This window comes from Streptomyces sp. AP-93 (assembly GCF_022808175.1).
GTDB lineage: Bacteria > Actinomycetota > Actinomycetes > Streptomycetales > Streptomycetaceae > Streptomyces.
Window position 1 is genome coordinate 115,081 of sequence record NZ_JALGBX010000011.1, and the last position, 56,382, is coordinate 171,462.

50 protein-coding genes and 6 pseudogenes (1 of these 56 only partly in view) are annotated in these 56,382 nt (G+C 71.3%); 28 read left to right on the top strand and 28 right to left on the bottom strand.

The genetic code is table 11. The features are described 5' to 3' along the window. Positions 1–800, bottom strand: a pseudogene (locus MTF69_RS19745) (hypothetical protein); the annotation flags it as partial. A gap of 98 nt (positions 801–898) precedes the next feature. Then, positions 899–1,570 carry an endonuclease NucS gene (gene nucS, locus MTF69_RS19750; RefSeq protein WP_243336245.1) on the bottom strand — a complete coding sequence of 224 codons (672 nt, stop codon included), beginning with the start codon at positions 1,568–1,570 and terminating at the stop codon, positions 899–901. Between the two features lie 220 nt (positions 1,571–1,790). Between nucS and MTF69_RS19755 the strand changes: the two genes are divergently transcribed. After that, positions 1,791–2,183, top strand: a complete 393-nt coding sequence (locus tag MTF69_RS19755; RefSeq protein WP_243336246.1) for an SCO5389 family protein — start codon at positions 1,791–1,793, stop codon at positions 2,181–2,183. 146 nt (positions 2,184–2,329) lie between these two features. On the opposite strand, the gene MTF69_RS19760 is transcribed toward MTF69_RS19755, so the two are convergent. Continuing rightward, complete coding sequence (locus MTF69_RS19760; RefSeq protein ID WP_243336247.1) at positions 2,330–3,364, bottom strand: LLM class flavin-dependent oxidoreductase; 1,035 nt, start codon at positions 3,362–3,364, stop codon at positions 2,330–2,332. 241 nt (positions 3,365–3,605) lie between these two features. On the opposite strand from MTF69_RS19760, the gene MTF69_RS19765 reads away from it, so the two are divergent. Further along, positions 3,606–3,959, top strand: a complete 354-nt coding sequence (locus MTF69_RS19765; RefSeq protein WP_243336248.1) for an ATP/GTP-binding protein — start codon at positions 3,606–3,608, stop codon at positions 3,957–3,959. 10 nt (positions 3,960–3,969) lie between these two features. On the opposite strand, the gene MTF69_RS19770 is transcribed toward MTF69_RS19765, so the two are convergent. From MTF69_RS19770 to mce, 7 genes are all read right to left on the bottom strand, one after another. Continuing rightward, complete coding sequence (locus MTF69_RS19770) at positions 3,970–4,836, bottom strand: ABC transporter permease (RefSeq protein WP_243336249.1); 867 nt, start codon at positions 4,834–4,836, stop codon at positions 3,970–3,972. Further along, complete coding sequence (locus MTF69_RS19775; protein WP_243336250.1) at positions 4,833–6,038, bottom strand: ABC transporter ATP-binding protein; 1,206 nt, start codon at positions 6,036–6,038, stop codon at positions 4,833–4,835. Before MTF69_RS19775 ends, MTF69_RS19770 begins: the two co-directional genes overlap by 4 nt. A 136-nt stretch (positions 6,039–6,174) precedes the next feature. Next, on the bottom strand, positions 6,175–6,951 hold the full coding sequence (locus tag MTF69_RS19780) for an ABC transporter permease subunit (protein WP_279345980.1): 777 nt from the start codon (positions 6,949–6,951) through the stop codon (positions 6,175–6,177). A 2-nt stretch (positions 6,952–6,953) separates the two neighbouring features. Further along, positions 6,954–7,991: an ATP-binding cassette domain-containing protein gene (locus tag MTF69_RS19785; protein ID WP_243336251.1), complete on the bottom strand. Its 1,038-nt coding sequence runs from the start codon at positions 7,989–7,991 to the stop codon at positions 6,954–6,956. A 113-nt stretch (positions 7,992–8,104) separates the two neighbouring features. Further along, positions 8,105–9,043, bottom strand: a complete 939-nt coding sequence (locus tag MTF69_RS19790; protein WP_243336252.1) for a cellulose-binding protein — start codon at positions 9,041–9,043, stop codon at positions 8,105–8,107. A 202-nt stretch (positions 9,044–9,245) separates the two neighbouring features. Continuing rightward, positions 9,246–13,835, bottom strand: a complete 4,590-nt coding sequence (gene scy, locus MTF69_RS19795) for a polarized growth protein Scy (protein ID WP_243336253.1) — start codon at positions 13,833–13,835, stop codon at positions 9,246–9,248. 180 nt (positions 13,836–14,015) lie between these two features. Beyond that, positions 14,016–14,444, bottom strand: coding sequence for a methylmalonyl-CoA epimerase (gene mce, locus MTF69_RS19800; protein WP_243336254.1), 429 nt, complete (start codon positions 14,442–14,444; stop codon positions 14,016–14,018). Between the two features lie 137 nt (positions 14,445–14,581). Between mce and MTF69_RS19805 the strand changes: the two genes are divergently transcribed. From MTF69_RS19805 to MTF69_RS43755, 3 genes are all read left to right on the top strand, one after another. Next, on the top strand, positions 14,582–15,778 hold the full coding sequence (locus MTF69_RS19805) for an acetyl-CoA C-acetyltransferase (RefSeq protein WP_243336255.1): 1,197 nt from the start codon (positions 14,582–14,584) through the stop codon (positions 15,776–15,778). Between the two features lie 92 nt (positions 15,779–15,870). After that, positions 15,871–16,839, top strand: a complete 969-nt coding sequence (gene meaB / locus MTF69_RS19810) for a methylmalonyl Co-A mutase-associated GTPase MeaB (protein ID WP_243336256.1) — start codon at positions 15,871–15,873, stop codon at positions 16,837–16,839. 84 nt (positions 16,840–16,923) lie between these two features. Further along, positions 16,924–16,998, top strand: coding sequence for a 50S ribosomal protein bL37 (locus MTF69_RS43755; RefSeq protein WP_099895366.1), 75 nt, complete (start codon positions 16,924–16,926; stop codon positions 16,996–16,998). A 79-nt stretch (positions 16,999–17,077) separates the two neighbouring features. Here MTF69_RS43755 and MTF69_RS19815 read toward each other — a convergent pair whose 3' ends face one another. The 5 genes from MTF69_RS19815 to MTF69_RS19835 form a co-directional block, all read right to left on the bottom strand. Next, positions 17,078–17,641 carry a PepSY domain-containing protein gene (locus MTF69_RS19815; RefSeq protein ID WP_243336257.1) on the bottom strand — a complete coding sequence of 188 codons (564 nt, stop codon included), beginning with the start codon at positions 17,639–17,641 and terminating at the stop codon, positions 17,078–17,080. A 117-nt stretch (positions 17,642–17,758) separates the two neighbouring features. Then, positions 17,759–18,235 carry a MarR family winged helix-turn-helix transcriptional regulator gene (locus tag MTF69_RS19820; RefSeq protein WP_243336369.1) on the bottom strand — a complete coding sequence of 159 codons (477 nt, stop codon included), beginning with the start codon at positions 18,233–18,235 and terminating at the stop codon, positions 17,759–17,761. Positions 18,236–18,296: 61 nt separating this feature from the next. Then, the gene (locus MTF69_RS19825; protein ID WP_243336370.1) at positions 18,297–19,094 is read right to left on the bottom strand and encodes an AIM24 family protein; all 798 of its coding nucleotides are present in this window, start codon (positions 19,092–19,094) and stop codon (positions 18,297–18,299) included. An 11-nt stretch (positions 19,095–19,105) separates the two neighbouring features. Continuing rightward, positions 19,106–19,756, bottom strand: a complete 651-nt coding sequence (locus tag MTF69_RS19830) for an AIM24 family protein (protein WP_243336258.1) — start codon at positions 19,754–19,756, stop codon at positions 19,106–19,108. Beyond that, entirely contained in the window at positions 19,756–20,394 is a 639-nt protein-coding gene (locus MTF69_RS19835) for an AIM24 family protein (RefSeq protein WP_243336259.1), read from the bottom strand. The genes MTF69_RS19830 and MTF69_RS19835 overlap by 1 nt, the downstream gene beginning before the upstream one ends. Positions 20,395–20,591: 197 nt before the next feature. Between MTF69_RS19835 and MTF69_RS19840 the strand changes: the two genes are divergently transcribed. Together MTF69_RS19840 and MTF69_RS19845 are read left to right on the top strand one after the other, a co-directional pair. Next, a complete protein-coding gene (locus tag MTF69_RS19840) occupies positions 20,592–20,936 on the top strand; it encodes a DUF3817 domain-containing protein (protein WP_243336260.1) in 345 nt (114 codons plus the stop codon). Beyond that, positions 20,933–21,070 (top strand): annotated as a pseudogene (locus MTF69_RS19845) (MTH1187 family thiamine-binding protein); the annotation flags it as partial. The gene MTF69_RS19840 and the pseudogene MTF69_RS19845, both read left to right, overlap by 4 nt. Positions 21,071–21,293: 223 nt before the next feature. On the opposite strand, the gene MTF69_RS19850 reads toward MTF69_RS19845, so the two are convergent. Next, entirely contained in the window at positions 21,294–21,722 is a 429-nt protein-coding gene (locus MTF69_RS19850) for an ATP-binding protein (protein ID WP_243336261.1), read from the bottom strand. 115 nt (positions 21,723–21,837) lie between these two features. Between MTF69_RS19850 and MTF69_RS19855 the strand changes: the two are divergent. After that, positions 21,838–22,578: pseudogene (locus MTF69_RS19855) on the top strand (XRE family transcriptional regulator). A 3-nt stretch (positions 22,579–22,581) separates the two neighbouring features. Further along, positions 22,582–23,052, top strand: a complete 471-nt coding sequence (locus MTF69_RS19860; RefSeq protein WP_243336262.1) for an NUDIX domain-containing protein — start codon at positions 22,582–22,584, stop codon at positions 23,050–23,052. 190 nt (positions 23,053–23,242) lie between these two features. Here the strand turns inward: MTF69_RS19860 and MTF69_RS43440 are convergent, their stop codons facing one another. Both MTF69_RS43440 and MTF69_RS19870 read right to left on the bottom strand, forming a co-directional pair. Next, a complete protein-coding gene (locus tag MTF69_RS43440) occupies positions 23,243–23,374 on the bottom strand; it encodes a helix-turn-helix domain-containing protein (protein ID WP_308401429.1) in 132 nt (43 codons plus the stop codon). Between the two features lie 605 nt (positions 23,375–23,979). Further along, positions 23,980–25,359, bottom strand: a complete 1,380-nt coding sequence (locus MTF69_RS19870; RefSeq protein WP_243336263.1) for a recombinase family protein — start codon at positions 25,357–25,359, stop codon at positions 23,980–23,982. A gap of 76 nt (positions 25,360–25,435) precedes the next feature. Here MTF69_RS19870 and MTF69_RS19875 point away from each other — a divergent pair. The 5 genes and pseudogenes from MTF69_RS19875 to MTF69_RS19900 all read left to right on the top strand — a co-directional run. Beyond that, positions 25,436–25,600, top strand: a pseudogene (locus MTF69_RS19875) (thiamine-binding protein); the annotation flags it as partial. 145 nt (positions 25,601–25,745) lie between these two features. Continuing rightward, on the top strand, positions 25,746–26,576 hold the full coding sequence (locus MTF69_RS43760; RefSeq protein WP_374323393.1) for an excalibur calcium-binding domain-containing protein: 831 nt from the start codon (positions 25,746–25,748) through the stop codon (positions 26,574–26,576). 60 nt (positions 26,577–26,636) lie between these two features. Continuing rightward, complete coding sequence (locus MTF69_RS19890; RefSeq protein ID WP_243336264.1) at positions 26,637–27,263, top strand: C39 family peptidase; 627 nt, start codon at positions 26,637–26,639, stop codon at positions 27,261–27,263. A 140-nt stretch (positions 27,264–27,403) separates the two neighbouring features. Then, positions 27,404–27,664: pseudogene (locus MTF69_RS19895) on the top strand (glycosyl transferase); the annotation flags it as partial. After that, positions 27,648–28,025 (top strand): annotated as a pseudogene (locus MTF69_RS19900) (DUF1929 domain-containing protein); the annotation flags it as partial. The pseudogenes MTF69_RS19895 and MTF69_RS19900, both read left to right, overlap by 17 nt. Positions 28,026–28,043: 18 nt before the next feature. Here the strand turns inward: MTF69_RS19900 and MTF69_RS19905 are convergent. Beyond that, entirely contained in the window at positions 28,044–29,075 is a 1,032-nt protein-coding gene (locus tag MTF69_RS19905; RefSeq protein WP_243336265.1) for a glycoside hydrolase family 6 protein, read from the bottom strand. 422 nt (positions 29,076–29,497) lie between these two features. Continuing rightward, complete coding sequence (locus MTF69_RS19910) at positions 29,498–30,466, bottom strand: DUF5937 family protein (protein WP_243336266.1); 969 nt, start codon at positions 30,464–30,466, stop codon at positions 29,498–29,500. A gap of 164 nt (positions 30,467–30,630) precedes the next feature. Here MTF69_RS19910 and MTF69_RS19915 point away from each other — a divergent pair, with 164 nt between their 5' ends. From MTF69_RS19915 to MTF69_RS19940, 6 genes are all read left to right on the top strand, one after another. Then, positions 30,631–31,914 carry an MFS transporter gene (locus MTF69_RS19915; protein ID WP_243336267.1) on the top strand — a complete coding sequence of 428 codons (1,284 nt, stop codon included), beginning with the start codon at positions 30,631–30,633 and terminating at the stop codon, positions 31,912–31,914. 21 nt (positions 31,915–31,935) lie between these two features. After that, positions 31,936–32,445: a MarR family winged helix-turn-helix transcriptional regulator gene (locus MTF69_RS19920; protein WP_243336268.1), complete on the top strand. Its 510-nt coding sequence runs from the start codon at positions 31,936–31,938 to the stop codon at positions 32,443–32,445. A gap of 134 nt (positions 32,446–32,579) precedes the next feature. Continuing rightward, a complete protein-coding gene (locus MTF69_RS42925) occupies positions 32,580–33,719 on the top strand; it encodes an MBL fold metallo-hydrolase (protein ID WP_279345984.1) in 1,140 nt (379 codons plus the stop codon). A 72-nt stretch (positions 33,720–33,791) separates the two neighbouring features. Next, positions 33,792–34,121 (top strand): DUF3817 domain-containing protein, encoded by a 330-nt coding sequence (locus tag MTF69_RS19930; RefSeq protein WP_243336269.1) that lies wholly within the window; start codon positions 33,792–33,794, stop codon positions 34,119–34,121. 84 nt (positions 34,122–34,205) lie between these two features. After that, positions 34,206–35,906 carry a methylmalonyl-CoA mutase gene (locus MTF69_RS19935; RefSeq protein WP_243336270.1) on the top strand — a complete coding sequence of 567 codons (1,701 nt, stop codon included), beginning with the start codon at positions 34,206–34,208 and terminating at the stop codon, positions 35,904–35,906. A 35-nt stretch (positions 35,907–35,941) separates the two neighbouring features. Next, entirely contained in the window at positions 35,942–36,493 is a 552-nt protein-coding gene (locus tag MTF69_RS19940) for a hypothetical protein (protein ID WP_243336271.1), read from the top strand. On the opposite strand, the gene MTF69_RS19945 is transcribed toward MTF69_RS19940, so the two are convergent. Continuing rightward, a complete protein-coding gene (locus tag MTF69_RS19945; protein ID WP_243336272.1) occupies positions 36,435–37,097 on the bottom strand; it encodes a TetR/AcrR family transcriptional regulator in 663 nt (220 codons plus the stop codon). The genes MTF69_RS19940 and MTF69_RS19945 overlap by 59 nt on opposite strands. Positions 37,098–37,405: 308 nt before the next feature. Between MTF69_RS19945 and MTF69_RS19950 the strand changes: the two genes are divergently transcribed. The 4 genes from MTF69_RS19950 (at position 37,406) to MTF69_RS19965 (ending at position 41,602) form a co-directional block, all read left to right on the top strand. Then, complete coding sequence (locus tag MTF69_RS19950) at positions 37,406–38,413, top strand: tetratricopeptide repeat protein (protein WP_243336273.1); 1,008 nt, start codon at positions 37,406–37,408, stop codon at positions 38,411–38,413. Between the two features lie 590 nt (positions 38,414–39,003). Beyond that, positions 39,004–39,633, top strand: coding sequence for a DUF6230 family protein (locus MTF69_RS19955; protein WP_243336274.1), 630 nt, complete (start codon positions 39,004–39,006; stop codon positions 39,631–39,633). 126 nt (positions 39,634–39,759) lie between these two features. Further along, positions 39,760–40,344, top strand: a complete 585-nt coding sequence (locus MTF69_RS19960; protein WP_243336275.1) for a DUF6114 domain-containing protein — start codon at positions 39,760–39,762, stop codon at positions 40,342–40,344. Next, the gene (locus tag MTF69_RS19965; RefSeq protein WP_243336276.1) at positions 40,334–41,602 is read left to right on the top strand and encodes a hypothetical protein; all 1,269 of its coding nucleotides are present in this window, start codon (positions 40,334–40,336) and stop codon (positions 41,600–41,602) included. The genes MTF69_RS19960 and MTF69_RS19965 overlap by 11 nt, the downstream gene beginning before the upstream one ends. A gap of 136 nt (positions 41,603–41,738) precedes the next feature. Here the strand turns inward: MTF69_RS19965 and pyk are convergent, their stop codons facing one another. The 3 genes from pyk to pta form a co-directional block, all read right to left on the bottom strand. Next, positions 41,739–43,169 (bottom strand): pyruvate kinase, encoded by a 1,431-nt coding sequence (gene pyk, locus MTF69_RS19970; protein ID WP_243336277.1) that lies wholly within the window; start codon positions 43,167–43,169, stop codon positions 41,739–41,741. Positions 43,170–43,232: 63 nt separating this feature from the next. Beyond that, entirely contained in the window at positions 43,233–44,447 is a 1,215-nt protein-coding gene (locus MTF69_RS19975; protein WP_243336278.1) for an acetate/propionate family kinase, read from the bottom strand. Between the two features lie 59 nt (positions 44,448–44,506). Further along, entirely contained in the window at positions 44,507–46,588 is a 2,082-nt protein-coding gene (gene pta / locus MTF69_RS19980; RefSeq protein WP_243336279.1) for a phosphate acetyltransferase, read from the bottom strand. Between the two features lie 309 nt (positions 46,589–46,897). On the opposite strand from pta, the gene MTF69_RS19985 reads away from it, so the two are divergent. Continuing rightward, the gene (locus tag MTF69_RS19985) at positions 46,898–47,923 is read left to right on the top strand and encodes an ATP-dependent 6-phosphofructokinase (RefSeq protein WP_243336280.1); all 1,026 of its coding nucleotides are present in this window, start codon (positions 46,898–46,900) and stop codon (positions 47,921–47,923) included. 270 nt (positions 47,924–48,193) lie between these two features. Here MTF69_RS19985 and MTF69_RS19990 read toward each other — a convergent pair whose 3' ends face one another. Continuing rightward, on the bottom strand, positions 48,194–48,817 hold the full coding sequence (locus MTF69_RS19990) for a helix-turn-helix domain-containing protein (protein ID WP_243336281.1): 624 nt from the start codon (positions 48,815–48,817) through the stop codon (positions 48,194–48,196). A gap of 403 nt (positions 48,818–49,220) precedes the next feature. Between MTF69_RS19990 and MTF69_RS19995 the strand changes: the two genes are divergently transcribed. The 3 genes from MTF69_RS19995 to MTF69_RS20005 all read left to right on the top strand — a co-directional run bounded on the left by MTF69_RS19995 (position 49,221) and on the right by MTF69_RS20005 (position 51,325). Continuing rightward, on the top strand, positions 49,221–50,450 hold the full coding sequence (locus MTF69_RS19995) for a transposase (protein WP_243336282.1): 1,230 nt from the start codon (positions 49,221–49,223) through the stop codon (positions 50,448–50,450). Positions 50,451–50,563: 113 nt separating this feature from the next. After that, a complete protein-coding gene (locus MTF69_RS20000) occupies positions 50,564–50,941 on the top strand; it encodes a MerR family transcriptional regulator (protein WP_243336283.1) in 378 nt (125 codons plus the stop codon). Positions 50,942–50,968: 27 nt separating this feature from the next. Continuing rightward, on the top strand, positions 50,969–51,325 hold the full coding sequence (locus MTF69_RS20005) for a co-chaperone YbbN (protein ID WP_279345986.1): 357 nt from the start codon (positions 50,969–50,971) through the stop codon (positions 51,323–51,325). On the opposite strand, the gene glgB is transcribed toward MTF69_RS20005, so the two are convergent. The 3 genes from glgB to treS all read right to left on the bottom strand — a co-directional run. Continuing rightward, positions 51,303–53,627, bottom strand: a complete 2,325-nt coding sequence (glgB, locus tag MTF69_RS20010) for a 1,4-alpha-glucan branching enzyme (protein ID WP_243336284.1) — start codon at positions 53,625–53,627, stop codon at positions 51,303–51,305. The genes MTF69_RS20005 and glgB overlap by 23 nt on opposite strands. Next, positions 53,624–55,072, bottom strand: coding sequence for a phosphotransferase (locus MTF69_RS20015; RefSeq protein ID WP_243336285.1), 1,449 nt, complete (start codon positions 55,070–55,072; stop codon positions 53,624–53,626). The genes glgB and MTF69_RS20015 overlap by 4 nt, the downstream gene beginning before the upstream one ends. A 181-nt stretch (positions 55,073–55,253) precedes the next feature. Further along, positions 55,254–56,382 carry the 3' portion of a maltose alpha-D-glucosyltransferase gene (gene treS, locus MTF69_RS20020; protein WP_243336286.1) on the bottom strand. 584 nt of this gene lie beyond the right edge of the window, so only the last 1,129 of its 1,713 coding nucleotides appear in the window; the start codon falls outside the window, past its right edge — the gene reads right to left on this strand; the stop codon is at positions 55,254–55,256.

Sequence of the window (56,382 nt, forward strand, 5' to 3'; positions counted from 1 at the left end):
GCTGCCGGTGCTGCCGGTGCTGCCGGTGCTGCCGGTGCTGCCGGTGCTGCCGGTGCTGCCGGTGCTGCCGGTGCTGCCGGTGCTGCGGGGACGCCGTCCGTACCTGCGGAGCCCTCGGCTTCCGTGACTCCGGCGAGCCTGTCGAAGGGCCTCGCGGCCCGTACCGGGGCCGCTCCCGTGCCCGAGCGCGCTGCGACGCGGGCTCCGGACCCCTTCACGACGGTGGTGCCCGCGGTGGCGCCGCCGGGCTCCGTCGCGCCCGCGACCCTGGCCGAGGTGTTCGAGGACGCCTTCCCGCTCGCGCCCGAGCCGGCTCCGGCGTCCAGGGCGCGGCCCGAGCCGAAGGCGAAGCCGAGACCCGGCCGCAAGCCGATGCTGCTGGCCGCGGCCGGGGCGGTGACCGTCGTGGTGCTGGGCACGGTGGTCGCCCTGGCGATGACCACCGAGGACGAGAAGCCGCCCGTGCAGGCGCCGGCGGTCTCCACGGCCCCGAGCTCGGAGGAGGCGCAGCCGCAGCCGAGTACGCAGGATCCGAGCGGAACCGATCCCTCGCCGGAGCCGGAGCCCTCGCCCCCCACGTCGCAGGCACCGGGTACGACCCCGCCGCCGCGCAAGTCCCCCTCGCCGACTCCGACGCCGACGCCGAGTCCGTCGTCGTCGAGCCCGGTGACACCGCCTTCGCCGCCGGTGACGAGCTCGGCCCCGCCGGTGAGCAGCCCGCCGGTCTCCCAGAGTCCGACCGGGTCCCCGTCCGGGACCCCGACCGTGCCGCCGAGCCCCACGCACACGCCGCCCGACAAGCCGGACCCCCCTACGGGCGAGACGGACGAAACGTCCCGCTGACGGCCCGTCCGCGCCGCCGGGGCGGACGGCAGTCGCCGCCGCCCCGCTCCGCCGCCTAGAACAGGCGGAGCTTGTCGTCCTCGATGCCGCGCATCGCGTTGTAGTCGAGGACGACGCAGTCCATGCCGCGGTCGTTCGCCAGGACGCGGGCCTGGGGCTTGATCTCCTGGGCTGCGAAGATGCCCTTGACGGGTGACAGGTGCGGGTCCCGGTTCAGGAGCTCCAGGTACCGCGTGAGCTGTTCGACGCCGTCGATCTCGCCGCGGCGCTTGATCTCCACCGCCACCGTCGCGCCGGAGGCGTCCCGGCACAGGATGTCGACCGGCCCGATCGCGGTCATGTACTCGCGGCGGATCAGCGTGTAGCCCTCGCCGAGGGTCTCGATCCGGTCAGCCAGGAGCTCCTGCAGATGGGCCTCGACCCCGTCCTTGATCAGACCCGGGTCGGTGCCCAGCTCGTGCGAGGAGTCGTGGAGGACTTCCTCCATGGTGATGATGAGCTTCTCGCCCGCCTTGTTGACGACGGTCCAGACGCCGGCGTCGTCGCCGGTCCCCTCCTTGAGGGTGCAGGGCGGGGACATCCAGTTGAGCGGTTTGTACGCTCGGTCGTCCGCGTGGATCGAGACACTGCCGTCGGCCTTCACGAGGATCAGACGGGGTGCCGAGGGCAGGTGGGCGGTGAGCCGGCCCGCGTAATCGACGGAGCAGCGGGCAATGACGAGACGCATGGTCGGCAACGCTACTCGACGAGAAGGCCTGCACGCGATTCGCCCCCGAAAGCCCCGTTCGAGGATGGCGCGTTGTATGCGCATTCTCCTGGTGCGGTACCCACTGGGCGCCTACCGTGGTGAGCGGGAGGTTGCGACACGTGCACACTGCGTCGCGATCGCCCTCCCTGCCCGTAAGGCTCCGGCAACCCAATCGGCCGGAGTCGCGAGAGGAGAACCCATGTCGCTCGACGTCTCACCGGCCCTACTCGAACAGGCCGAGCGAGGCGAGGTCGACGAAGCCGCTTTCGTCGACTGCGTCCGGACCTCCCTGCCCTACGCATGGGAGATGATCAGCTCGCTGGTGGCCCAGCTCAAGGTGGACGGCGGACAGTTCGCCGACAACCAGACGCCGCCGCCGGACGAGCAGGCGCGTGGCCAGCTGCTCCGTGCCCTCGCGAGTGACGCGATACGGGGTGCGCTGCAGCGCCACTTCGGAGTGCGCCTGGCATTCCAGAACTGCCACCGGGTAGCGGTGTTCCCGCTGGACTCCTCGGTGGACGACCGGCTGGCCAAGTTCACTTCGATCCGTGGTCAGCTGCTCAACCAGTCGCCCGAAATGCGTGACTGCTAGCAGGAAGACCGTACGACCGGCACGACCGTACGACCAGCACGACCGCACCTCCGCACCGCCGTAAGACCGCACCGCCGTAAGACCGTATCGCCGCACGACCGGTACCTCGCTGCCGCTCCGGTGCCAACGGAGCGGCAGCCCTGGTCTCAGCCGAGCCGGGGAAGCACCTCGGCGCCGAGGCGCCGGAGGTTCTCCTCGGTCGCGGCGAGGTCACCAGATCCCTCCGTCAGCAGGGCGAACCGCGTGATCCCCGTACGTTCCGACGTGGCCGCCAGCCGGTCGGCCGCCAGCTCCGGTGTGCCCACGGGGTGGAGATCGCACAGCAGCTCGGTGTACGCGACCGGGTCCCGCATCGCCCGCTGCCGTCCGTCCACCGTGACGTGCGCGTCCAGGCCCTGCTTGAGCCAGCCCGGCATCGCCTTCAGCAGCGTTTCGCGGGCGTCCGCCGTCCGGTCCGCCAGCTGGCAGACCCCGGCCGACACGTGGCCGGCCTCGGGCGAATGCCCCGCGGCCCGTGCCGTACGCCGCCACAGCTCGACCATGGCGGCCTTGTCCTCGTCCCCGCAGTGCATGCCCAGCAGCATCGGCAGTCCGCGCTCCGCGGCCATCCGTACCGAGCCGGGGGAGGTGCAGGCGACGATCAGTTCCGGCCCAGTCCCGTCCCCGTGCAGCGCCTCCGACGCCCGCGGTACGACGGCCACTTCGCGGAAGCCGTACCGGCCTCCGGCCGCGGCCCCGGGTGCCGCCCCCACGCGCGGCTCGGTCAGCCAGCGCCGCAGCAGGTCCAGGTCCTCCGGGAAGCGGTTCTCGTACGCGTCGAGCCCGCCGCCGAAGACCTCCAGGTCCACCCAGGGACCGCCCCGGCCCACCCCCAGCGTGAACCGACCCTCCGAAGCCAGGTGCAGCAGGGCCGCCTGCTCGCCCAGGGCCACCGGGTGGGTGCTCGGGAGCACGCTCACCGCCGTGCCCACGCGCAGCCGCCGGGTGCGGCCCAGCATCAGGGCCGCCAGCGTCACCGCGGACGGGCAGACCCCGTACGGGACGAAGTGGTGTTCGGCGAGCCAGACCGAGTCGAGCCCGGCCTCCTCGGCCACCTCGGCGGTCCGCACCGCCCGGTGCAGTGCCTCGCCCTGTCCCTGGCCCGGGAACTGGGCAGCCAGTACAAATGCTCCTACGCGCATCGCCTTTAGCCTCCTCGCGGCTGACGCGGCCTCCCCCAGGCGGACCGTTTTCCTCATCGGCAACAACGTCTGACACGTGCCAAAGGCACGGCCTGACCGGAAAGTTATTGGGATTGTCAGGCCAGTCACGCCGACCTGCCGCCCGGTACTACGGTCGTCTTCGGCCACCCTGCGGGTACCCGGGCTCGCTGCGCGTAGTCTGGGAGAAAGTCACTGCCGTCCGCCCATCCGTGAGGTATACGTGTCACCGCGCCACAACCGCCCCAGGGGCGGCGAGAATCCAGCCGATCGTTCGGACCAGGGCTCGGGTTCGGGCCCGGGCGCGGGCGGTCTGGACCGGTACGGCCTGGAGCGCACGGAGGAGTACCAGGGCGAGGACTGGAAGGTCCGGCACGTCGCGGGCGCGAGCGCGGCGGGCAAGCGCTACCGCTGCCCCGGCTGCGACCAGGAGATCCCCTCCGGTACCCCGCACCTGGTGGCCTGGCCCGAGTACGGCGGGGTCGACGACCGTCGGCACTGGCACAAGGCCTGCTGGAACGCGAAGGACCGCCGCACCTCCAAGGTGCAGCGGTCCCGCAACGCTCCCAAGTATTAGAGGGCGGGGCCTAGACGTCCCGGCGGCCGACCACCACGTACGAGCCGGCGACCGCGGCGCCCGTCACCAGCAGGATCACCGCCATGTGGTTCAGGCTGCCCGGGAGCGCCATGCCGGCGCCCGACGGGTCGGAGGCGTTGGTCGGCATGCCGAACAGCTCCATCATCGCCACCGGCGCGTTGTACTGGAGCAGGATCCGGCCGACCGGGGCGACGGCCTCCCAGATGCTGAGCACTCCCCCTATCACCGGCGGCAGGGTGACGACGCCGAGCATCACGGCGATCGCCCCCGCCGAGTGGCGCACCAGCGCCCCGACGGCCAGGGCCAGTACGCCGAGCAGGGTGACGTACAGGCTGCCGACGAGCCCGGAGGCCCACTCGGAAGCCGGGTGCGGCCCGGCGTCGGGGCCGCCGCGCAGGATCGACGCGGCCAGCCCCACCAGACAGACCGACCCGGCCGTGGTGAGGAAGGCGGTGACGCCGAAGACGAGGTACTTCGCGGTGAGCACCCGGTACCGGTCGGGGGCCGCCGTGAAGGTGGTGCGGACCAGGCCGGTGCCGTACTCGGAGCTGATCGTCAGCACCCCGAGCACCATCACCGCGAGCTGACCGACCAGCAGGCCGAACAGGGCGGGGGCGATGAACGGCATCTGCTCGTAGTCCAGCGACCGGGTCTGCACGATGACCGTGCCGCCGATGCCGACGACGAGCAGCACCAGTGAGCCGAGCGTCCACATGGTGGAGCGGACCGAGGTCAGCTTGGTCCACTCCGAGGCCAGCGCGTGCCCCAGGTGCGGCCGGGGGGTCGGCAGCGGCGAGGTGTAGCCGGCCGGACCCCGGTCCCCGGCGGTCGCGGTCGCGGTCGTCGGGGCGGTCATCGGGTGTCCTCGGCCTTCTGGGCGGGGGTGCTCACGGGGTCGGAGGTGCGTATGGGGTCGGAGGTGCGCACGGTGTCGGGGGAGCGGGTGGTCCCGGGGGACGCGGCCTCGGGACCGGCGAGCTCACCGGGGCTGGTGGGCATCAGGAACGGCCGGCCGCCGGTCCCGGGCGGCGGGGGCGCGAAGAAGCCCGCCTGCGGGACCCGGAGGGCCTCGGCCGCCTCCTCTTCCTCCCACTTCGGGACGCTCAGCGGTTCGGGCTCCCAGAGCTCGGCGCGCGGGTCCTCGGTGGAGGTGTACTCGACGGAGGACTGGGTCATCCGCATGTACGCCTCCTCCAGCGAGGCCCGGTGCGGCGACAGCTCCCACAGCCGTACGCCGGACACGTGCGCGAGGTCGGAGATCCGCGGCAGCTCCAGCCCGGTCACCCGCAGTGCCCCGTCGGGCTCCCGCAGGACCCGGCCGCCCGCTTTGGTGAGGACGGAGCCGAGGGTGTCCCAGCCGCCCGGGTCGGTGTCGGCCGTGCGGACCCGGGCGAATCCGGCCGAATTGTGGGTGATGAAGTCCTGGGTGCCCATGTCGGCGAGCAGCCGGCCCCGGCCGATCACGATCAGGTGGTCGGCGGTCAGCGCCATCTCGCTCATGAGGTGGGAGGAGACGAAGACGGTGCGGCCCTCGGAGGCGAGCCGGCGCATCAGATTGCGGACCCAGAGGATGCCCTCGGGGTCGAGGCCGTTGACCGGCTCGTCGAAGAGCAGCACCTGGGGGTCGCCGAGCAGGGCGGTCGCGATGCCGAGCCGCTGGCCCATGCCGAGCGAGAAGCCCTTGGCGCGCTGCCGGGCCACGTCCTGCAGTCCCACGACGCCCAGCACCTCGTCCACCCGCTTCTCGGGGATCCCGGAGAGCTGGGCGATCGACAGCAGGTGGGTGCGGGCCCGGCGGCCGCCGTGGACGGCCTTGGCGTCGAGCAGGGCCCCGACGTGCCGCTGGGCGTTCGGGAGCTCGCGGAAGGGCAGGCCGTTGATCGTGACCCGGCCGGCGGTGGGCCGGTCCAGGCCGACGATCATGCGCATCGTGGTGGACTTCCCGGAGCCGTTGGGCCCCAGGAATCCCGTCACGTGACCGGGCTTGACCTGGAAGGAGAGGTCGTCGACAGCGGTCTTCGCGCCGAAGCGCTTGGTCAGGCCGACTGCCTCGATCATCTTTGCTGCCCCTTGCCAGGCCGGGACGACGTTCGCCCGCGTAAGGGTTAAGAGGATATCCAGTCCCTTGCGGTTCCACGTCGTCCCCGACCCTGAGCTACCCCTGAGAACCGACCCGGGGATCCCCCGTAGTACGTCAGGCGTCCCTCTTCTTGAGGACGAGGTAGCCGCCGATGGCCGAGGCGGCCACCCACAGGAGCATGATCCCGAGGCCGCCCCAGGGGCCGTAGGGCGTCTCCGGGCTGCCCATGGCGTCCGGCACGACCTGCATGATCTTGGATCCGGCCTTGTCGGGCAGGTACTGGCCGAACTTGCGGGTCGCCTCGAATCCGCTGAGGAGGTTCGAGACGATCAGGAAGAACGGGATCAGGATGCTGATCGAGGCGACCGAGCTGCGCAGCATGGTGGCCACGCCCATGGAGAACAAGGCGAGCAGCGCCATGTACACGCCGGCGCCGACGACCGCCCGCAGGACGTTGTCCTCGCCGATGCCGATGCTGCGGTCGCCCAGGATGGCCTGGCCGAGGAAGAACGACACGAAGCTGGTCACCAGCCCGACCACCAGGGCCAGCGCCGTGGCCACGGCGAACTTGCCCGCCAGGAAGCCGCCGCGTCCGGGCACGGCGGCCAGCGAGGTGCGGATCATGCCCGAGCTGTACTCGCTGCTGACGACCATCACACCGAAGACGATCATGGCCAGCTGGCCGAAGCCCATTCCGGTGAAGCTCAGCAGGGTGGGGTCGAAGGTGGCCTGTTCGACCTCGCTCATGTCGTCGAAGGTCGCGTTGACCAGGGCGCAGAATCCGGCGCCGAACCCGACGGTGACGAGGAAGGCGAGGGCGAGGGTCCAGCTGGTGGAGGCGACCGTGCGGATCTTGGTCCACTCGGACTGGAGGACGGCGGAGAAAGCCATGATCACTCGCCGCCCTTGCGCTTCGCCTCGAAGCCGGCGCCCCACGCGGGTACGTCGGCCGGCCGGGCCGGGTTGTCGAACGGCACAGCGTCCGCGGCCATGCCGGGACCGCCCGGGAACCCGGCTGCCCCCGGTGCGTGGGCGTGGTACTCGACGGAATCCGCCGTCATGCGCATGAACGCTTCCTCCAGTGAAGCCCGCTGCGGGCTGAGTTCGTGCAGCACGATCTGGTGCTGGGCGGCCAGCTCGCCGAGCCGCTCCGACTCCACGCCGTCGATCTCCAGCGCGCCGGTGGCCGGGACGCTGATCGCGTCGATACCGGCCTCGTGCAGGACGTCCTTCAGCCGCTCCTGTTGCGGCGTGCGGACGCGCACGTAACTGCGGGAGTTCTGCTGGATGAAATCCGCCATGGACAGGTCGGCCAGCAGCTTTCCCTGTCCGATGACGACCAAATGCTCTGCGGTCAGCGCCATTTCGCTCATCAGGTGGGAAGAAACGAAGATCGTTCTTCCCTCCGCCGCGAGCCCCTTCATCAGATTGCGGATCCAGAGAATTCCCTCCGGGTCCAGACCATTGACGGGTTCGTCGAACATCAGGATCTCCGGGTCGCCGAGCAGCGCGGAGGCGATGCCGAGCCGCTGGCCCATACCCAGGGAAAAACCCTTCGACTTCTTCTTCGCCACGGCCGTCAGGCCGACGAGGTCCAGTACCTCGGAGACCCGGCTGCTCGGGATCCGGTTCGACTGGGCGAGGCAGAGCAGGTTGTTGTACGCGCTGCGGCCGCCGTTCATCGACTTCGCGTCCAGCAGCGCCCCGATGTACTTCAGCGGCTCCGGCAGGTCCCGGTAGTGCTTCCCGTCGATCCGGACCGTACCGCTGGTCGGGTTGTCGAGGTCGAGCATCATGCGCATGGTCGTGGACTTCCCCGCCCCGTTGGGGCCGAGGAAGCCGGTGACCACCCCCGGTCTGACCTGGAAGCTGAGGTTGTCCACGGCGGTCTTCGCGCCGAATCGTTTCGTAAGGCCCTCAAGCTCGATCATTCCGCCACGCTAGAACGCCGAAGGGCCGAACGCCACCTCCTAAAGGTGACGCACGGCCCTACTTAGGTCGTGAAACGGGCGAACGGTACCGCCCGGTAACCGCGACGCGGAGGTCAGCGGCTCTGCTGCGCCGGAACGCCGCGGGTGACCGGCTCGTCGTCGATCGGCGCGGAGGCGGCGGCGACCGCGGCACCCGTCAGCGTCGCCAGCATCTCGCGGACGTTGGTGAGCTGCGCGTTGATCGAGTCGCGGCGGTTGGTGAGCGCCGCCAGCTCGCGCTCGGACTCGCTGCGGATCCGGTCGGCCTTGGCGTTCGCGTCGGCCACGATGTCCTCGGCCTGGCGCTGCGCGGTCTCCACGGTCTGGCGGGCGCGACGCTCGGCGTCCGTACGGAGCTTCTCGGCCTCCAGGCGCAGCTGCTCCGCGCGGTGCTCGATCTCCGCGAGACGCTTCTCGGCCTTGGCCTGACGGCCGGCCAGGTCGCGCTCGGACTGCTCGCGGCGCTTGGCCAGGTTGGTCTCGAAGTCCGCGGCGGCCTGGGCGGCCTTGGCGCGGGTCTCCTCGAAGAGCGCGTCGGCCTCCTCGCGCTTGGAGGCGGCGTCCTTCTGGGCCTCGGTGCGCAGGGAAGCGGCGTCGCCCTTGGCCTTCTCGACGATACGGACGCCCTCGTCCTCGGCGGTCGACTTCCGGTCGGCGGCGAACGACTCGGCGTCGTTGCGCACCTGCTGGGCTGCCGACTCGGCGAGCTCGCGGTGCTGCTCGGCCGCGCGACGGGCCTCCTCGCGGAGGTCCTTCGCCTCCTCCTCGGCCAGGCGCAGGATCTTCTCGACCCGGGCGCCGAGGCCGGCGTACGACGGCTCGGCGTCGTTCACCTGAGCCTGGGCGTTCTGCGTCTCGAGGTGCAACTCCTCGATCCGCTTTTCCAGAGAGTTGATACGTCCGAGGGCGCTGTCACGGTCGGAGACCAGCTTGGTGATGCGGTCGTCCACCTGACCGCGGTCGTAACCACGCCGCACGAGCTCGAAGCCGAAGGGGGAGGATGTGTCGCTCATGGGGTTCCTGTCGAATGAGACCGATGAGGTGCTACGCGGGGTGTTAGGTGTTAAGGGGAATCCTAGGCGCCAAGACGGCGTGTCATCGAGTCAATCCGCGTTTGATCTGGACAATGACACCCCTTTTGAGTGGCAAGGCGACAGAATGCTTGTCACTCGTTCGCCTGAACCTCCATCAGGAGCACAGAGTCGAGCGTGCTGACTAGCCCTCTGACGTCTTGCCACCCGAACGAGTGGAACCCGCTGTCGCACCGGCCTTCACGCCCCCCGCGCCCTGGCCGCCGACCCCGGGCTTTCCGCCACCCGAAGGTGCCTCGAATGATTCCAACGCCTCAAGAACGTCCTGGACACGGGAGATCTCCGCCTGAATGTCCTCGCGCCTGCGCACGAGGACCTCCAGCTCGCGCCGGCCCTCCTCGACGAGCCGCTCGGCCTCCGCCTTCGCCTCCGCGAGAGCGGCCTCGGCAGCCCGGACCAGCTCGGCCTTCTTCTGCTCGGCCTCCTTGAGCAGCGCCTCCGCCTTGCGCACCGCGGCGATGCGGACCTTGCTCGCCTCGCTGCTCGCGTCCGACACCAGCTCCTTGGCCTTCGCGTCGGCCTCGACGCTCTGCTCGGTCGCCGCCCGCACCAGCTTGTCCACGCGCTCGCCGGCCGACTTCATCTGCTCGGCCGACTCGCGGCGGGCCCGCTCGTGCAGCTCCTCGACCTCCGCCTCGACGCGGCCGCGCAGCTCCTCCGCCCGTTCCCTTATGGCCGCAGCGTCGCTGCGCGCCCCGACCAGCAGCTCGTCGGCGTCCGTACGGGCCTTCTCCACCAGGGAGTTGCCCTCCACGGTCGCCTCCGAGGAGATCCGCGCGGCTTCCTTGCGCGCCGCGTCGACCATCGCGTCCGCCTGCTCCTCGGCCGCCGTCGTGGCGGCCAGTGCCTGCTTCTGCGCGTCCCCGGTGAGCTTCTCGGCCTCCGAGGAGGCCTCCGTGATGAGCCGGTCGACCTGGGTCGCGGCCTCGCTGCGGCGCTTGTTGGCCTCTTCGCGGGCCTCGTCCAGCACCCGCTCCGATTCGGTGCGCGCCTCGCCCCGGATCCGCTCCGCCTCCGTCGCGGCCTCGGCCTTGACCCGCTCGGCCTCGGACCGGGTACGGGTCGCGTGCTCCTGCGCCGAGGACAGCGCCTCGGAGGCCTCGGCCCGCAGCCGCTCGGCCTCGTTCGCCGCCTCGCCGACCGTGCGCTCGGTGTCCTTGCGGGTCTGCTCGGTGAGCCGGTCCGTCTCCGCGACGGCCTCGCCGACCAGGTGGTCCGCCTGCTCGGCGGCCTCCGTACGGATCCGGCCCGCCTCGGCGCGCGCCTCGTCCAGGGTCCGCTCGGACTCCCGCTCGGCGCTCGCCAGCGTCTCGTTCGCCGCGACGGTGACACGGTCCGCCTCCGCGGTGGCCTCGCCGATGATCCGGCCGCCCTCCGCGCGGGCGTCGTCCAGGGTGCGTGCCGCCTCGGCGCGCAGCCGGTCGGCCTCCGCCGCGGCCTCGCCGACGGTGGCCTCGTTGGCCGTGCGCGTCTCCTCGACGAGCCGGTCGCCCTCGGTGCGTGCGTCGACGAGGATCCCCGTCGCGTCCCGCTCGGCCCCGGCCAGCGTCTGCGCGGCCTGCGCCGTGAGCTGCTCCGCCTTCGCCTTCGCCCCGTCCAGGGCGGCGGCCGCCTCGGCGCGCAGCGCATCGGCCGCGGCCTGGGCCTCGCCGATCGTGGCCTCGTTGGCCGCGCGGGTCTCCTCGGTGTGCCGATCGGCCTCCGTGGTGGCCTCGCCGATCAGGCGGTCCGCCTGCTCCGCCGCCTCCGTGCGCAGCCGGTTCGCCTCGGAACGGGCCTCGTCCAGCGTGCCCGCGGCCTCGGTACGGGTCGCCTCGGCGGTGGCCTCGGCCTCGGCCGTGAGCCGCGCCGCCTCCGCCCGGGCCTCGCCGACCGTGGCCTCGTTGGCCGCGCGGGTCTCCTCGGTGCGGCGCTCGGCCTCGGCCGTGGCCTCCGCGACGATCCGGCCGCCCTCGGCGCGAGCGGCCTCCAGGACCTCCGCGGCCTCGCCGCGGATCCGGTTGGCATCGTCCCGGGCGTCGGCCTTCGTACGGGCCGCGTCGCGCTCGGAGGCGGCCAGCGCGTCGGTGGCCTCCGTACGCACCCGCTGCGCGTACTCCGCGGTGTCCGTGCGCAGCTGCTCGGCCTCGGCGATCGCGTCGCCGACCGTCCGCGCGGCCAGTTCCTTCGCCGCGTCCGTCTCGGTGCGCGCCTCGCTGCGGATCCGGTTGGCGTCCTCGGTGGCCCGCTCCCGCTCCGCGTACGCGTCGGCGCGGACCCGGCCGGACTCCTCCTCGGCCTCCGTCTTCGTACGCTCCGCCGCGTGTTCGGCCGCGCTGCGCAGCCCCGCGACCTCTTCCTCGGCCTGCTCGTGCAGCCCCGCCACGGCGTCGCGCACCTGCTGGGCGGTGGCCTCGGCCGCCGCGACCACCTCGGACGCGCGCCGCTCGGCCTCCTCGGTGAGCCAGACCGCCTCGGCCGTGGCCTCCTCGGAACGCTTGCGGGCCTGGGCGAGGAGCTCCTCGCTCTCCTCCCGGGCCTGCGCCCGCTCGCTCTCCGCGTCCGTACGCGCCGAAGCCAGGGTCTCCTCGGACTCCCGGCGGCGCCGGGCGGCCTCCTCCTGGGCGGCGGCCAGCGCCTCGGCCGCCTCCTGCGCGACCCGCTCGGCGGCGGCCTTGGCCTCCGCGCGCAGCCGGTCCGCGGTCTCCTGCGCCTCGGAGCGCAGCCGCTCCGCCTCCGCCTCGGCCTCGCCGGTCAGCCGTACGGCGGCCTGCTCGGCCTCCGCGCGGACCCGGCCGGCGTCCTCGGCGGCGTCGGTGCGCAGCTGGTCGGCCTCCGCCTCCGACTGCGTCTGCAGCGTGCGGATCCGCTCCGCCGACTCCGCGCGGAGCCGGTCGCTCTCCTCGGTGGTCTCCTTGCGGATGTTCTCGGCGGCCGCCCGGGCGTCGCGCAGCGTCTGCTCGGCGGTCGCCAGGCGTCCCTCGGCGTCGGTGTGCAGCCGGACGAGCTCCTCGTCGGCCTCGGCCCGCTTCGCGGACAGCGCCTGCTCGGTCTCCTCGCGCCGCACGGCCGCGGCTGCGTCCGCCTCGGCCCGTACCGACTCGGCCTGCTCCTCGGCCTCCGCGCGCAGCCGCTCGGCCTCGGCGCGGGTCCGCTCCAGCGTCTCCTCGGCCTGCCTGCGCAGCGTGGTGGCCCGCTCGACGGCTTCGCCGCGGACCCGCTCGCTCTCGGCGGTCGCGCCGGAGCGCACCTCGTCGGCGTCGGCCCGGGACTTGCCCAGCAGCTCCTCGGCGGTGCGGGCCGCCTCCTCGATCTGCTGGACCGCCTCGCGGCGGGCCTCGCCGCGGATCCGCTCGCCCTCGGCGACGGCCTCGGCGCGCAGCTGCTCGGCCTCGCCGCGCAGCCGGCGGGCCTCCTCCTGGAGCTCGACCGTACGGGCCCGGTACTCCTCCGTGTCGTCCTTCGCGGCGCCCTTGAGCTCATCGGCCGTGGCCGCGGCCTGGGCGCGCAGCCGCTCGGCCTCCGCCTCGGCCTCGCCGCGGATCCGCTCGGCCTCCTCGGACGCCGCCCGGGTGGTGGCGCGGGCGTCCTCCGAGGCCTTGTTCAGGACCTCCTCGGCGGTGCGGGCCGCCTTCGCCAGCTGGGCCGCCGTGTCCTCGGCCGCCGCGGTACGGGCCTGCTCGCCGGCCTCGGCGCGCAGCCGCTCGGTCTGTGCGCGGGCATCGGCGAGCGCCTGCTCGGCCTCGGCCTTGAGGGTCTCGGCCTCCTTGTTGGCCTCGCCGACCAGGCGGGCCACCTGCTCCTTGGCCGTACGGGTGCGCTGCTCGTTGACGGATTCCGCCGAGGCGAGCTGCCGTGCGGCGCTCTCCTTGGCCTCCGCCAGCAGCTTCTCCGCGGCCGCGCGCGCCCCGCGCAGGGCCCCTTCGGCCTCCTGGGTGCGCTGCTCGGCGACCCGGCCCAGGTCCATGGTCTGGCGGCGGGTCTGCTCGGCCTCGGCGGAGGTGGTGGAGCGCAGCCGCTCCGCGTGCTCGGTGGCCTCCTGGGCCTGCGCGGAGGCGGCGGTCAGCAGCCGCTCGGCCTCCTTGCGGGCGCGCAGCAGCGTCGACTCGGCCTCGGCGCGGGCGGATTCGTTCTCGGAGGCGAGCCGGCGGGTGGCCTCGGAGGCGACCCGGGCGGCCTCGGCGCGGGCGGTGTTCAGGGTCTGCTCGGCCTCGACGCGGGACTCGTCCATGAGCCGGCGGGCCTGCGCCTCGGTGCGGGCGCGCAACTGCTCGGCCCAGGCCACGTTCTCGTTGACGTGGGCTTCCACCGTCTGGCGGCGCTCGCTCAGCTCCTGGTCCAGGCGCTGGCGGCGGTTGACGGCCTCGGCGTGCAGTTCGGCCTGGAGGCGTGCCTGGTGCTCGGCGTGCTCCTGGAGGATGCGCTGGGTCTGCGCCCGTACGTCGCGCAGTTCGCGCTCGGCGTCGGAACGCATCTGGTCGGCCTGGATCTGGGCATTGCGGAGCAGCTGCTCCGCCTGGTAGCCCATGTCCGCGCCGTCGTAGGCGGGGCGGGACGCCAGATTGCGGCGTACCTCGTGGAGCTTGGCGCGCAGCACCTCGACCTGGTACCCCAGGTCATCGGCGTGCTGGACGGCCTTCCCGCGTTCCTTCTTCAGCCGCTCCATCTCGGCTTCGAAGCGCGAGAGATGGTCGGCCTCGGCCTGATGGCTCTCCTGGCTTTCGTAGCCCCGCACAGCGCGGTCCCATCCGTCCCCTGGTCGCAAGCTCAAACCAAATGAGCGCCGTCCGCCCGCTGAACGACGCCCCCGGGGAATGGTGTCAGATTCCGGGTCGGGCGATACAGGCCCCGACCCCGTCTCCGCACCGAACCCCGGCCGAGCCAAAGCCACTCTACCGGCCGGGGAAACGGGACATCAGTGCTCGGGGTTGCTCGTGACCAGTTCGGTGAGGACGCCGTGGCAGTCCTTGGGGTGCAGGAAGGTGATGGAGGAGCCCATCGAGCCGGTGCGGGGCTGGTCGTAGAGGACGCGGACGCCCTTGCCGCGGATGGCCTCCGAGTCGCCCTGGACGTCCTCGGTGCCGAAGGCGATGTGGTGGACGCCCTCGCCGTTCTTGGCCAGCCACTTGCCGACCGCGGAGTCCTCGCGGGTGGGCTCCAGGAGCTGGATGTAGGAGGCTCCGCCGTCGGAGGTCCCGTTGATCTTCAGCATGGCCTCGCGGACGCCCTGCTCCTCGTTGACCTCGGAGTGGAACACCTCGAAGCCGTACGTGGCACGGTAGAACTCAACCGTCTTGTCCAGGTCGAAGCAGGCGATCCCGATGTGGTCGATTCTTGTCAGCATGGACACAGTGCAGCGCTACCGGAGGCGGTTACGCAACGTGCGCGCGATCACACTGGCGGGCCGGTGACGGCACGGGTACCGCTCAGTACATTCGGGTAAACCCTCGTTCACTCCTCATCTTCAAGGGGCTGTGCTCCATGTCCGGAACGAACAACACCACGTCAGTGATCGTCGCCGGGGCCCGCACGCCCATGGGGCGACTGCTCGGCTCGCTGAAGTCCTTCTCGGGTGCCGACCTCGGCGGCTTCGCCATCAAGTCCGCGCTGGAACGGGCCGGGATCTCCGGCGACCAGGTCCAGTACGTGATCATGGGCCAGGTGCTCCAGGCCGGTGCGGGCCAGATCCCGGCCCGCCAGGCCGCCGTCAAGGGCGGGATCCCCATGAACGTGCCCGCGCTCACCATCAACAAGGTGTGCCTGTCGGGACTGGACGCCATCGCACTGGCCGACCAGCTCATCCGCGCAGGCGAGTTCGACATCGTGGTCGCGGGCGGTCAGGAGTCCATGACCAACGCCCCGCACCTGCTGCCGAAGTCCCGCGAGGGCTTCAAGTACGGCGCCATCGAGATGCTCGACGCGATGGCCTACGACGGTCTCACCGACGCCTTCGAGAACATCCCGATGGGCCTGTCCACCGAGACGCACAACACCCGCCTCGGCATCGAGCGGGCCCCGCAGGACGCCTTCGCGGCCACCTCCCACCAGCGCGCCGCCGCCGCGCAGAAGAACGGCGTCTTCGAGGCCGAGATCACCCCGGTCGAGATCCCGCAGCGCAAGGGCGAGCCGGTGGTGTTCTCGCAGGACGAGGGCATCCGGGCCGAGACGACCGTCGAGTCCCTCGGCAAGCTGCGTCCGGCCTTCGCGAAGGACGGCACCATCACCGCCGGCACCTCCTCGCAGATCAGCGACGGCGCCGCCGCCGTGGTCGTGATGAGCAAGGCCAAGGCCGAGGAGCTGGGCCTGGAGTGGCTCGCCGAGATCGGCGCCCACGGCAATGTGGCGGGCCCGGACAACTCGCTCCAGTCGCAGCCCTCCAACGCGATCCTGCACGCCCTGAAGAAGGAGGGCCTCGGTGTCGAGGACCTCGACCTCATCGAGATCAACGAGGCCTTCGCGGCGGTCGCCGTGCAGTCGATGAAGGACCTCGGAGTGACCCCGGAAAAGGTGAACGTCAACGGCGGCGCCATCGCCCTGGGTCACCCGATCGGCATGTCCGGCGCCCGTGTGGTGCTGCACCTGGCGCTGGAGCTCAAGCGCCGCGGCGGCGGGGTCGGCGCGGCCGCCCTGTGCGGTGGCGGCGGCCAGGGCGACGCCCTGATCGTCCGCGTCCCGTAGGGGAGGGGCGGCCGCCCGGCCGGCCGCCCGCACCCGTAGCCGTACCCGTGCGAGACCCGCGGGACCCGCGAGAACGAAGGAGCGCAACAAGAATGACGGCGGTGGACGTCCCCCAGCTGGTGGCCCAGGCCCGTGAGGGCAGGCCGCGAGCGGTCGCCCGGCTGATCTCGCTGGTCGAGGGGGCGTCCCCGCAGCTGCGCGAGGTGATGGCGGCGCTGGCGCCGCTCACGGGCAACGCGTACGTGGTGGGCCTCACCGGCTCCCCGGGCGTCGGCAAGTCCACGACCACCTCGGCGCTGGTCTCCGCGTACCGGCAGGCCGGCAAGCGGGTCGGCGTCCTGGCCGTCGACCCGTCCTCGCCCTTCAGCGGGGGCGCGCTGCTCGGCGACCGGGTACGGATGTCGGACCACGCCTCCGACCCGGGGGTGTACATCCGCTCCATGGCCACCCGCGGCCACCTGGGCGGACTCGCCTGGTCCGCCCCGCAGGCGATCCGGGTGCTGGACGCGGCCGGCTGCGAGGTGATCCTGGTCGAGACCGTCGGGGTCGGGCAGTCGGAGGTGGAGATCGCGGCGCAGGCCGACACCTCGGTGGTGCTGCTGGCCCCCGGGATGGGCGACGGGATCCAGGCCGCGAAGGCGGGCATCCTGGAGATCGGCGACGTCTACGTGGTGAACAAGGCCGACCGGGACGGCGCGGACGCCACCGCACGGGAGCTGAACCACATGCTGAGCCTGGGGGAGTCCCGGGGCAAGGGCGACTGGCGGCCGCCGATCGTCAAGACGGTCGCGGCGCGCGGTACCGGCATCGACGAGCTGGTCGAGGCGCTGGAGAAGCACCGGGCGTGGATGGACGAGCGCGGGGTGCTGGCGCAGCGGCGTACGGCCCGGGCCGCGCGCGAGGTGGAAACGATCGCGATCACCGCGCTGCGGGCCCGGCTGGCCGACGTGCACGGCGACACCCACCTGGAGGCCCTGGCCGGGCGGGTGGCGGCGGGCGAGCTGGATCCGTACGCGGCCTCGGACGCGCTGCTGGCGACGCTGACGGAACCGACGGACTGACGGAACCGACGGAACCGGATGCGGAGCCCGCGGGCCGGTCATAGACTGGCGAACGCCCGGAATGCCCCAACGCAGGGAGGTTTCATGGCGAAGCGCGGCAACAAGAAGCGAGCCCGCAAGAAGAAGAAGGCCAACCACGGAAAGCGTCCCAACGCCTGACCGTGAGCACTGACTGACCACACACGGAAGCCGCATCCCGTCCACGGGGTGCGGCTTCGGTGCGTGGGGTGCGCAGGGCTCAGTTGTTCCCGTCGTCGTCGTTGTCGTCGGTTTCGGAGTGGACCACCTCGGCCGTGGCGGTGTCGACGTGGAGGTTCTGGGTCTTTCCGTCGGTCGTCTTGACCTCGACGTTCCAGACGGCGGCGCGGCCGTTGTCGCCGTCGTCCCATTCGACCGACCAGACCTTGCCGGGGTGGGCGGCCACGGCCGTCTTCATCGCCTGCTCGGCGGTCACCTTCGCGGCGAGCAGCGCGGCGTACTCGTCCGCCTGCTGATCGTCGTCCTGGTTCTCCTTGGTGACGCTGCCGCTCGCGGCGTCCACCTCGAGCTCCGAGTGGGTGCCGTCCTTGCTGACGACGTCCACGTGCCAGACCGCGCCGTCGCGGTCCAGGGACTCGATGACGCCGGGGTAGGCCTTCAGGGCCGCGGCCGCCGCCGCCTCGGCGGTCACGTCGACGCGTGCGGCGGTGGCCGCGGTCAGGGCCGTCGGGGTGACGGCTGACGCCGTCGCCGCGGCCGCCACCGGGCCTCCCAGTGCCAGAACCACGGCCGCGGCCGCCGAAACGTACGTGTTGCGCTGCATGGCTGGACCTCCTCAGGCCGGCCACGTGCGCCTACGGTCGCTCGGCTGGGCCGGCTGCGAGTGCGTTCTCCCCATTGTCCGGTGATCCGCCGGGACGGGCGCGCCGAGCGGCCTGGCTCAGGCCTTGCCGCGGCCCGCGCGCAGGTGCTCGGCGACCGGTCCCAGGGCGCCGCGCAGCGCGGCGATGGCGTCCGGGGTGAGCAGGTCGATGAAGTGCCGGCGCACGGACGCCACGTGGTGCGGGGCGACCTTGCGCATCGTCTCCATGCCCTCGGGGGTGAGGACGGCGTAGAGCCCGCGGCGGTCGGACTCGCAGTTCACGCGGCGGACGAGGCCCGCCGATTCCATGCGGGTGATCTGGTGCGAGAGCCGGCTCTTCGACTGCAGCGTCGACGTCGCGAGATCGCTCATCCGCATCCGGTGTTCCTCGGATTCGGAGAGGTTCACGAGGATCTCGTAGTCGTTGTTGGTGAGCCCGAACGGCTGGAGGTCCTTTTCCAGCTGGTGCATCAGCAGTCTGCTGACGTCCAGGTGGGTGCGCCAGGCGCACTGCTCGGCGTCGTTCAGCCAGGGGGTGGCCGTCTCGGTCTCGATGGTCTCCATGAAAGAACTCTACCTAAGAAGTTGAATTACGTACAAAATTGCCGCGGGCTTCCTACAGCCCGAAGCGCCTCTGGAGATCGCCCAGCTGCCCCGGCATCCTCGGTACGCCGCTCTGCCCCGGCGAACCCTGTCCGGGCACGCCCTGAGCGTTGCCCGTGGCCGCGCCGGCGCCCACGGTCCCGACCGCCTGCTCCGCCATCAGCATCTCCGAGGACTGGAGCAGCACCGTACCCGCGCCGACGAACTCGAACTGGTGCTCCTCGCCCGAGGAGCCCCCGATGCCCGTCAGCGAGCGCAGGCCCCCGATCACGCCCGACATGTACGTGTGGTCGTAATGGTGACAGGGGGAGGGGCAGTCCGCCCACCCCACCAGCGCCTGCGGGTCCACGCGCAGCGGCGGCTCCATGAACACCACAGGCCCGTTGGAGGCCGCCACGAACTTCCCGGTCCCGATCAGGGTGAGGAAGCCCGGCACGATCGACTGCTTGAGCGCGAGCGTGGGCTGGTACGCGAGCAGGTTGCCCGACCGGATGGTCAGGTTGCCGTTGTCCAGGTCGTACGAGTTCACGTCGAAGGCCCGGTCGGCGAGCAGCATCTTGCCCTGGCCCTCGGCCACCACCCAGTCGCTCGCGTGCAGCGGCGAGTGGAAGCTGGTGCGCAGCAGCCGGTCGAAGCGGCCGTGGCCGATGCCGTTGAACTCGATGCGCCCGTAGTAGGCGATCATCTTGCCCTTCTGCAGGAACCACTGGCTCCCCTTGAGCTCCACGCAGAAGGTGTAGGCGTTGACGTTGTCGTCGGACGGCAGGGTGTACGGGTCGAAGACGGTCGGGCCGCCGGGCCCGCCGGTCACGGGACCAAAGTTCACAGCTTCTCCTCCGAGGCCTGTACGTACACCGCGCCCTGGCCGGACAGCTCCAGCTGGAACCCCTCGCCCGAGCCGCGCCCGACCATGTCCCGCCAGCCCAGCGCCGTGGACAGCTTGTTGCGGACCTCGCCGTGGTGGGCGACGTAGGCCTGCGGGTCCACGTGGACCGGGCGGTTCGGGTGGATCGGCAGCTCGATGACACCGCCGTGGGCCATCACGGCCACCGAGCCGTGGCCCTTGAGGGTGGTCGTGAACAGGCCCTGGCCCGTCACCTGGCCGCGGACCATGCCCATGACCCCGCCCTGCGCGCCCATGAACATCGTGCCCTGCTGCAGGGTGCCGTCGAAGGCGAGCAGCCGGTCGGCCTCCACGTAGAGCGTCTCGCCGGTGAGGCTGATGACCTGGATGTGGTGGCCGCCGTGGCCGAACATCACGGTGCCGCTGCCCTCGACCTCCATCAGCGGGGTCTGCTCGTTCGCCACCCGGCGTCCGATCATGCCCATCACGCCGCCCTGGCCGCCGGTCAGGCTCGGGGTGAAGGAGACCTCGCCGCGGTAGGCGAGCATCGCGCCGCGCTGGCTGTACATCTTCTGCCCCGGTACGACCTGGGCCTCGACCATCTTCGAGTTGATCTCGCGGAACGGCATCAGACGTCGCCCCCGATGGTGTTGCGCTCGCTGGGCTGCACGTACACCAGGCCCTCGCCCTCGAAGCGGATCTGGAAGGACTCGCCCGAACCCTCGCCGATCAGCGTGCGGAAGTTCACACCGGACTGGAAGGACTGCTGGAGGTTGCCGGTGTGGGCGATGTACGCGCCCGGGTCGACGGACAGCGGGTACTGGGCGCTGACGCGCAGCACCACGGCCGGGCCGTCGGACATGATCGCCGCCTGCCCGCTGCCCTCGACGGTGGTGGTGAACAGGCCGTTGCCCGTGCTCGCACCCCGCAGGCCGGTGAAGGTGGTGCCGGTGCGCAGGCCGGCATCGGTGCACAGCAGGTTGCTGGACTCGACGTACAGCTTCTCGCCGCGCAGATTGACCAGATTGATCTCGCTCGCCCGGTCGGCGAAGAAGCAGGTGCCGTGACCCTGTACTTCCATCACGGTCATCTGCTCGCCGGTGAGCCGCCGGGTCACCATTCCGCGGAGGCCTTCGCCGCCGCCGGACATCTTCTTGAAGGCCATCTGGCCGTCGTACGCGACCATGGCGCCGTTTTTCGCTTTCACGGCGTCCCCGGTCAGGTCGACGGCGAGCACCTTGCTGCCTTGGAGTCGGAACTGAGCCACGGGAAGACGGTATCCGCAGCGGGCGGCACCGAACAGAGCCCGTTGGCCGATATCCGTCCCGACCCGGCAGGATATGTCCCATCCGTCCCGAATCCATCCCGGTCCGCCGGGGGCCGGTCCCCGGGCCCCGCCCCAAGATCGCCCGGGGCGGCTGAGACACTGGGACGGACCCCCGGCACCCACCCCGAAGGTTCCACGTGGACATCAAGACTGCTTCCGCCCTGCACCGGCTGCGCCTCATCTCCGTACCGGAGGCGCTCTCGTTCCCGGCGCTGCTGATCTTCGGCTCGGTGCTGAGCCGGATCTCGGACATCGACTACCTGATGATGCCGCTCGGCATCATCCACGGGGTCCTGTTCGTCATCTACGCCGTCTTCCTGCTGGACGTCTGGCTCAAGGCGAAGTGGCCCCTGAAGAAGGTCGTCCTCTTCTTCCTGCTGGCGCTGGTCCCCTTCGGCGGGCTCTACGGCGACCGCCTGCTGGGGCGCGACGAGGCGGCCGGCGTGCTCGCCGCCCGCGCCCGCGAGGCGGCCCGCGCATGATGATCGCGTTCTCGGTGACCCCGCTGGGCGTCGGCGAAGAGGTCGGCGAGTACGTGGCCGACGCCGTCCGCGTCGTGCGCGCATCGGGGCTGCCGAACCACACCGACGCCATGTTCACCACCATCGAGGGCAAAAGCGTATAGCTCTGAGGTCATTGGGGAGCCCCGGCCAGCACAGGGGGCAGTACCGACCGGGGCGGGCCCGACCGCGCCGAACCATATTGCTTGCCGTCGCCCGGCGGGTCGGGTGTCTCTTACTCGCCCACCCGCTCCACGAGGGCAACGTCCTCATAACGGCGCGCGAAGGTGGGGTGACCCGTGCGGCCCGTATGGGACATGCACGCCACGTCCAGGGCCTTCACGTCGGCGGACGGAGGGGCCGACCAGTCTTGCCGACGTCACGGCCGACCACACCCCACGCGGAGGAGAGCGACGCTACGAGCCGCATCCCGTGGCCGCTCTCGCCTTCCCCGGCAGGCCGCGCGAACGGCTGACGCTCCCCACGCGCATCGGACACCGCCACGCGCACGGTGTCGGGCATGCAGATCAGGCGCAACTCGAACTGGCGCCCCGGGACGGACCCGTGCCGGACAGCGTTGGACGCCAGCTCCGCGACGACCAGGGCGACCGAATCGACCTCTTCGGCACGCTCCAGACCTCCCGAGCAGGTCAGCTCGACAACCGCGAAGTGTCTGGCCAGACGAGCACCCTTCGTGGTGGCGGTGAACCTCCGGACAAAGGTGGGCGGCCCGGTCTGGTCCGCCTCCTGCTGCACTGTCGCCGTCATGCCGTACCTTCCGCCGTCATCTGCCCGTGCCGGAGATCGTCCCGCCGGTCGCCGGGACGGAGGAACCTCGTACGTTCGCCACTTTGGGACGTCCCACGGCATGTAGAACGTCTCTATGGGCAACGAGCGGTTAAGGGCCGTGATGGCATCGGGCGGTTGGACGCATGCAGCGTTGGCGACTGCTACGGGAGTGGACCCGAAGAGCGTCGAGCGGTGGGTGAACCTCGGGCGCACCCCCCGGCGGGCAACGGCGCTCAGGGCCGCCGAGACGCTGGGCGAGGACGTTTAAGCTCTCTGGCCGGCTCTCAGGCAGGCGCGCGCGGCGCGGGCCGTCAGCCCGGAACTCGTTGCGCTGTACGACCAGCGTGCGGACCTCCCTGTGTCCGTCTTCGTGGATCTCCTCGCCACGGCGCGCGAGAGCATCGACGTGTTGGTCTATGCGGCCGTCTTCCTCCACGAGGCGTACCCCCGGCTGAACGATCTCCTCCGGGAGCGGGTTGCGGATGGCTGCGTGGTTCGGATCGCAGTCGGCGACGCCGATAGTGAGAACGTGCGGCAGCGCGGACAGGAAGAGAGGTTCGGGCATGGCATCGAATCCCGCTGCCGCCTCGCCCTCATGCACTACCGCCCGTTGCTCGATGTGCCGGGGATCGAACTGCGCACGCACGGGACGACCCTCTACAACAGCCTGTACCGGGCGGATGATCAGGCATTGGTCAACGCCCACGTTTGGGGCGTGAACGCGTACGGTGCGCCCGTGTGGCACCTTCGTCGCAACGGCGACGGGGGCATGTTCGACACCTACGCGGACAGCTTCAACGCTGTGTGGGAGACCGCCCGACCGGTGGAGGGGTGACGCATGGCACGGACCGAGTACTACGACGATCCGCAGGCGCCGAAGCCGAACAGCATGGTCGTTGCCGCCTCAGCGGTGGTTACCGATGACGGGGGCCGCATCCTCCTCCAACGGCGTCGGGACAACGATCTGTGGGCGCTTCCCGGCGGTGGCATGGACATGGGCGACTCGTTGCCCGGTACTGCCGTCCGGGAGGTGAAGGAGGAAACCGGTCTCGACGTCGAGATCACAGGACTCGTCGGCACGTACACCGACCCGCGCCACATCATCGAGTACAGCGACGGAGAGGTGCGGCGACAGTTCAACGTCTGTTTCACGGCGCGCATCGTCGGGGGCACCCTGGCTATCTCGGACGAAAGCACGGAACTGCGGTTCGTTGAGCCGGCTGCCCTCGACTCCCTGGCGATGCACCACACTCAGCGGTTGCGTCTCGGGCACTTCCTTGAGCACCGCCCCACGCCCTACCTGGGGTAGCGCGCTCGGCCTCAGCCGCTCTGAAACCCGTACGGGGCCTGGTGTGTCATCACGGTACGGTCCCTCATCGACTCCCTCACGGGGCGCTCCCCGAGCCTTTCGTTTGAACTTCGGAAGCGCCCCACCCGGCCCCAGACAGCAGAAGGACCGTCCACCACAGCGGGTAGACGGTCTCTCGGGGCGGTGCGGGCTACTTGCCGGCGCCCAGCGCCCGGTACAGCGTCGCGCGGGACACCCCGAGTGCCTTGGCGATGGCCGTGACGCTCTCACCCTTGGCCTTCCTGGCCTTGGCGGCAGCGAGCTTGTCCGCGTCCATCACCACCGGACGACCACCCGTACGACCCTGAGCCCTGGCAGCGTCCAGACCTGCCCGGGTCCGGTCCTTGACGGGTTTTGGAACGTGGATCGGGCGCCTCTGGGGTGCTGACGCAGCCGTCTCGCAAACCATCGTTTCTGCGACGGCTCTCACCCGTCACGCTGCGCCACGACTCCCCGATGTCCGCAACTGGCAGACCCGTACGGACCGAGGAGGGCAGACGCCTGACGGTGGCTCGGGCTGCCCATGGGGGTCATCCCCCCGCCTCCGTCACGCCACTCGCTCGCGTCGGCGCCTGGGCGCACCAGGGGTCGGAAGTGCCGAACTAACTGCCCTTTTCACTTTCTCTCTAACGCGCTTAGTAGAAAATGAAAACAGGGTGAGGTGGCACACTTTGGCGCACTCTGGCGACAGAGGGTAGCGAAGCGAGTGCTTCTGTGACGCTATGCAGTCGACGTCGCAACGCGGTTCCCTTCGGGCTTCCTGCCCAGCCGTCGATGCATTGGGCGACGAGTGGCGGAATGGCGTGACTTCCACGGCGTCAGCAACGCGGAACGGCCCGCTACCAGGTTCCCCGGCGGCGGGCCGTGAGCGGTGGTGCTCAGGCGGGCTTACGCCGCCTCGCTCCGGGCGATGGCGGCAAGCTCGGCATCTGCGGCATCTTCCGGGTTCGGCCCCCACTCGACCGACAGGCGGTCGGCCGCTCCACGCGGGTGCAGGGTCACCCGAAGATTCAGCAGCACAAGCAGGTGCTTACGTCCTGTCTCGTCTTCAGCCGCCCATGCCTGCCTCATCGTGCGTCCGGTCGGAACGGAAACCTCACGGGTCTCCGGTTCGTGATCGGCGAGCAGCCGAGCGTACGCAGCCTCTAGCTCCGCTGCCTTGCGCTCCAGGGTCGGCAGCATCAGCGCACCAGCGGTGGCCATACGCTCCGCCACTCGCTCGGCTTGCTCCTGGATCTCCTCGATCTCCGCCGACAGGTCGTTGCCGCCCTCAAGGCGGACGTGCCACTCGTTGAACCTGCCGAACACAGTCAGGAACTCATGCTCCACGCGCTGATCCAGAGTCTCCGCGTAAATCGTGGTGTGGCCTGCCTTGCAGCGGTAGAGCGGCACGCCCTTGTCGGACGTTCCACCGTTCAGCCTGCAGCCGCGATAGCAGATCGCCATGCCGGAGCACATCGGCGTAGCACGTCGCGGTGCGCGGTCCTTGCCCGTGGCCAGGGCATCCATGCGATCCCGCGCTGCCCTCAACTCCGCAGCAGACAGGATCGGTTCCGCGAACTGGACGGGTGTGACGCCGTCAGCTCCGGTGATCAGCTTTCCTTTGTGGGCGCGCTGGCCGCGCAGCGTCGGGGCTTTCAGCAGCCGTCGCCACTGCGGTTCGCTCACACCCACGATCTTCGCCGTGCCAGCCACCGTTCCGCCGTTGACCAGGGTGTCTACAGCGTCCCGGATCTGTGCCGCTTGCTCGGGGTCTATCTCAAGGTAGGCGGCGTCGTCACGTCGCGCGATGCGGTACCCGCGAGGTGCGCGTCCGGATGCCCAACGTCCTTGCTGGCGGCGCGTGGCGTGGCCTTCCGTGATGCGGTCCTTGATCATCTCCCGTTCCCACTCGGCCAGCGCTGCCAGTACGACAGCGACCATGCGGCCCGTGGGCGTGATCGTGTTGATGGTGCCGTCCGTGGTGGCGATGTTGACGCCGTACCGCTCGCCCCATGACACGAGACGGAGGAACTCCGACACGCTGCGCGCGTACCGGTCCAGCTTCCACGCGATCACGAGATCAGGCCGGGCGGCCATGAGCGCGTTCATCTGCTGTCTTGCCTCAAGCGGCTTGGCTCCCGATACGCCGGCGTCGGAGTACTCCACTGCGTCGGCGGGGTCGTACCCGTTCGCGGTGAGCCACCGCCGGGCCGCCTCTCGCTGGGTCTCCAGCGAAGTGGAGTCGTCAGACTCCCGGGACAGCCGCAGATAGATCGCAATGCGCATGCCTCAATCCCCTCCCACACCCCAGAACAGGGATCACCATGTTGTCAGAGTGTGTTGTCAGATGTGCCCTCTTTTGGGCGAGTGGGACGAGGTGATGGACGTGGTCAAGCGCGCGGTGGCCGCCGTGGAGGCGCGCGCCCCCCGGGTCTCCTTCATCCTCAAGGCCGACATCCGCCCCGGCGTCACGGACGGCATGACGTCCAAGATGGAAACGGTGGAACGCCACCTCGCCGGGGGCTGATGATCCCACTCGCGAGCCCCTCGGAAGCTGCGGCGCCTTCGAGGGGCTTCGCCGTGTTTGGGGCCAATTCAGCGTACCGATCAGTACGGCTTTCGCATGTATGTACGCTCGCCGGGCCCGACACGAATCAGCAGAAGGACACCCCGTGACCTACCCGCCGCCGTACCTCCACGCGCATGCGCCGGTACGGCGTTGGTGGCACCATCCGGCGCTGATCATCGCCCTGCTCGTCGTCTTTCCGCCCGGTGGCATCGCCCTCGCGTGGACCGGTGGCTGGAGCAAGGGCAAGAAGATCACCGCCACGGTCCTCGCCGGCCTCTGGTTCCTCGCCCCGTTCCTGAGCGATCCGCCGGAGAAGACCGGGAGCGACGCGAAGCCGCAGGCCGCGGTCACGCACGAGGCCACCGCGACGCCCGCGCCCTCGGCCACCGCGATACCGGCGCCTTCGGCGACCGCGATACCCGCGCCTTCGGCGACCGCGACCCCGGCGGCCCCGAAAATGCCGAAGGTCATCGGTCTCACCTTCGCCAAGGCGACCGAGACCCTGAAGCCGGTCGGGCTCCAGTCGGTCGTACCGGAGAGCGCGTACACCGACGTCACGCTGCCCGCGACCGTGGACGGCTGGAAGGTCTGCTTCCAGGACCCGGCCGAGGGCACGGAGATCCGGGCCCCGAAGACCACGAGCGCCCACCTCAAGGTCGTGGCACCCGGTACGGCCTGTCCGGCGGCGGCAGGCGCCAAGCTGCATCCGGACCCCGAACCCACACCCGAAGAGCCGGGAGACGGGGACGACTCGGGCAGCTCTTCCTCGGGCAGCTCTTCCTCGGGCGGATCCTCCACCGGCGGTGGGGGCGGCAGCGTCTACTACAAGAACTGCACCGCCGTCCGCGCCGCGGGAGCCGACCCGATCCGTAGCGGCGACCCCGGTTACGGCCGCCATCTGGACAGGGACGGCGACGGCGTGGCCTGCGAGTAGCGGACCCCCGCCGGGGGCCGCCCGGGGTGGGGGACCTCCCGTAGAGCAGACTCCGGAGGCATGAGCGTCTCCACGATCAAGCACGCCGTCCCGTACTACTCCCAGTGGGAGTCCGCCGCGCTGGTGCCCGAGTTCGTCGCGGGGGCCGACGCGGCCCGGGATCCGCTGTGGGCCGGGTCGGGGGCCGACTCCCCCGAGGAGTACGCCTTCTGGGCGCCCCGGATGTGCGGAGTGGCCTGCCTGCGGATGGCGCTGGGGAGCCTGGGGCTCCCGGTGCCGCCCTCGGTCGAGCTGGTGAAGGAGCTCTGCGGGGCCGAGGCGTACGTGCGGGACGGGGACGCGGTGAAGGGGCTGATCTACCAGCCGTTCGCCGAGTACGTGAACGCCCGTTGGGGCCTGGACGCGCGCTCGGCGCCTCTGCTGGCTCACGGGACCGTCCGGGACGCGCTCGCCGGGGGCGGGCTGGCGATGCTGTCGGTCCATTGGTCGATCCGTTCCCCGGCTGCCGCACCGGAGTCCAGGGGTGGTCACCTGGTGCTCGCCGTCGGGGCCACCGAGGACGCCGTCCTGGTGCACAATCCCTCCGGTTTCCCGGACGGCTCCCAGCGGTACGCGCCCGTCCCCTGGGCCGACCTGGACCGCTTCTACGCCGGACGCGGCGTCCTGCTCGGCGGCCGCGCCGGCTGAGGGGCCCGCCCGGGGCCCCGCGCCGCCGTCTTCCGGTGCGGTGACCCGTTCGGCCCTGGCCGGGAGCGTGCGGAACGGAACCGCTCGGGTCGGTGCGTCCCGTTCGACAGGTCGAGGTACGTATCTCCCCTTTCGTTGGGATGCGTACCTCGGTTTCGAGCGCTGGAGGAACCGTGCGGCAGGAAGCCTTCGACTACGAGACCCACAGCCGGCTGGCCGGCCCCTGTGAGGAGCCGGATCCCGCCGCCGCCTACAGGGTGAGGTACCGCTCGCTGCTCGCGCGCGAGGACCTCCGTACCCGAATGCGGGCCGTCGCGCTCATGACGCTCGCCCCCGTCGCCGCCACCGGGCTGCTGCTCTACCTCGTCCGGCCCACGCACCGGACCGTCCGGGAGGCGGGTGGCGACCTTCGGCTCAGACCCGCTCTTCGCGGACAAGGACAACACCAGGCTGGGCCGGTTCGAACACCGGCTCGAGCGGATCCAGCGGGCCCGGCTGATGCGGCCGAGCGCGGTCACGCACACCACCGACGTGGAGCAGCGCTCGATCGAGTTCGGGCTGGCGAAGACGGACGGCACGGTGACGGTCACCGTGCCCGCGGACCCGACACTGGTGCCGCCCGGCTGGTGCGTGCTGTTCGTGACGGACGCGGACGGCCCCCCGTCGGTGGCGAAGTGGGTCCGGGCGCGGCCGGCTCCGGAGCCGGCGCCGACACGACCCCCGCCCCCGTCGGAGGCATCGCGGGACGGCCGGCTGAGTTAGGGGGCGCGGCCGGCCGACCTAGTCCGTGGAGCGGCGGGCCAGGCCCAGGGCGTAGTCCGGCCACCACTTCCCGGCCGGGGGGCCGCCGCGGCAGGTGCCGTCCGATTCGCCGGGGCGCTTGACCCAGAGGTACGCGTCCACGAGCGGGGCGTCCGTGGTGTCGGTCGGCGGCGTGCCGAGAGCACGGCCCGGCGGGTTGCACCAGGCCTGGCCGCCGTCGCCCTGGAGCGGGCCGTCGCCGTTGCGGCTGGTGTCGATGACGAAGTGCTTGCCCTTGGTGGCCTTGGAGAGGGTCGCGCCGTACTCCCGGCCGGCCGCGCTGGGCTGGAAGTTGGAGACGTTGAGGGCGAAGCCGTCGGCGCGCTCGAGTCCCGCCTTGTAGAGGGGATCGACCAGCTTCTTCGGATCCGGGATCCAGTCCGGATGGCCGGCGTCCAGGTAGACCTTGGTGTTCTTGTTGCGCTTGAGCCGGTCGACGGCCTCGGAGAGCAGCCGCAGCCGCTCGTCGCGGTGGCCTGCCTGGGTGCAGCCGTCCACGAGGTGCGGGACCGCGTCCGGCTCCAGGACGACCAGGGCCTTGGCGTCGGCGATGTTGTCGGCGAAGGCGCCGATCCAGCTCCGGTAGGCGGCGGCGTCCTTGGCGCCGCCCGCCGAGTGCTGCCCGCAGTCCCGGTACGGGATGTTGTACGCGACGAGGACCATGGTGCGGCCGGCCGCGCGGGCGCTCGCCCTGGCCCGGCGGATCTCGGGGCCGGGGTCGCCGGCCGGGCCCCACAGGGCCATCGGCCGGTCGGCGATGCGGCGCAGCACCTGGGCGTCGCTGTTGCGGCCCTGCGCCTCCCAGGCGGCGACCTGGCGGGCGGCGTCGCTCTGCGGGTCCACCCAGAACGGGGACTCGTCGACCAGGCCGGCTCCCGCGGGGCGGTGGGGCGGTGCGGATTCCGGCTGCGCGGTGGGGGTGGGGGTGCATGCCGCTGTCGCGGCGAGGGCCAGGGTCAGGGTCAGGGCTGTTGTGAGGAGGGTGGCGGGGCGTCTGCTGGGGGCTGGCATCCGGCTTCCTCGGGGCGAAGGGGCGGGCGGCGGCGTGGCCGTGGCCGCGGGCCGGGTCATCGTGACATGGGGGTAGGTGGGGCGGGGGGCGACAGCGCCGCGTGCGTACGGGTGCTGCTGTGGGGGCTGGTCCCCTACCCGCCCTTCGCCCGTTCCCCGGGCTGCGCCCGGACCCTTCGGGGGCTCTGCCCCCGGACCCCCGCGCCTCAAACGCCGGCGGGGCTGGATTTGGCTCCGGCCGGGCTGGATTCGCCCCCGCCGGGCTGGATTTGCCCCCGTGGGGCTGGGTTGGTGAGGGCTGGGCTGGATTGGGCCCGGTGGGGGTGGATTGGTGAGGGCCGGGCTGGGCTGGGCTGGATTGGCCCCGGCCGGGCTGGATTGGCCCCGGTGGGGGTGGAGTGGTCAGGGCTGGGCTGGGTTGGTCAGGGCGATGGCCAGGGGGGGGTGCGTTCGTAGAGGATCTGGTGGCCGTGGCGGGAGGGGATGAGGAGGCCGGCTTCCTGGAGGGTTTTGAGGTGGGCGGAGACGGTGGAGGGGGCCAGGGACAGGCGGTGGGCCAGGGTGGTGGTCGAGGCCGGCTCGGTCAGGGCGCAGAGGATGTCGGCGCGGGAGCGGCCCAGCAGTTGGGCCAGGGCCCGGGGGGCCGGGCCCGCGGGGGCGGTCCAGAGGGCGCCGATGCCCCGGGCCGGGTACACCAGGGTCGGCTGCCACGGCGGGTCGTAGCCGCCCACCACCTCCGGCCAGACGAAGGCGCTCGGCATGAGGAGGAGTCCCTGGCCGTCGAGGGAGCGGTCGTGGTGGCCCCGGCGGGCGATGGTGAGGGTGTTCCCCGACCAGCCCAGATCCGGGTGGAGGCCGTCGAAGAGGGCCTCCAGGCCGCCCGCGGCCAGCCGGCGGGAGTGGAAGAGGACGTCCGCCTCCAGCAGCGCGCGCAGCCGGGGCCAGTGCGGGGCGACCAGCGCCCGCCATGCCTGCTCGTAGAGGTCGGCCAGCTCTTGGACCGCCCGCTCGGGATCCTCCAGCATCCGCTGCCCGGCCGCGCTCTCCAGGGCGCCCGGGGTGCAGACCAGGGAGCGCCGCAGGTCCTCCCGCGCCGCCTGCGGATCGGCGGCCCGGACCCGCGCGAGCTCCTCCTCGAAGGTGACCGACGGGCCCGTCGGGGGCGGGCTGAGGAAGTCCGGATTGTGTCCCCTGCGCGGCATCAGCAGCCACAGCGGCCGCAGGTCCAGCCCGGCGGCCGCCGTGCGGATCCCGCGGAGCCAGGGCAGGTGGTAGGCGTGGCGCCGCCGGTCCAGGAGGACACGTACCGCCTCCTGGGTCTCCCAGCGGGGCGAGATCGAGAACCGGCAGCGGAGGAGATCGGCGGGGCCGAAGCGGAAGTGGAAGGGCACGGGGCGGGTCCCTCCGGGGGTGGGACGGGATGGGCGGGGCGGCGGGATGCCAGGCCGGCGCGGGCGGGGTGGCTGGGTGGTGGGGATGGCGGGTCGGGGAGCGGGGGATTCGGGTGGGGGCGAATCTCTGGTTCCCCAGCCTAGGCGGCGGCAGGGTGCAGCGTATGACCACCGCAGATCCGTCCGCCGCGTCCCCGGCGACCGCCACTCCCGGCCAGGACCCCGTGCCGGAGCCCGCCGGATACCGGGGCGTTTTCCGGGTCGGGGAGTTCCGGCCGGTCTTCGCCGCGCACCTGCTGTCCGTGCTCGGCGTCGTCATCGCCGAGATCTCCCTCACCGTCCTCGTCTACCGCGCCACCGGCTCCCCCCTGATGAGCGCGCTCACCTTCGCCCTCGGCTTCCTCCCCTACGCGCTGGGCGGCACCCTCCTCGCGCCGCTCGCCGACCGGCTCCCCGCCCGCCGCGTGCTCGTCGGCTGCGACCTCGTCTGCGCGGCCTGTGCGGCGGCCATGGCCCTGCCCGGCACCCCGGTCGCGCTGCTCCTCGTCCTGCGCTGCGCGATGGCCTTCGTCGCGCCGCTGTTCCAGGGCACCCGCAGCGCCTCCCTCGCCGACGTCCTCGGCGCCGGGGAGGCGTACGTCCTGGGCCGCTCGCTGCTGCGCATGGTGGCGCAGAGCGCCCAGCTCATCGGCTTCGGGCTCGGCGGGCTGCTGCTCACCGTGCTGGCGCCGCGCGGGGCCATCCTCCTCACGGCCGCCGGTTTCCTCGGCTCCGCGGTCTTGCTGCGCCTGGGCACGCGGGCCCGGCCCGCCCGGTCCGCGGGCGCCGGTGCGCGGGTCTCCCCGCTCGCCGGGCTGCGCGCCGTGCTGGGCCACCGCCGGCTGCGGGCCCTGACCCTGCTGTCCTGGCTGCCGCCGCTCTTCGTGGTCGTGCCCGAGGCGCTGCTGACGCCGTACGCCACCGGCCTCGGCATCTCCACCGCCGGGCTCGGGCTGCTGATGTGCGCGATGCCGGCCGGCGCCATCGCCGGGGAGGTGTGGGCGGGCTCCGCGCTCACCGCCCGAACGCGTTCGCGGATCACGGCCCCGCTTGCGGCGCTCTCGCTGCTGCCGCTGCTCGCGTACGCCGTCCGGCCCGGTCTGCCGCTCCTGCTGACCGCGCTCGTCCTGGCCGGGCTGGCCCACGCGTACACCCTCGGGCTCGACCAGTGGTACGTCGAGGCCGTGCCCGAGGAGCTTCGCGGCCGGGCGATGACCCTGCTCAGCACGGGTCTGATGACCCTTCAGGGCGTGGGTATGGCGCTCGCCGGTCTCGCGGCGGAGTTCCTGTCCGTCCACGTGGTGGTCGCGTCGGCCGCGGTGCTCGGTACGGGGGTGGTCCTGCTGCTGCTCACCGAGGTGCGCCGGACGGACGGGCCGAGGCGTGAGACGGATCCCGCCGCCAAATGACCGCCCGGTAGGGTCTGATGCGTGCCCAAGCCGCTCAGCCTTCCCTTCGATCCCATCGCCCGCGCCGACGAACTCTGGCAGCAACGCTGGGGCCCGGTCCCCTCGATGGCCGCGATCACCTCGATCATGAGGGCGCACCAGATCCTGCTCGGCGAGGTCGACGCGGTCGTCAAGCCGTACGGTCTGACCTTCGCGCGCTACGAGGCGCTGGTGCTGCTGACCTTCTCCAAGGCCGGGGAGCTGCCGATGTCGAAGATCGGCGAGCGGCTGATGGTGCACCCGACGTCGGTGACGAACACGGTGGACCGGCTGGTGAAGTCCGGCCTCGTCGCCCGGCGCCCGAACCCGAACGACGGGCGCGGCACCCTCGCGTCGATCACGGACAAGGGCCGCGAGGTGGTCGAGGCGGCCACGAAGGCGCTGATGGAGATCGACTTCGGGCTGAGCGCCTACGACGCCGAGGAGTGCGGGGAGATCTTCGCGCTCCTGCGCCCGCTCCGGGTGGCCGCGTCCGACTTCGAGGAGAAGTAGACCGACCCCCGTTCCCCCGTTCCCCCGTTCCCCCCGTTTCCCCGTTCCCCGTCGCCCGACGCGGGCGGCGCCCTCCCCGACGGCGGCGTACGCTCGGCAGGGGTGCGCCCCCGGACCGGACCGAGGGAGGGCCGATGACCGCGCTCGGTGACCTGATCGAGATCGACGACCGGACCGTACTGGTCCTCGGGCAGGGCCTGGACCTCACCCACGGGCAGCCGGACGTCGCCAATGCCCTGGTGCACCGGGCCGGCGACACCCTGGTGCTCGTCGACACCGGTGTCACGGAGGCTTTCCGCGCGGCGCTGCTGGAAGCGGCCGCCCGGGTCGGGCCCTGGTCGCGGGCGCTGGTGCTGACCACGCACGGACACCTCGACCACGTCGGCAACAACGACCTGGCCGACGGGCTGGGCGTACCGGCCGAGCACTATGTGCCCGCCCCCGACGTGGCCCAGATGCGTGATCCCCTGGACTACTGGGTGCGGTCCTTCGGGCGCGTCGCCGGGCCCGCGGAGCTGCCCGAGCCCGCGCACACCGCGGCCCGGGTGGTCGCGCTCTTCCAGCCGATGCGGCCCTTCGGCGAGACGACCCGGACCTACGAGGAACGGCCGCCGGAGCAGATCCGGATCGGCCCGCTCCGGTTCACCGGCTGGACCTTCGCCGACGGCGCGGTCCGCGTGCTGCGCAGTCAGGGCCACTGCGCCGGGCACGTGATCGTGCACCTGCGCGATGCGGGCGTCCTGCACCTGTCCGACGAGGGCAACGGGCCCTGCGGCGCGATGGCCGACGCCGACCAGCTCAAGATCCAGACCGTACTGGGCTCCGCCGCCCTCCTCTTCGAGGCGGGGGAGGTGGCGCTCCTCACCGACGGGCACACCTTCGCCGTGCGCCGGGGCGCCGAAGCGGTGTCCCACCTGGACGGGCTGCTGGAGCAGGCCGCCGCGCTGGGACGGGCGTCGCTCGGGCTGGCCGGGGAGGGGGAGCGGGTCGTCCCGAGCGCGTTCGCCGCCCGCTATGCGCGGGCCATGGCCGGCCTGGGCGTCGGCGGAGCCAACCCGAACACGCTGTTCACCGCCATGTCGGCCGTCAACCAGCTCCGCGAGCTGGGTCTGCGCCCGGAGTCCGGCGCCGCCGGCGCGCCCTGGTCCCGGCCCGCCCTCCGCGGCCCGGCGCCGGCGACCCCGCGACCCGGCACCGGAACTGGCACTGGCACCGGCACCGGCAGGGGCACCGGCACCGGCACGGGTACCGGCACGGGTACCAACACCGGCTGAGCGATCCGGGTGACTGCTCCGCAACCCCGCCCCCGTCAAGATCGTGCAAACCGGACGGCTAGGCTCGACGGCATGAAACGAAGCGTGCTGACCCGCTACCGCGTCATGGCCTACGTGACCGCGGTCATGCTCCTGATCCTCTGTGCCTGCATGGTGGCGAAGTACGGCTTCGACACCGGCGCCGACCTGACCTTCGCGGTCTCGCAGGCGCACGGTGTGCTGTTCATGGTCTACCTGGTGTTCGCCTTCGACCTGGGCTCCAAGGCCAAGTGGCCGTTCGGCAAGCTCCTGTGGGTCCTGGTCTCCGGCACCATCCCGCTCGCCGCGTTCTTCGTCGAGCGGGGGATCCGCGCCGAGGTCGAGCCCCTCATCGTGGGCGGTCCGGCCGCCGCCCGCGCCTGACCTCAGCTGATCCACCCACCCCCGGGGCGACTCCCCGGGGGTTGGCCATCGACATTTACTAGGACGTCCTAGTAAATTCAGAGCATGGACGCTGACGCCATTGAGGAAGGCCGCCGTCGCTGGCAGGCCCGGTACGACAAGGCCCGCACGCGCGAGGCCGATTTCACCACGCTCTCCGGCGACCCCGTCGACCCCGTCTACGGCCCCAGGCCCGGCGACTCGTACGAGGGCTTCGAGCGCATCGGCTGGCCGGGGGAGTACCCGTACACCCGGGGCCTGCACGCCACCGGCTACCGGGGGCGGACCTGGACCATCCGGCAGTTCGCCGGGTTCGGGAACGCCGAGCAGACCAACGAGCGCTACAAGATGATCCTGGCCGCCGGCGGCGGCGGGCTCTCCGTCGCCTTCGACATGCCCACCCTGATGGGGCGCGACTCCGACGACCCCCGCGCGCTCGGCGAGGTCGGCCACTGCGGGGTCGCCATCGACTCCGCCGCCGACATGGAGATCCTCTTCAAGGACATCCCGCTCGGCGACGTGACCACCTCCATGACGATCAGCGGCCCCGCCGTCCCCGCCTTCTGCATGTACCTGGTGGCCGCCGAACGCCAGGGCGTCGACCCGGCCGTCCTGAACGGGACGCTCCAGACCGACATCTTCAAGGAGTACATCGCCCAGAAGGAGTGGCTCTTCGAGCCCGAGCCGCACCTGCGCCTCATCGGCGATCTCATGGAGTACTGCGCGAACGGCATCCCCGCCTACAAGCCGCTCTCCGTCTCCGGCTACCACATCCGCGAGGCCGGAGCCACGGCCGCGCAGGAGCTCGCGTACACCCTCGCCGACGGTTTCGGGTACGTGGAGCTGGGCCTCTCGCGCGGGCTGGACGTGGACCACTTCGCGTCCGGGCTCTCCTTCTTCTTCGACGCGCACCTCGACTTCTTCGAGGAGATCGCCAAGTTCCGCGCCGCCCGCCGGATCTGGGCCCGCTGGATGAAGGAGGTGTACGGGGCGAAGTCCGAGAAGACGATGTGGCTGCGCTTCCACACCCAGACGGCCGGTGTCTCCCTCACCGCCCAGCAGCCCTACAACAACGTCGTGCGCACCGCCGTGGAAGCCCTCGCGGCCGTTCTCGGCGGCACCAACTCCCTCCACACCAACGCCCTCGACGAGACCCTCGCGCTGCCGAGCGAGCAGGCCGCCGAGATCGCCCTGCGCACGCAGCAGGTGCTGATGGAGGAGACGGGCGTGGCCAACGTGGCCGACCCGCTGGGCGGCTCCTGGTTCGTCGAGCAGCTCACCGACCGCATCGAGGCCGACGCCGAGAAGATCTTCGAGCAGATCAAGGAGCGCGGGCTGCGCGCCCACCCGAACGGGCAGCACCCGATCGGCCCGATCACCTCGGGCATCCTGCGGGGCATCGAGGACGGCTGGTTCACCGGGGAGATCGCCGAGTCGGCCTTCCAGTACCAGCGCTCGGTGGAGAAGGGCGACAAGCGGGTCGTCGGGGTCAACGTGCACCACGGCTCGGTCACCGGGGACCTGGAGATCCTGCGGGTCAGCCACGAGGTGGAGCGCGTACAGGTCCGCGAGCTCGCGGAGCGCAAGGCCCGCCGGGACGACGCCAAGGTCACTGAGGCCCTGGACGCCATGCTGGCCGCCGCCCGCGACGGGTCGAACATGATCCCGGCGATGCTGGACGCGGTGCGCGCCGAAGCCACGATGGGCGAGATCTGCAACCTGCTGCGGGACGAGTGGGGCACGTACACGGAGCCGCCGGGCTTCTGACGGCTCGTCGCCTGACACGCCCTAAGGTGGCGGCCATGACAGGCCGCCGCCTTCCCGTCCCCGTGTACGGCGTGAGTGCCCGTGTGCTCATGCAGACCAACTGCGGGCCGTACGCGTACATCGCCGCCGACTTCGAGCCGCCCGGCCGGGACGGGCTGACGGAGGTCCTGAACGCCGTGCCGGCCGAGCGCCGGCTGCCCGAGGTGTACGCCGCCTGCGTGCGGGCGGGCATCGTGCGCGGCCTCGACGGGGTGGCGGCCTCGGTGCTGCTCACCGACGCCCGGGTCCACGAGGTGGACTCCTCGGAGTACGGCTACCGGCTCGCCGGGCTCGAAGCGGGCCGGGCGGCCCTGGTGGCCTCCGGGCTGCTGCCGCCGGAAGAGGCCGACAGCCTGCGCTGGGCCGACTGGCCGGGGCGCCCGAGGCCCTGGCCGGGCCACAACCCGCGCTCGGAGGCGCTGATCGCCTCGGCGCCGGCCTGGTGCGAGGACTTCCTGCCCCTGTCGGACGGCGGCCGGCCCGCGGTGGTCACACCGCCGGAGCGGCGCCGGAAGGGCCGGCGGCGGAGCCCCGGAGGCCGTACATGAGCAGCGCCGTGAAGGTGGCCACCCACAGCTCGTCCACCGGCTCGGAGCTGACCAGCGCGCGGTGGACCACCGTGCCCGCGATGACGTCGAAGATCAGGTCCGTGGTGTGGGCGGCGAGGGACTCGTCCTCCTCGTAGGGGAGTTCGCCCCGGGCCTGTGCCCGCTGGCGCCCCAGTACGACGAGACGTTTCTGCCGGTCCACGATCGCCGACCGGATCCGGTCCCGCAGGGCCTCGTCCCGGGTGGACTCGGAGACGACCGCCATCAGGGCGGTACGGGCCTCCGGGCGCCGCAGCAGCGCCGCGAACTGCAGCACCACGTACTCGATGTCGGCTTCGAGCGACCCCCGGTCGGGGAGTTCGAGGGAGTCGAAGAGCTCCGCGACGGCGTCCACGACCAGTTCGCTCTTGCCCGACCAGCGCCGGTACAGGGTGGTCTTCGCGACCCCGGCCCGCGCCGAGACGTCCCCCATCGTCAGCTTCGACCAGCCCAGCTCCACCAGCGCGTCCCGGGTCGCGGCGAGGATCGCGGCGTCCGCCGCGGCGCTGCGCGGGCGTCCGGTGCGGCCGGGCGGGCAGGAGGTGTCCGAGCTGGGGTTGCGCATGGCCGAGACCATACCCGCCGGTAGCAGAGGCGACCGGCCCCCCGGCCGTGTGGTTCAGATCACGGGGCGCGGGCGGGCGCGGGGAGTTACGCTACGACTCGTAGCGTAAGAGCGACAACCACGCGAAGAGCTACCGGCGCCAGGTGGGGACCCGGCGCCACAGCACGGCAGAACGGCAGTACAGCAGCACGGCAGAACGGCAGCACAGCGGTAGACGGCACGGCGGTGTACCGCACGGCAAGTACCGCGATCGGTTCGTTTCGGCCGATCTTTTTCGTCGGCGCGCGCACTCGGGGGAGGATGTACGCATGCAGCCCAGAAACATGTCCATGAGCGGCGTCGTCGACCTCGCCGCGGTGAAGGCGGCCGGCGAGGCCAAGGCCAAGGCCGAGCAGGCCCGCGCCGACGCGGCCCGGAACGCCGCTCAGGGCGGTGCGCCCGCGCCCGCCGGGGCCGTTCCGCCGTCCGCGCTCGTCTTCGACACCGACGAGACCCGCTTCGAGAGCCACGTCGTCCCGCTCTCGGGCGAGGTTCCGGTCATCCTCGACTTCCGCGCCGAAGGCTTCGAGCAGGGGCAGGAGCTGAGCCTGCTGCTGGAGCGGCTCACCATCGAGGCGAACGGCCGGCTCGCGCTGGCAGCGCTCGATGTCGCGGCCAACCAGAACCTGATCCGCGAGTTCCGCATCCAGGCCGTCCCGGCCGTCTTCGCCGTCGTCGCCGGTCAGGCGATGCCGCTGTTCCAGGACTTCGCGTCCGAGGGTGAGGTCCGCGGGGTCCTGGCCCAGCTGGTCCAGATCGCCGAGGAGCGCTTCGGGGTCATCGGCGTCGAGGTGGATCCCGGCGCCGAGGGCGCCGCCGCCCCGGGGTCCGGTGCCGCGGAGGAAGAGGAGCCGGCCGGTCCGTACGACGCCCTGCTCGACGAGGCGATCGAGGCGCTGGACGCCGACGACCTGGACGGGGCGGTGCGCGCCTACAAGAACGTACTGGCGGCCGATCCGTCCAACACCGACGCCAAGCTGGGCCTCGCCCAGGCCGAGCTGTTCGCCCGGGTCAAGGACATGAACCCGCAGGCGGTGCGCGCCGCGGCGGCCGAGAACCCGAAGGACCCGGCGGCGCAGATCGCCGCGGCCGACCTGGATCTGGCCGGCGGTCACGTGGCGGACGCCTTCGGGCGGCTGGTGGACACCGTGAAGGTGACGTTCGGTGACGACCGGGACGCGGTACGCGTGCGGCTGCTGGAGATGTTCGAAGTGGTCGGTGCGGACGACCCGCTCGTCACCTCGGCCCGTACCGCGCTCGCCAGGGTGCTGTTCTAGACCGGCACAGGACCGACACAGCACCGGCACACGCCGGTGATTTGTTGACACAGAGATAAACAGCGGCCGCGCTTTGCCAAAACTTGGCAATCGCGGCCGCTGTTACTCGCAGTAAATCGAACCCCGTGAACTGTCCGGTGTGTTCACTCTTCCCCCGGTCTGTCGTGGCCCTTGGTGACACCCTGTGTGGCCGCCCGACAGGTGTGGGACTCGCTCAGGTTATCTGGCCGTTACCCGCCAGTAACGAACCCCCTTGTGCCCCGGCCGTGAATGGACCACGATCGGCGACGCTCGGTCCTTCCCGCAGAGCCGCTCATCCGGAGCCGCGGTGGAGGGTCCCCACCGGGCCGGCCGGTGGCAGTGGCACCGGCCGTGGGACAGGGGGGTCTCCGTCACACGGCGGGGCCTGTCCTCCAGGTTGCGCGAACGCGTGGCCAAGTGGTTGTCGCTCGGGGGTGAACGCCGGTGTACGGACGCGGCATTGCCGCGGCTCGGCCGCTCGCGCTCCTTCCCGAGGACGTAGCACTTCTCCCATCCCAGGACGGGCACCGCCCGGACCGGAGATGTACGTCCGAGAAGGAGGAACGAACATGATTTCCCAGATTCGTGGCGGGACCAGATGGAAGCGCTTCGCGCTCGTCATGGTGCCGAGCATCGCTGCCACGGCGGCGGTCGGAGTGGGTCTGGCGCAGGGTGCCCTCGCGGCGTCCTTCAGCGTCTCGGGCCAGGACTTCAAGGTTTCTGCCGACAAGCTCGACGGCAAGAACCTGATCCAGTACGGCGGCGTCGCCGAGGGCCACAACCTCGACGGCTCCAAGGCGCACCACCCGGTCACCATCTCCGGGTTCAGCCACGCCGAGATCACCAACATGTGCCAGTCGCTGGTGACCCCGACGCCGCTCGGCAACATCACGCTGAGGCTGACGACGGGCACCAAGGCGGGCAAGCCCGCCGTGGCCGAGAACATCTACCTCGATGTCGCGGAGCTCGACACCGACGCCGAGTTCACCAACCTGGACATCGGTGTCGCGGTCGGCGACGCGTCCCACAAGACCAAGCCGCAGGCCGGCACGGTCGCCAACAAGTACGCGTTCTCGCAGCGTGCGGACCGCGCGGTGCTGTCGAACGTGCGCCAGAAGGCGTGGGCGACGACGGCGGGCACCTTCAAGCTGCCCGACCTCAAGCTGCGCCTCCTCGGTGGCGACCAGCCCTGCTACTAGGACGAGAAGTAGTCGTTCCCGGTGCATAACCGGACGGGTGGGCGGTGACGGCAGCAGTCGCCGTCGCCCGCCCGTCCGGGCTCCACATAGTTCTCAGTACCACCCGTTTCCAGGGAGCTGTTGTCCATGAACCCCCAGGCCCCGGTTTACGTGCGCGCCGAAGACGACGCTTGGCTCACCGTGGTGTACTACCGCTTCCACGCGTGGAGCGGTCACCGCCCCTTCTGGGCAGGTCTGTTCACGCTCCTCAGCGGTGCTCCGATCCTCTATTTCCCGTACGGGGACGTCCGGCTCGGCAACGTCACCCTCGCGATGGCGACGACGACCGGTGCCGGTTCGCTGATCATCGGTGTCCTCCTTGTCACGCTGGGGCTGACGCTCTGGTTCCAGCAGGGCGTACGGATCTTCGCGGGCGTCGCCTCGATCCTGCTGGGCCTGGTGTCCATTCCGGTTTCGAACCTCGGTGGCTTCGGCCTGGGCATCATCCTCGCCCTGACCGGCGGCGGCCTCGCGCTGTCGTGGGTGCCGGGCAAGCCGGCGGACGAGACCGGCCCGAGGGACACCACAGACCCGGCGCAGGCCGTGAACCTGGGCAAGGCCGAGGCGATGGCGGGCCCCTACGGGGTCCCGGGGCAGCGCGAAACGGAAACGCAGGCATACGCGAGCGAGACGACTGCCCACGCCGATGGCGGGAGGAACAGTGCGGGGTGACGAAACGCAACGGGGCGAGGCTCCGGGTGCGGAGTCCCGTGAGAGGAAGGGCCCGCGCCACGCGGCGCCCAGGAAGTCCCTGCTGACGAAGATCCAGATACCCGTCGGCAAGACGATGGCGCTGGCCGCCATGCCGACCGCGGTCTTCGTCGGCATGAGCATGGCGCCGAAGCTGGCCGTGGCCGACGACAAGGACATCCCCTTCGCGCCCGGACCGTGCGTGACGCGGTCCGACGAGCCCGCGGAATCGGCCTCCCCGTCGGCGTCGAAGAAGCCTTCCAAGACCCCGTCCAAGACTCCGGGGGCGAAGCCCGCACCGGGCAAGTCGCCCACGGCGGTGCCGTCGCCGAGCACGAGCCCGTCGGCGTCGACGGCCGTCGAGAAGCCCGGCCTCATGCCGGCGGCGGTCGCCCCGGCGAAGGCGGCGAACCCGCTGGACCCGCTCGGCGTCGGCGACGCGGTCGAGGGCCTGGTCGACGCGCTCGGCAAGCCCCTCGCGGGCGCCGCGGCAGCGCCGGCCCCGTCCGCCACGGCGACCAGGGCGGCGACGCCGGTGTCCGCTCCGGACCCGGCCGAGTCCGCGATCCGCGACGCCGCGAAGACGGCCGGCGTCACGGTCTCGGAGCTCTCCGAGGAGGTCAAGGGCACCACGACCACCCCGAAGGACGAGACGGGCAGGACGGCCACCAAGCCGAAGCCGAAGCCGACGCCGGAAACGGCGACGGAGGGCGGCAAGGGCGGCAAGGGCAAGGGCAAGGACGGGAAGGAACCCTTCCCCTGCCCGACCTACGACGCCAAGGCCCTGGCCAACGCCGAACTGGAGCAGGGCATCCCGCTGCTCCCGGACGAGCCCTGGTACCTGGACAGCTCGCTGCTGACCCTCTACGGCCTCGACTACGAGGGCATCGTCAAGGTGAAGACGGCGGGCGGCAAGACCAAGACCGTCCTGAAGTTCACCGCGGACTCGCTGGACATCAAGGACCTCTACCAGACGGTCGGCAAGGGCAAGCTGGTCGCCCACCTGAAGTCCCGTCCGGGGTCCACCTCGAAGATCCGCGGGGCCAAGGTGACGATGTACACCGAGAGCCTCAAGGGCAACCTCTTCGGGATCATCCCGATCGAGTTCAGCCCGAAGAGCCCGCCGCCCCTGAACGTCCCGTTCGCGTTCTTCACGAACGCCAAGGTCGTCCAGGCCGGCCAGTTCGGCGGAACCCTGACCGTTCCGGGCCTGAAGAACTACATCGGCCCGCCGGAGTAGACGCGTACGGCCCCGCGCGGCCGCACGCACCGAGGGCGGCACCCCGGATCCTCATCGGATCGGGGTGCCGCCCTCGGTCTCTGTGCGGCAGAGGCTGTACGGGTGGAGCGAGTGGCGCGGTACGGCGGGTGCGACGTCAGTCGCGGGCGCCGCTGCCCAGGTGGTGGACCCGGACCATGTTGGTCGTGCCGGGGACGCCGGGGGGCGAGCCGGCGGTGATGATCATGGTGTCGCCCTTGTTGTACCGCTGGAGCTTGAGCATCTCCACGTCCACCAGGTCGACCATGGAGTCGGTGTTGTCCACGTGCGGGACGACGTAGGACTCGACGCCCCAGCTCAGCGTGAGCTGGTTGCGGGTGCCGGTGTCGGTGGTGAAGGCCAGGATCGGCTGGTTCGCGCGGTAGCGCGACAGGCGGCGGGCGGTGTCACCGGAGTGGGTGAAGGCGACCAGGGCCTTGCCGTCCAGGAAGTCCGCGATCTCGCAGGCCGCGCGGGCGACGGAGCCGCCCTGGGTACGGGGCTTCTTGCCCGGGACCAGCGGCTGCAGGCCCTTGGACAGGAGCTCTTCCTCGGCCGCCTCGACGATCTTCGACATCGTCTTGACGGTCTCGATCGGGTAGGCGCCGACCGAGGACTCGGCGGACAGCATGACCGCGTCCGCGCCGTCGAGGATCGCGTTGGCGACGTCGGAGGCCTCCGCGCGCGTCGGGCGCGAGTTGGTGATCATCGACTCCATCATCTGGGTCGCGACGATCACCGGCTTGGCGTTGCGGCGGCACATCTCCACGAGGCGCTTCTGCACCATCGGGACCTTCTCGAGCGGGTACTCGACGGCGAGGTCGCCACGGGCGACCATGACCGCGTCGAAGGCCGCGACGACGCCCTCCATGTTGGCGACGGCCTGCGGCTTCTCGACCTTGGCGATGACGGGGACCCGGCGGCCCTCCTCGTCCATGACCTTGTGGACGTCCTTGACGTCGTCGGCGTCACGCACGAAGGACAGGGCGACCATGTCGCAGCCCATCCGCAGGGCGAAGCGGAGGTCGTCGACGTCCTTCTCCGACAGGGCGGGGACGTTGACGGCGGCACCCGGCAGGTTGATGCCCTTGTGGTCCGAGATGACACCGCCCTCGATGACGATGGTCCTGACCCGGGGGCCCTCGACCTCGGTCACCCGGAGCTCGACGTTGCCGTCGTTGATCAGGACCTGGTCGCCCTTGGAGACGTCGCCCGGCAGACCCTTGTAGGTCGTGCCGCAGATGGACTTGTCGCCCGGGACGTCCTCGGTGGTGATGGTGAACTCGTCACCGCGGACGAGCTCGACGGGACCCTCGGCGAAGGTCTCGAGGCGGATCTTCGGGCCCTGGAGGTCGGCGAGGACGCCGACGGCACGCCCGGTGTCCTCGGAGACCTTCCGGACACGGTCGTACCGCTCCTGGTGTTCTGCCTGGGAGCCGTGGCTGAAGTTGAATCGGGCCACGTTCATACCGGCCTCTACGAGAGCTTTCAGCTGCTCGTAAGAGTCGACGGCGGGGCCCAGCGTGCAGACGATTTTGGAACGGCGCATGGAGCGGATCCTATCGGTTTGTTTCGTAGCGGAATATTCCGTCTGGCGGAAAGTCCAAAGTGACTACCCGGTAACCAGCGCGTACGTCTGGCTGGCGATCTCCAGTTCCTCGTCCGTCGGGACCACGGCCACGGCCACCCGTGCGTACTCCGCGGACACCAGGCGCGGCTCGGGGGACCGTACCGAGTTCGCCTCCCGGTCGAGCGCCAGGCCCAGTTCGGCCAGACCGGCCAGGGCCATCTCCCGGATCTCGGAGGAGTTCTCGCCCACGCCCGCGGTGAAGGCGACCGCGTCCACCCGGCCCAGGACCGCCGAGTAGGCGCCGATGTACTTCTTCAGACGGTGGATGTACGAGGCCAGCGCCAGCCGCGCGGAGGCGTCGCCCTCCGCCGCCCGCCGCTGCACCTCGCGCATGTCGTTGTCGCCGCACAGACCCAGCAGACCGCTCTTCTTGTTGAGCAGCGAGTCGATCTCGTCGATCGACATGCCCCCGACCCGTGCCAGGTGGAAGACCACCGCCGGGTCCAGATCGCCCGAACGGGTGCCCATGACCAGGCCCTCCAGCGGGGTCAGCCCCATGGAGGTCTCCACGCACACCCCGCCGTGCACGGCCGAGGCCGAGGCGCCGTTGCCCAGGTGGAGCACGATCACGTTCACGTCCTCCTCGGCCCTGCCCAGGAGCCGGGCCGTGGCGCGGGCGACGTAGGCGTGCGAGGTGCCGTGGAACCCGTACCGCCGGATGGAGTACTTGTCGGCCGTCGCGGCGTCGATCGCGTACCGCGCCACGTGCTCCGGCATCGTCGAGTGGAAGGCCGTGTCGAAGACGGCGACCTGCGGCAGGTCGGGGCGCAGCTCCCGCGCCACCTCGATGCCGGTCACGTTCGCCGGGTTGTGCAGCGGGGCGAGCGGGATCAGGGCGCGGATCTCCGCCAGGACCGCGTCGTCGATCAGCGTCGGGTGGGTGAACTTGGTCCCGCCGTGCACCACCCGGTGGCCCACGGCCGCCAGCTCGGGCGAATCCAGGCCCAGCCCGTCGGCGGCGAGCTCCGCCGCGACGGCCCGCAGCGCCGCCCCGTGGTCGGCGATCGGACCGGTCCGCTCGCGCTTGCCGCCCGCGGCGCCCGGACCGGTCAACGGCTCGTGCACGAGCCGGGAGGTCTCCTCGCCGATGCGCTCCACCAGGCCGACCGCCAGGCGGGAGGAGTCCGCCATGTCGAGCAGCTGGTACTTCACCGACGAGGAGCCGGAGTTGAGGACGAGTACGCGCGATGCGGTCACGATGGGGACTTTCCTTTGCGGTGGGGGCTCGGGGCCCGGAGGGCTCGGTGGGGGAGGGCTCAGCCGGCCACGGGCCGGGACTGCGCCTGGATCGCGGTGATGGCCACGGTCGTGACGATGTCCTGGACCAGGGCGCCGCGCGAGAGGTCGTTGACGGGCTTGCGCAGACCCTGCAGGACCGGACCGACCGCCACGGCGCCGGCCGAGCGCTGCACGGCCTTGTACGTGTTGTTGCCGGTGTTGAGGTCGGGGAAGATCAGCACCGTCGCGCGGCCGGCCACCTCGGACTCGGGCAGCTTGGTCGCGGCGACCGAGGGCTCCACGGCGGCGTCGTACTGGATCGGACCCTCGATCAGCAGGTCGGGGCGCTGCTCGCGGACGATCTCGGTGGCCTTGCGGACCTTGTCCACGTCCGCGCCCGAGCCGGAGGTGCCGGTGGAGTACGAGAGCATCGCGATCCGCGGCTCCAGGCCGAACGCGGCGGCGGTGGTGGCCGACTGGACGGCGATGTCGGCGAGCTGCTCGGCGTTGGGGTCCGGGTTCACGGCGCAGTCGCCGTAGGCGAGGACCTTGTCGGCCAGGCACATGAAGAAGACCGAGGAGACGATGGACGCGTCGGGCTTGGTCTTGATGATCTCGAAGGCCGGGCGGATGGTGGCGGCGGTGGAGTGCACCGAGCCGGAGACCATGCCGTCGGCGAGGCCCTCCTGGACCATCAGGGTGCCGAAGTAGTTGACGTCGGTGACCACGTCGTGGGCCAGCTCGACCGTCATGCCCTTGTGGGCACGGGCCTTGGCGTAGTACTCGGCGAATCGTTCCCGCAGCGGGGAGGTCGCCGGGTCGATGAGCTGGGCGGCCGAGATGTCGATGCCCAGGTCGGCGGCCTTCTTCAGGATCGCCTGCTCCTCGCCCAGCAGGGTGAGGTCGCAGACCCCGCGGCGCAGCACCACGTCCGCGGCGCGCAGCACGCGCTCCTCGGTGCCCTCGGGCAGGACCACGCGGCGGCGCTCGGCGCGGGCCTGCTCCAGCAGCTGGTTCTCGAACATCATCGGCGTGACCCGCTCGGAGCGGGCCACCGAGAGCACCTCGCGCAGCTTGGCGGTGTCCACGTGGCGCTCGAACAGGCCGAGCGCGGTCTCCAGCTTGCGCGGGGTCGCGGAGTTCAGCCGGCTCTGCAGCGCGAAGAGTTCGGCGGCCGTCGGGAAGCTGTTGCCCGCCACCGAGACCACCGGGGTGCCCGGAGCCAGCTTGGAGGCCAGCGTCAGGATGTCCTTGCCCGGGCGCTCGTTCAGCGTCAGCAGCACACCGGCGATCGGCGGGGTGCCGGAGGTGTGCGCGGCGAGCGCGCCGATGACCAGGTCCGAGCGGTCCCCGGGGGTGACGACCAGGCAGCCGGGGGTCAGGGCGTTAAGGAAGTTCGGCAGCATGGCGCCGCCGAAGACGAAGTCCAGGGCGTCGCGGGCCAGTCCGGCCTCGTCGCCGAGGAGCACCTCGCCGCCGAGCGCCCGGGTGATCTGGGCGACCGTCGGGGCGGACAGGTGCTTGTCGTCCGGCAGGACGTAGCAGGGCACGGGGAGTCTGGCGGCCAGGCGCTCGGCTATCACCTCGCGGTCCTCGGCGGCCACCCGGTTGACGACCATCGCGCCGACGTGGCAGCCCAGGGCCTCGTACGCGCGGTAGGCGTTGCGGGTCTCGGCGCGCACGGCCTCGGCCGGGTGCTTGGTGCCGCCCACGACGGGGATGACCAGCGCGCCCAGCTCGTTGGCGAGGCGGGCGTTGAGCGCCAGCTCGTCCGGGAGGTTGGTGTCGGCGTAGTCGGTGCCGAGGACCAGCATGACCTCGTAGTCGCGCGCCACCTTCTGGTAGCGGCCCACGAGCTGGGAGACCAGCTCGTCGGTGCCCTTCTCGGCCAGGATGGCGGAGGCCTCGTGGTACTCCATGCCGTAGGCCGTCGCGGCGTCCTGGTCGATCCGGTACCGACCCTTGAGCAGGTCGAAGAGCCGGTCGGGCCCGTCGTGCAGCAGGGGGCGGTACACGCCCACCCGGCCGGTCTGGCGGGTCAGGAGCTCCATGATGCCCAGCTCGACGACCTGGCGGCCGTCCCCCCGCTCGATACCCGTCACGTACACGCTGCGCGTCACGCGTGCTCTCCGTCCCAATTCGACTCGGTTGTCCCAGTAAATATGGGCTTGACCTCTTGACAATACCCCTGGGATTCCTTGGGTCGCCCGCCGGGAGAAGGGCCTGCCGGAGGGGGCCGAAAGGCCCTGTGGGCCCCCTCCGGACGGAGTGCCACGGAGCGCGCTCCCCCCGGGGCCCGTGGAACAATCGGACAGGCTTCACCACATACGCCCTTCAAAGGGCACCTCATATGGCACCCCATATGTCCCGTCGGCCGGACGCCCGCACGCGACCGGCCAGGTACGACCAGGAGCAGGAGACACAGCACGATGCGTATCGGAGTTCTCACCGCAGGCGGCGACTGTCCGGGCCTGAACGCTGTCATCCGGTCGGTCGTACACCGTGCCGTGGTCGGGCACGGGGACGAGGTCATCGGCTTCGAAGACGGCTTCAAGGGCCTCCTCGACGGCAACTTCCGCCCCCTCGACATCAACGCGGTCAGCGGTATCCTCGCCCGCGGCGGCACGATCCTCGGATCGGCCCGCATGGAGCGCGCCCGCCTCCACGAAGCGGCCGAGAACGCCGTCGAACTGGCCAAGCGCTACGGCATCGACGCCCTGATCCCGATCGGCGGCGAGGGCACCCTGACGGCCGCCCGGATGCTGTCGGACGCCGGAATGCCGGTCGTCGGCGTGCCGAAGACCATCGACAACGACATCTCCTCCACCGACCGCACCTTCGGCTTCGACACCGCCGTCATGGTCGCCACGGAGGCCATCGACCGCCTCAAGACCACCGCCGAATCGCACCAGCGCGTCATGGTCGTCGAGGTCATGGGCCGGCACGCGGGCTGGATCGCCCTGGAGTCCGGCATGGCCGGCGGCGCCCACGGAATCTGCCTGCCGGAGCGCCCCTTCGAGGTGGACGCCCTGGTCAAGATGGTGGAGGAACGATTCGCCCGCGGTAAGAAGTTCGCCGTCATCTGCGTGGCCGAAGGCGCGCACCCCGGCGAGGGCTCCATGCCGTACGAGAAGGGCGCGATCGACCAGTACGGTCACGAGCGCTTCGCCGGCATCGGCAACCGCCTCGCCGTCGAGCTGGAGCGGCGCCTGGGCAAGGAAGCCCGCCCGGTCATCCTCGGCCACGTCCAGCGCGGCGGCACCCCCACCGCCTACGACCGCGTCCTGGCGACCCGCTTCGGCTGGCACGCGGTCGAGGGCGTCCACCGCGGCGACTTCGGCAACATGACCGCCCTGCGCGGCACCGACATCGTCATGGCCCCGCTGGCCGACGCCGTCACCGAGCTCAAGACCGTCCCCGAGGACCGCATGTACGAGGCCGAGTCCGTCTTCTGACCGTCCCGGCGGCCGGGACCTTGGTCACCGATCCGGCCGCCGAAAGGCCCGTCCGCGTCCCCACCGGGACAGGGGGCGGGCCGCACCTCGTTCGGCCCCCTCCCCGCGTGGTGATCCGACGACTCCGCCGTCGGGGTGACGGGGCCGCCGCCGACCGGCCCCCGGGGCGGGACCCCCGCCCCGACTTCGAGCGCCGAAAGGCCCCGACCGCGTCCTCGTCCGGACGCGGTCGGGGCCTTTCCGGCAGGGAGCCCACGGGCGAAATGTGTCCTACGACGCACCCCCCGCGAGGTACCAGAACCGCTCCACGATGTCGCTCAGGTACTCGCGTCCCGAGTCGCCGCTGCCGGCCTCGCCCTGCCCGCCGCCCCAGCTCAGGGTCGCCACCATCCGCGACTGGTACTCGCCGTGCAGCTGCTCGATCACCCGCTCCAGGTGCGCCTTGGGCACCGGAAGCAGCTTGGCCAGCGGCTTCACGTACGCCTGCCAGCGCGTGGTCACCGCGCTGCGCAGCAGCTCGGCCAGCTCCTCGTGTTTGCCGGTCGCCGTCACGAACTGGGCCAGCGTCAGCCCCAGAGCCGTCGCCAGCGCGGCGGACTGCCGCTCGTTGCCCTTCCAGCGGCCGGTGTCCTCCATCTTCTGGTACGCGCCCGCCTCCACCCCGACCCGGCGGGCCAGGTCTTCGGCGGCCAGGCCCCGGGAGATGCGGTGTTCCCGCAGGGTGACGGGCTCCGCGAGCAGCTCGCCGGGGGAACACCAGAGCACGCCGGCCAGGGCGGTGACTTCGGGGGAGGTGGGCGAAATCTCGCCACGCTCCCACGCCATCACGGTCTCGGGAGTGACGAGCAGTCCGTACTGGGCGCGCAGGCCATAGGCGACATGACCGGGAGCCATGCCCAGGGCAGCGCGGAGACGACGCGCGGCGGGGGCATTGAAAGGGGGGCTGGAGTGCACATGGCACACCGTAGGAGTGGCCGAGGCGCGGCGACTACAGACCAATCAAACAAGCCCATAACTCGTAGGAACGTCCTATGGAGTTAAGGGCTTTCGTCGGTTTTCTCTGCGACTGTCCGGTAATCGGGGCGATCGGTGATCCACTTCCCAGCGTACGTTTCCGGCCGCGGCAGCGATAGCCCCGTGCACGATCCCCTCACGGGACTTCTCCCAGGGTGCCCCGGCCTTCAGGCCGGGGAGGAATGGGCCCTTGGGTCGGAGGTGCGGAGCGCCGGAGTTCGGTTCGCATCTGTTCTGACCTGCCCTTTCGGCTGTTGTCAGTAGTCGGGGATAGGTTGTTGGGATGGCAGTGACACCGATCGCGGGGGATGCCGGGTACGCCCGGTGGACCTTTCGTCTGCGTGTGTCGTCCACCGCTCTGGGCCTGCTCCTTGCGGAGTGGGACCGGTGCCGGTGGATCTGGAACGAGTGCTGCGCGAAGTCGAAGCAGACGCACCTTTGGAACAAGCGTCGACCCGATGGTGTGGACAAGCGGACGTGTGGTCCGGGGCAGCTCGACAAGATGCTGACCGAGGCCCGCAAGACGAACACCTGGCTTCGTGAGGGCTCAAGCGTTCCGCAGCAGCAGTTGATCCGGGATTTCGGGAAGTCCCGGGCGAAGGCGCAGAAGGACATCAAGGACCGTCTGCCGATGCGGCAGCGGGCGGGGATGCCCAAGTGGAAGAAGAAGCGCGAAACGCGCCCCTCGATGAACTACAACCGCAACGGCTTCCGTCTCAAGGGCGGGAAGCTGCACCTGGCGGGCGGAATCGCCCTGACGGTGGTGTGGTCGCGGGACCTTCCTGCCGACCCGTCCAGCGTGCGTGTCTGTCAGGACAGCGTCGGGCATTGGTACTGCTCCTTCGTCGTTCCCGCCGAGGTGCAGCCGCTCCCGGAGACGGGCGCGGTGATCGGGATCGACTGGGGTGTGAAGGAGACGGCGACCACCACATCCGACGACCACGATCTCCCGCACTCCGCGCACGGCAAGACGGCCGCCGTCAGGCTCGCCCGCTATCAGCGAATGATGGCCCGCCGTAAGCCGCCAAAGGGCAAGCCCGGGTCGAAGGGCTACCAGCGGGCGAAGAAGCTGGCGGCGAAGCTGCACAAGAAGGTGGCCCGGCAGCGTCAGGACACCGGCCGCAAGTGGGCCAAGCGCGTGGTCCGCGACCATGATGCTCTGGCGGTGGAGGACTTCCGGCCGAAGTTCCTCGCCAAGTCCACCATGGCCCGCAAGGCGGCCGACGCGGCGATCTCCGCGACGAAGACGGCGCTGGTCGAGATGGGCCGAAAGCACGGGCGGACCGTGTACCTGGTACACCCCGCGCACACCACCATGGACTGCGCGCAGTGCGGAGCGAGAACCAAGCACGCACTACCCCTCTCCGAACGAACGTATGCCTGCACCGTGTGCGGAGCCGTGTCCCCCAGGGACAAGAACTCCGCTCGCGTCATGCTGGTCCGGGCTGGTCTCAACCCGGCTGGTGCTGAGGGCGTAAGACCACCTGGGGTGCTGCCCCAAGTGGCTGCCTGAGCCAGAAATCCCCGATCAGCCCTGGAGGGTGAGGAATCCCCTCCCTTCAGGGAGGGGAGGATTCAAGGGATCTCCTTGCCTTGACGTCGGCGTCAAGGATTACCGTCGGGGCCATGCGAATCGGCGAACTGGCCGAGCGTGCGGGCACCAGCACCCGGACGCTCAGGTACTACGAGTCGCGGGGACTGCTGCCCGCGCGGCGCGACGGCAACGGCTACCGCACCTACGACGAGGAAGACCTGCGGCTGCTGCGCCAGATCCGCACGCTCCAGGACTTCGGCTTCGACCTGGAGGAGACCCGCCCGTTCGTGGAATGCCTGCGCGCCGGGCACCCGTCCGGCGACTCCTGCCCGGCCTCGCTGGCCGTCTACCGGCGCAAGCTCACCGAGCTGGACGGCCTGATCGGCCGCCTCGGCGACGTACGCGACCAGGTGGCGGGCCAGCTCGCCGAAGCCGAAGCGGCACAGCCCAGATGTGAGATGACCGGCTGACCCGGTCCGGACGAGAGGGGAAACACGATGAAGGCCCACGGTGTGGCCGAAGTGACCGACGCGGACTTCGAGCGGGAGGTGCTCGCCGAGCGCGGCCGGCCCGTCCTGGTGGAGTTCACCGCCGACTGGTGCGGCCCCTGCCGCCAGCTCGCACCCGTCCTGTCCGCCGTCGCCGCGGAAGAGGCCGACCGCCTCAAGGTCGTCCAGATCGACGCGGACACCAACCCCGGCACGGTCGTGCGCCACGGGGTGCTGTCCATGCCGACCCTGCTCGTCTTCCGCGACGGCGAACCCGTCCTGCAGCTGGTCGGAGCCCGCGCCAAGCGCAGGCTCCTCCAGGAGCTGGAAGGGGTGCTCGGGGCTACCGCCGCGGCGTCGGGCTGAGCCAGAGGGTCGCCAAGGGCGGGAGGGTCAGGCGCAGGCTTGCCGCACGGCCCTGCGCGGGTACCGTTTCGGGGCGCAGCGGCTGGGTGTGGTGGACGCCGCTGCCGCCGTAGAGCTGCTGGTCGGTGTTGAACACCTCCCGCCACAGCGGGACCTCCTCCGGGACACCGATCCGGTACGCGTGCCGGACCACCGGAGAGAAGTTGGAGACGCACAGCAGCTGCGAGCCGTCCTGGGCGAAGCGCAGGAAGGCGAAGACGTTGTCCTCCGCCGCGTCCGCCTCCACCCACGCGAACCCCTCGGGCACCGTGTCCCGCTCCCACAGGGCCGGAGCCGCCCGGTAGGTGCGGTTCAGGTCGCCCACGAGGCTGCGTACGCCCCGGTGGTCACCGGCCGCCGCGTACGAGGAGTCCAGCAGCCACCAGTCCGGGCCGTACGTCTCGGACCACTCCGAGCCCTGGGCGAACTCCTGCCCCATGAAGAGCAGCTGCTTGCCCGGGTGGGCCCACATGAAGCCCAGGTACGCGCGGTGTATGGCCCGCTGCTGCCACCAGTCCCCGGGCATCTTCGACACCAGCGACCGCTTGCCGTGCACCACCTCGTCGTGCGAGATGGGCAGCACGTAGTTCTCGCTGAACGCGTAGATCATTCCGAAGGTCATGTCGTGGTGGTGGTACTTGCGGTGCACCGGGTCCTTCGACGCGTAGCGCAGCGTGTCGTGCATCCAGCCCATGTTCCACTTCAGGCCGAAGCCGAGCCCGCCCGCGTCGGTCGGCTGCGTGACGCCCGGCCACGCCGTGGACTCCTCGGCGATCGTCACCACGCCCGGGCAGCGCCGGTAGACGGTGGCGTTCATCTCCTGGAGCATCGCCACCGCGTCCGGGTTGTCCCGCCCGCCGTGCTCGTTGGGCGTCCACTCGCCCTCGCTGCGCGAGTAGTCGAGGTAGAGCATCGAGGCCACCGCGTCCACGCGCAGCCCGTCCACGTGGAACTCCTGGCACCAGTACACGGCGTTGGCGACGAGGAAGTTCCGCACCTCCCGGCGCCCGTAGTCGAACTCCAGCGTCCCCCAGTCCGGGTGCGCGGCCCGCCGCGGATCGGGGTGCTCGTACAGCGGCCGCCCGTCGAACTCGGCGAGCGCCCAGTCGTCGCGCGGGAAGTGCGCCGGCACCCAGTCGACGATCACCCCGATCCCGGCCCGGTGCAGCGAGTCCACCAGGAAGCGGAAGTCGTCCGGGGTGCCCATCCGGGAGGTCGGCGCGTAGAACCCGGTGACCTGATAGCCCCAGGAGCCGCCGAAGGGGTGCTCGGCGACCGGCATGAACTCCACGTGGGTGAAGCCGAGCTCCGTCACGTACGCGGGCAGCTGCTCGGCCAGCTGCCGGTAGGAGAGCCCCGGCCGCCAGGACGCCAGGTGCAGCTCGTACACCGAGAAGGGGGCCTGGTGAGGCGGGCGCTCCCCGCGCTTGCCCATCCACTCCGCGTCCTGCCAGAGGTAGGAGGAGGCCGTCACCACCGAGGCGTTGGCCGGCGGGACCTCGGCGTGCTTCGCCATCGGGTCGGCGCGCAGGGTGTGCGAGCCGTCCGGGCGGGTGATGTCGTACTTGTACAGGGCGCCCTCGCCGACGCCGGGCAGGAACAGCTCCCACACGCCGGTCGCCCCGAGCGAGCGCATCGGGTAGGCGACCGAGTCCCAGTACGAGAAGTCCCCGCTGACCCGCACGCCCTGCGCGTTCGGCGCCCACACCGTGAACCGGGTGCCCGCCACGCCCTGGTGCTCCATCGGCTCCGAGCCGAGCGCCGTCCACAGCTCCTCGTGCCGGCCCTCGCCGATCAGGTGCAGGTCGAGCTCGCCGAGCGCGGGCAGGAACCGGTAGGGGTCGTGGACCTCCACCTCGTCGCTGTCGTACGTCACCAGCAGCCGGTAGTCCGGCACCCCGGTCAGCGGCAGCAGCCCGGCGAACAGCCCGTCGCCCTCGTCCAGGAGCTCGGCCCGCAGCCCCTTGGCGACGATGGTGACCGCCTTCGCGTGCGGACGCAGCACCCGGAAGGACACCCCGCCCCGCTGGGTACGGGCCCCGAGTACCCCGTGCGGATCGTGGTGGCGGCCCTCCAGCAGCCGGGCCCGCTCCTCGGCGCCCAGCGCCGGCACCGGCCGGACCCCGCGCGCCGGGGCGGCCCGCCGGGCCCTGGGGGCCCGGGGCTTCTTCACGCTCGGTTCGGCGGAGGTGCCGGCGGCATCGCCGACGGCGGTCTTGGCTTCGTCGCGGACGGTCGGTGACGGCTGTCGTGCGGCGCTCACGCGAGCGGCCTCCTCGGGGGCTTCGGGTGGTGGGGGGTGGTGGATCCGGGGACGGGGGGATGCGTGCGGTGGGAGGGGGGACGCTGCGGCTCGGACAGCCGCCGGATCGCCGCCATCGGCACGTGCAGCCAGTCGGGCCGGTGCCGGGACTCGTAGCGGGCCTCGTACACCGCCTTGTCGGTCTCGTAGGCGCGCAGCAGTACGGGGTCCTCGCGCGGGTCCCGGCCGGTCGTGCGGGCGTAGCCCTCGCAGAAGGCGGCCCGGCAGTCGTCCGCCCAGGCGGGGGCGAACGGCCGGTGCGAGCGGGCCGCGTAGTCGAAGGAGCGCAGTATCCCGGCGATGTCACGGACCGCCGGTTCGGGGCGGCGCCGGTCGGCCAGCGGACGGGCCGGCTCGCCCTCGAAGTCGATCAGTGCCCAGCTGCCGTCGGCGGTGCGCAGGGTCTGGCCCAGGTGCAGGTCCCCGTGGATCCGCTGGGCGGGCACCCCGGTCCCGCGGGAGGCGGCCAGCGCGTCGAAGGCCCCGCGCAGCCCCGCCTCGTAGGGCCGCAGGGCCGGTACCTCGCGGGCGGTGGCGGCGAGCCGGGCCGTCATCCCGGCGGCCAGCCGGGCCGTCTGCTCCGGGTCCAGCGCGACGGTGGGCAGGGCCCCGGCCAGCGCGCTGTGCACCTCGGCGGTGGCCCGGCCCAGCGCGTGCGCCTCGGCGGTGAAGTCGGCGCCGGCGCGCAGCCGGTGCAGCGCGAGCTGCCAGCCGTCGTCGGAGCCGCGCAGGTACGGCTGGAGCACGCCCAGGGTCAGCGGTTCGGAGCCGGGCAGCTCGGCCTCGTACCAGGCGACAGGCGCGGGCACCCGGGCGCAGCCGGCCGCGGCCAGCGCCCGGGGCAGCTCCAGGTCGGGATTGACCCCGGGGCCGACCCGTCTGAAGACCTTCAGGATGTACGAATCCCCGTAGATCAGCGAGGAGTTGGTCTGCTCCGCGGACAGTGGCCGGGGGGTGGGTGCCTCGGGGATCACGGCGGCCGGATCCCGGTCGAAGCGCAGCGGGCCCAGGGTGCCGGGGGAGCGCAGCCGCTCCAGCAGCAGCGAGGCGAGCCGCGGATCGCCCAGCCCCTCGTAGACCGACTGGCCGGCGTACGGGCCCTGCTCGGCGCGGCCGATCAGCGCGGGCGCGAGGGCCGGCGGCAGCGGGCTCGGGCGGATGCCGAGCAGGAGCTGGTAGCAGTCCCCGTCCACGTCCAGCAGCAGGTGCAGCAGCCCGGGGGCGGACCCGGGCGGGAGCAGTTCGGCCGCCGAGATGGTCCTGAGCCGCCCGATGGCGCGGCCCTTGCCCGCGAACCAGCGCTGCGCGGGCAGCCAGGCCCGCAGCATGGGCTCCAGCGGGCCGAGCCCGGGCCCGGCGGCCCGGTCGGCGGTGAGCCGATCCCGGGCGGATGCAGCCTCCGACATGGCGTCGCGTCCTTTCCCCGGGCCGTCAAAGAATGCGCAGAGTGTCCCGGATCGCGGTGTGTGCTTCTCCGGTGTGAGCGAGTGTCGGGTCAGAAAGGTCCGTACAGGGGCGGGCGATTGACCCATTCGCCCGCCCTCGTGCACCTCGTGCGGCTCGTGCGTCGTCACTGCGAGCGGAACGTCACTCCGAGCGCAGGCGGAACCAGTAGAAGCCGTGGCCCGCCAGGGTCAGCAGGTACGGCCATTCGCCGATCGGCGGGAAGCGGACGTCGCCGGTGAGTTCCACCGGGACCCGCCCGTTGAACGACCGCAGGTCCAGCTCGGTGGGCTGCGCGAAGCGCGAGAAGTTGTGCACGCACAGCACCAGGTCGTCTGCTTCTCCCTCTTCTGAGGGGGCCTCACGGAGGAAGGCGAGCACCGCCGGGTTCGTCGAGGGCAGTTCGGTGTACGAGCCGAGTCCGAAGGCCGGGTTGGCCTTGCGGACCTCGATCATCCGGCGGGTCCAGTGCAGCAGCGAAGACGGTGAGGCCATCGCCGCTTCGACATTGGTCACCTGGTACCCGTGGACCGGGTCCATGATGACCGGCAGGTTCAGCCTGCCCGGATCGCACGAGGAGAAACCGGCGTTGCGGTCCGGGGTCCACTGCATCGGCGTGCGCACGCCGTCGCGGTCACCGAGCCAGATGTTGTCGCCCATGCCGATCTCGTCGCCGTAGTACAGCACCGGCGAACCGGGCAGCGACAGCAGCAGGGCGGTGAACAGCTCCATCTGGTTGCGGTCGTTGTCCAGCAGGGGGGCGAGCCGGCGCCGGATGCCGATGTTGGCCCGCATCCGCGGGTCCTTGGCGTACTCGGCGTACATGTAGTCGCGCTCTTCGTCCGTGACCATTTCGAGCGTCAGCTCGTCGTGGTTGCGCAGGAAGATGCCCCACTGGCAGCGGTCCGGGATCGCCGGGGTCTTCGCCAGGATTTCGGAGACCGGGTAGCGGGACTCTCTTCGTACGGCCATGAAGATGCGCGGCATGACGGGGAAGTGGAAGGCCATGTGGCACTCGTCTCCGCCTTTCTGGAAGTCCCCGAAGTAGTCGACGACGTCCTCGGGCCACTGGTTGGCCTCGGCGAGCAGCACGGTGTCCGGGTAGTGCGCGTCGATCTCGGCGCGGACCGCCTTGAGGAGGGTGTGCGTGCGCGGCAGGTTCTCGCAGTTGGTGCCCTCCTCGGCGTACAGGTAGGGCACGGCGTCGAGGCGGAAGCCGTCGATCCCGAGGTCGAGCCAGAAGCGCAGCGCGGAGACGATCTCCTCGACCACG

Coding starts and splice junctions, on each gene's coding strand:
- nucS (WP_243336245.1), bottom strand. CDS start 1,570: ATGCGTCTCGTCATTGCCCGCTGCTCCGTCGATTACGCGGGCCGGCTC.
- MTF69_RS19755 (WP_243336246.1), top strand. CDS start 1,791: ATGTCGCTCGACGTCTCACCGGCCCTACTCGAACAGGCCGAGCGAGGC.
- MTF69_RS19760 (WP_243336247.1), bottom strand. CDS start 3,364: ATGCGCGTAGGAGCATTTGTACTGGCTGCCCAGTTCCCGGGCCAGGGA.
- MTF69_RS19770 (WP_243336249.1), bottom strand. CDS start 4,836: ATGACCGCCCCGACGACCGCGACCGCGACCGCCGGGGACCGGGGTCCG.
- MTF69_RS19775 (WP_243336250.1), bottom strand. CDS start 6,038: ATGATCGAGGCAGTCGGCCTGACCAAGCGCTTCGGCGCGAAGACCGCT.
- MTF69_RS19780 (WP_279345980.1), bottom strand. CDS start 6,951: ATGGCTTTCTCCGCCGTCCTCCAGTCCGAGTGGACCAAGATCCGCACG.
- MTF69_RS19785 (WP_243336251.1), bottom strand. CDS start 7,991: ATGATCGAGCTTGAGGGCCTTACGAAACGATTCGGCGCGAAGACCGCC.
- MTF69_RS19790 (WP_243336252.1), bottom strand. CDS start 9,043: ATGAGCGACACATCCTCCCCCTTCGGCTTCGAGCTCGTGCGGCGTGGT.
- mce (WP_243336254.1), bottom strand. CDS start 14,444: ATGCTGACAAGAATCGACCACATCGGGATCGCCTGCTTCGACCTGGAC.
- MTF69_RS19805 (WP_243336255.1), top strand. CDS start 14,582: ATGTCCGGAACGAACAACACCACGTCAGTGATCGTCGCCGGGGCCCGC.
- meaB (WP_243336256.1), top strand. CDS start 15,871: ATGACGGCGGTGGACGTCCCCCAGCTGGTGGCCCAGGCCCGTGAGGGC.
- MTF69_RS19815 (WP_243336257.1), bottom strand. CDS start 17,641: ATGCAGCGCAACACGTACGTTTCGGCGGCCGCGGCCGTGGTTCTGGCA.
- MTF69_RS19830 (WP_243336258.1), bottom strand. CDS start 19,756: ATGCCGTTCCGCGAGATCAACTCGAAGATGGTCGAGGCCCAGGTCGTA.
- MTF69_RS19850 (WP_243336261.1), bottom strand. CDS start 21,722: ATGACGGCGACAGTGCAGCAGGAGGCGGACCAGACCGGGCCGCCCACC.
- MTF69_RS19860 (WP_243336262.1), top strand. CDS start 22,582: ATGGCACGGACCGAGTACTACGACGATCCGCAGGCGCCGAAGCCGAAC.
- MTF69_RS19870 (WP_243336263.1), bottom strand. CDS start 25,359: ATGCGCATTGCGATCTATCTGCGGCTGTCCCGGGAGTCTGACGACTCC.
- MTF69_RS19890 (WP_243336264.1), top strand. CDS start 26,637: ATGAGCGTCTCCACGATCAAGCACGCCGTCCCGTACTACTCCCAGTGG.
- MTF69_RS19905 (WP_243336265.1), bottom strand. CDS start 29,075: ATGCCAGCCCCCAGCAGACGCCCCGCCACCCTCCTCACAACAGCCCTG.
- MTF69_RS19915 (WP_243336267.1), top strand. CDS start 30,631: ATGACCACCGCAGATCCGTCCGCCGCGTCCCCGGCGACCGCCACTCCC.
- MTF69_RS42925 (WP_279345984.1), top strand. CDS start 32,580: ATGACCGCGCTCGGTGACCTGATCGAGATCGACGACCGGACCGTACTG.
- MTF69_RS19930 (WP_243336269.1), top strand. CDS start 33,792: ATGAAACGAAGCGTGCTGACCCGCTACCGCGTCATGGCCTACGTGACC.
- MTF69_RS19935 (WP_243336270.1), top strand. CDS start 34,206: ATGGACGCTGACGCCATTGAGGAAGGCCGCCGTCGCTGGCAGGCCCGG.
- MTF69_RS19940 (WP_243336271.1), top strand. CDS start 35,942: ATGACAGGCCGCCGCCTTCCCGTCCCCGTGTACGGCGTGAGTGCCCGT.
- MTF69_RS19945 (WP_243336272.1), bottom strand. CDS start 37,097: ATGCGCAACCCCAGCTCGGACACCTCCTGCCCGCCCGGCCGCACCGGA.
- MTF69_RS19950 (WP_243336273.1), top strand. CDS start 37,406: ATGCAGCCCAGAAACATGTCCATGAGCGGCGTCGTCGACCTCGCCGCG.
- MTF69_RS19955 (WP_243336274.1), top strand. CDS start 39,004: ATGATTTCCCAGATTCGTGGCGGGACCAGATGGAAGCGCTTCGCGCTC.
- MTF69_RS19960 (WP_243336275.1), top strand. CDS start 39,760: ATGAACCCCCAGGCCCCGGTTTACGTGCGCGCCGAAGACGACGCTTGG.
- pyk (WP_243336277.1), bottom strand. CDS start 43,169: ATGCGCCGTTCCAAAATCGTCTGCACGCTGGGCCCCGCCGTCGACTCT.
- MTF69_RS19985 (WP_243336280.1), top strand. CDS start 46,898: ATGCGTATCGGAGTTCTCACCGCAGGCGGCGACTGTCCGGGCCTGAAC.
- MTF69_RS19990 (WP_243336281.1), bottom strand. CDS start 48,817: ATGGCTCCCGGTCATGTCGCCTATGGCCTGCGCGCCCAGTACGGACTG.
- MTF69_RS19995 (WP_243336282.1), top strand. CDS start 49,221: ATGGCAGTGACACCGATCGCGGGGGATGCCGGGTACGCCCGGTGGACC.
- MTF69_RS20000 (WP_243336283.1), top strand. CDS start 50,564: ATGCGAATCGGCGAACTGGCCGAGCGTGCGGGCACCAGCACCCGGACG.
- MTF69_RS20005 (WP_279345986.1), top strand. CDS start 50,969: ATGAAGGCCCACGGTGTGGCCGAAGTGACCGACGCGGACTTCGAGCGG.
- MTF69_RS20015 (WP_243336285.1), bottom strand. CDS start 55,072: ATGTCGGAGGCTGCATCCGCCCGGGATCGGCTCACCGCCGACCGGGCC.